Source organism: Aliidiomarina sedimenti, from assembly GCF_003986955.1.
In the GTDB taxonomy this organism is placed as follows: domain Bacteria; phylum Pseudomonadota; class Gammaproteobacteria; order Enterobacterales; family Alteromonadaceae; genus Aliidiomarina; species Aliidiomarina sedimenti.
Window position 1 is genome coordinate 692,060 of record NZ_PIPN01000001.1, and the last position, 57,671, is coordinate 749,730.

Genomic DNA, 57,671 nt, shown 5'->3' on the forward strand with positions numbered 1-57,671 from the left:
GTAAAGCGTTCTTCAACCGATGGATCCAGCGAGCGGATCGGGAAGCCTAAACTGAAAGTCAAAGCCCCCATCGGCGACAGCCATTGAACCGATGCACCGTAGGACGCCTGATAATTACTAGCGCTGCTGTAATCCCACAGCTCTTTTGTACCTACATTACGCAAATCAGCGTACGAAGCATAATCAAACTCAGTGTCCCATACCACACCAGCATCCACAAACAGGCTGGTACGAACGGTGTTTGCAGCGTCTTCACCAGCAAACGGAGTTGGTACGATAAGTTCAAACCCGCCACTTATCATTGCGTTACCACCGACACCCCGGAACGCAGCTACCTCGTAGGTATCATACTCAGGCCCCAACGCAATCCGGGTCGGATTACCATTGGCATCCGGCGGCCCCTGAACATAAGTCGGCTGACGCAGGATACCGCGTGGCCCGATCCGGTTGGTTTCGAAACCGCGCAATGAATCCTGACCGCCACCATAGAAATTCTCCCAGAATGGCAGCGTATTCTCAACGCCATTACTGCTGCCATAGCCATTACCGTAGCCCGCATTTAAACGCGTCAGGAAGACAAATTTATGATCGCTGTCAATCGGCAGGTAATGACGGAAACGATAGTTGGCTTTGAAAAATTGAACGTCACTGTTTGGCGTTGTCATTTTCAAAGAAACCACGTTCTGGGTCCCCGCGGTTGGGAACACACCACGGTTCAATGTTACGCGTTGCCACCCCAGGCTCAGGTCATAGGTTTTAAAGTTAACCGACCCTTCCGGATTTTGTGGATCTGCGTAGCGGTTAAGAAATTGAGTCATCTGATCAATCTGTTGGTACTGGCTAATCCCGGTATTGGTAAAGCCTACACCGAAGTTGATTCGCTGGTACTCATTAATCGGGAACCCTAAATCGCTGGAGATACCATAACTTTTTTGACTAAACTGAGCCAGGTTAGCGCGACTACCATCAAAATCCCGATAGAAAATACTGCCACCTAAACTAACCCCGTCATCGGTAAAGTAGTTGTCTCGGTACGTGACCTGGGCATCTTTCTGATAGCGATTGGTATTAAGCTGAATACCGGCCCGGTTACCGGTACCAAAGAAGTTTTCCTGGGAAATACCTGCGTTCAGGCTCAACCCGCTAAAACCGCCATAACCAATACCAGCCTGGATCGAGCCCGAAGGCTGTTCTTCGACCCGATAAATCAAGTCGACCTGATCATCTTCACCCGGTACCCGCACCGTCTCAACTTCAACGCTGGCAAAATAGCCCAACCGCTCAAGCCGAGTTTTACCGCCTTCGACTTGCTGCTGGTTCAACCAGGCGCCTTCCAGCTGCCGCATCTCGCGACGCAGCACTTCATCTTTAGTTGCATCATTGCCGACAAACTCGACCCGTCGCACATAGGCACGATTGCCTGGTTCAACCACGAAGGTCAAATCGACAGTCAGGTCATCATCGTTCATCTCAGGCACGGCACGGACTTCAGGATACGCATAACCGAAACGGCCAAAGTATCCCTTAATCGATTCTTCAATATTCGTCATGTACGAGGCGTTATAGCGCCGCCCCTCAGCACTTTCAGCCACCGCAGTAATAAAGTTATCATGACCACGCAAGTCACCCAGTACGGTCACGTCATTGACCTGATACTGCTCCCCCTCGTCGACATTGACGGTAATGTAGATACCGTCTTTTTCCGGGGTCATGGCCACCTGCACCGACTGCACCTGAAAACGGGCATAGCCACGATCACGGTAGAACGACTCAAGAGTCTCCAGATCGCCGCCGAGCTGTTGCTGCTGATACTGACGCTTGCCAAAGAAGTTCCACCAGGGCAGCTCATCACGCAGTTCAAACTGAGCCATCAGCTCTTCACGGTTAAAGCTATCATTGCCGATGAAGTTGATTTGCTTCACTTCAGCAGCAGCGCCTTCGGTAAAATTGAAGCGCAGCTCCACCCGATTCCGCGGCAGATTAATAACACTGACACTTACATTGGCATTGTACTTACCGACGCTTTGATAGAATTCTTCAAGGCCGCCTTCGATATCACGGATCATGGTTCGATCAAGTTGCTCACCGACGACGACCCCGCTGTTACGTAAACTGTCCTGTAACTGCTCATCTTCGAGATCTTCGTTGCCCTCAAAGGTGATATCACTGATGGTCGGGCGCTCGGTGACCCGAATCAATAAGACGCCTTCATCACGTAGCACTTCCACATCATCAAAATGCGATGACGCGTACAGCTCGCGTATGGTCTCAGCTACCAGCGAGGCATCGATCTCGTCGCCTACCTGCACCGGGATGTATGTCAACGCAGCACCTAAGGCAACCCGTTGTAAACCTTCTACCTGGATATCTTCAACAACAAAAGGATCGGCGGCGTACGCACTTGTCCCTGTTCCCAGAAATACCGCTCCAAATAACAGCTTCTTCAACGTCATGTAGTCATACTTATTTAATTGCGAATTCAAATTTAGGGTACCAGGCGCGAAATATCGTTAAACAGCGCCAGCGCCATCAGTGCGAACAGTAATAGCATTCCCACCCGAAAACCGATTTCCTGAATATGCTCAGGGACCGGTTTCCCGCGCACCCACTCGATGATGTAATAAACCAGATGACCGCCGTCCAGCACGGGAATTGGCAATAGATTAAGGATACCCAGGCTGACACTGATAAGTGCCAAAAAGCTAAGAAAATACACCAGACCATAGCTGGCGTGGTCCCCTGCCCCTACCGCGATCCCAATCGGGCCACTCAAGTTTTTCACTGACACATCGCCAGTGATGAGTTTTTTTATCATACTTACACTCAGCGTCATCAGTTGCCAAGTGCGGTCAATGCTTTGCGGCACCGCGCTAAGCGGTCCATACTGCATTGTGAACTGGTATTCTGAAGGATAAGGTTCCATTTCCGGCACTACGCCTAAAAAGCCCTGTCCCTGTTGCTCCCCGAATACGACCTGCATGCTGAACTGCTCGCCGCCCCGCTCAACCAGCATCTCTGCCTGGTGGCTCGGGTTCGCTGCAATAAAGCTACTTATTTGTTCCCAATCCATTGGCATAGTTCCATCAATGCCAAGAATTTTGTCCCCTGTGCGCAAACCAGCCTGTGCCGCGGGTGAATCATCCATGACCTGTGCCAGACTGGTATAAACTTGCGGTTGAAACGGGCGTAAACCCAGGCTGGCGATAGTCGATTCCCGATCCGGATCAAACGTCCAGGCATTGAGATCGAACGCTAACTGGCGCTGTTCACCACGGTTATTCTCAACCACCCATTCCGTTTGGCTGTCGCCAATACGCTCAACCAGGGCCAGGTTAACGGCCTGCCATTCTTCGGTACGTCGTCCGTCTACACGAACAATCTCGTCGCCACGCTGCAAACCTGCCTCAGCTGCAATACTGCCAGCGGTGACGTCACCCACCACCGGCCGATACGAAGCAACCCCGATCATCAACATCAACCAGAGGGCAACCAGGGCAAAAATAAAGTTGAAGACTGGCCCTGCCAGCACAATGGCAATCCGCTTGAGTACTGGCTGATGGCTAAAGCTCTCATGCTCCTGCTCTGCTGACACCTCGTCAACCCGACCATCAAGCATACGCACGTAGCCACCTAATGGCACCATGGCCACCTGATACCGTGTGCCGTCTTTAGCAACTCGCGACCACAGTGGGCGGCCAAAACCTATCGAAAACGTGAGTACCCGTACGCCGCAACGACGAGCAACCCAATAGTGACCGAATTCGTGAAAGGTCACGACCAGCCCGATAGCCAGTAAGAACGCACCCAGCGTCCAGATAATTTGTCCCATGACTAGGTCAGAGCCTCCACACATTCAGAAGCGACCCGGCGCACCTTTTTGTCGAAGGCGACCACGTCGTCAATACTGCCTAATGCAGGCATCTGCAATTGTTGCAGCACCCTATCACAGACTTCGCTGATTTGACCAAACTGAATCCGTTCAGCGAGAAAGTTTTCTACCGCTATTTCGTTGGTTGCATTTAATGCAGTAGTCGCCGCCTGACCTTGCCAGCAGGCTTGCTGAGCCAAACGCAGGCATGGGTAACGCTGTTCATCCACGGCGACAAAGGTCAATGCTCCCAGTTGAGTAAAGTCCAGTGCCTTGACGCCACTGCTGCGTCGATGGGGATAGTGCATGCAATGGGCAATCGGTGTTTTCATGTCTGGTTGACCTAATTGAGCCAGTACCGAGCCATCGCTGTATTGCACCATCGAGTGAATCACACTCTGCGGGTGAATAACGATGTCCAGCTGCTCGCGGCGGCAATTGAACAGCCAGCGCGCTTCAATATATTCCAGTCCCTTATTAAGCATGGTCGCAGAATCAACTGATATTTTCTGTCCCATCGACCAGTTTGGATGCTTACAGGCCGCTGCAGGGGTTTGTTGATTAAGCTCGTTAACGGGCAAATTAAGGAATGGACCGCCAGAACCGGTCAGTAGAATCTTACTGATCCCTTCTGCTTCCAAATCAACCTGGCCGAGCGTCGTCTGCGCATGCGTGGTCAGACACTGGAAAATAGCATTGTGTTCACTGTCGACTGGCAGCAACTCTGCACCATAATGCTGGACCGCGTCCATAAACAGCTGCCCGCTCATCACCAGCGCTTCTTTGTTCGCCAGCAGAACCCGTTTACCGGCCTTTACTGCAGCCAGTGTGGGAGCCAGTCCTGCGGCTCCAACAATAGCTGCCATCACCTGATCCACTTCACTCGCAGCACTGACCTCAAGCAACGCCTGAGCGCCGGCCAGAACAGTAATCTGAGGTTTGTCAGCCAATGCCTCGCGTAAGCGAGTTGCGGCCTGTTCATCCACCATCACCGCATAGCTTGGAGTGAAACGCTGACATATCGCTTCCATCGCCGTAACGTTGGAGTGTGCGGTCACCGCAAACAGCTCAAAGCGTTGAGGATGCTGCGCAATCACATCGAGTGTACTGCTGCCTATAGAGCCAGTGGCCCCCAGAATAGTAAGTCGTTGACCACTCATGACGCCAGCGCAGGATGGATAAGCATTAAATAACCCAGCACAAACACCGGCAACGCAGACGTCAGGCTATCGATGCGGTCAAGTACACCACCGTGTCCGGGCAGAATAGAGCCGCTGTCCTTAACCCCAGCGCAACGTTTAAACATACTTTCGCTTAAATCACCAAACACCGAGACAATAACAGTTGCCAGGCCGACACTGTAGAAGCCGACATAAAGCTCGCGCGGAATGGGCAGCAGCTGTGCGACCAGCACCATAATCACGAACGCCAGCACGACCCCACCACAAAGCCCTTCAATGGTTTTATTCGGGCTCACTGCCGGGATCATTTTGTGTTTACCCATGGCGCGCCCTGCGGCATAAGCACCCACATCAGCGGCCCATACTAAGACAAAGATAAATAGCACGGTCCAGGCGCCAAACAAGGGGTTGAGGTCGTAATTTAACGCGCGAATACTAATTAACGCTGCCCATGCAGGCACCAGCACCAGGACCCCAAAAACACCCACGTAGACGCGACTACGGCGCCACAGACGCTGGCTACCCGGAAAGTTAAGCACCATCAGAATCGCAGCCAGCCACCAGATAACGCCGGCGCTTATCGCCACCACCATAGGTTGGGCCAGTCCTTGTTCAGACCACAGTGAATTAATTGGGGCGAGTACATAAAGAACCGCGATTAAAGCGGCCACCAGAACGGTATAAGCGATACGACCGGAAAGCCGTCGTACTCCCATCAGCGGGGACCATTCCCAGGCACCTATGGACAGAGCCACCAGGGCGAAAATGGCAAAACCATTCAAAGAAAGAAAGAAGATACAGTACAGTGCCAGTGGGATCAGTACCAACGCTGTCAAAATACGTTGTTTAAGCAAAATTAGTCCTCAAGTGTGTCACCTGCCATTAATGTTTTTATTTGTTGGCTGGTGAGTCCAAAGCGACGTTCCCGCGCGACGAAACAACTAACTGCCTGCGCAAAGACGGCATCATCAAAGTCTGGCCACAGCGTATCGCAAAAATATAATTCTGCATACGCGAGCTGCCACAGTAGAAAATTGCTAATTCGCAGGTCTCCGCCTGTTCGTATCAGCAAATCTGGTGGTGGACCGTCTGCCAGGCACATGTATTGCCCTAACAGGTCTTCGGTCAAATCTGCACTAGTTTGCAGCCCGGCTTCAACGTCGGCTGCAAAGCGTTGTGCCGCCTGCATAATATCCCAACGGCCACCATAGTTAGCGGCAATGTTCAGCACCAGTTTGTCATTCTTTTCAGTCTGTTGTTCTGCAGCGGCAATACGTTGCTGCAAACGTTTACTAAACTGGCTGGTGTCACCTACGATCCGCAATTGCACTCCATGCTGATCCAGCTCTTCAACTTCCCGGGTCAACACGGTGGCGAATAATTCCATCAGCACTTTCACTTCAAGTGCCGGGCGTTTCCAGTTCTCGCTACTGAACGCAAACAGGGTCAGCGCTTCGATACCATTGCGACGGGCAAACGCCACTGCTCTGCGTACGGCAGACGCACCTTCCTTGTGCCCGCTAGTGCGGGCCTTTCCACGCTGTTCTGCCCAACGCCCATTGCCATCCATAATAATAGCGACATGGCGCGGTAAAACAGCCTGATCGATTGCAGTTGGGTTGATTGCCGTCATCACAAGTTCACAAAAAATAAACGCCGCGCAAGTATACCTTACACGGCGTCAGCCTCCAATGGCTTCGCGGATGAGCGCTTAAACTTCCATCAGTTCCGCTTCTTTCGCAGTCAGCGCATCGTCTATTTTCTTGATCGCTTCGTCAGTGATTTTTTGAATGTCATCCTGACCTTTGTGCTCGTCATCTTCGGTGATTTCTTTTTCTTTCAGCAATTCTTTCAGGTCGCCATTGGCGTCACGACGAATATTGCGCACTGCAACACGGCCCTGCTCTGCTTCTGAACGAACCACTTTAACCAGCTCTTTACGCCGCTCTTCGGTTAACGGGGGTAAAGGAACCCGAATCACAGTCCCTGCTGAGGCTGGATTCAAACCCAGATCCGAGGTCATGATCGCTTTTTCAACAGCGCCGGTAGTGGATTTATCAAATACCGTGATCGCCAGGGTCCGCGAATCTTCCACGGTAATATTAGCTAACTGGTTAAGCGGTGTTTCGGCGCCATAATAAGGCACACGAACACCATCCAGGATGCTCGGATGCGCACGTCCCGTGCGAACCTTAGACATTTGACTTTTTAGTGCGTCGACACTTTTTGCCATGCGCTCTTTAGCGTCTTTAATCACATCATTAATCACGATGATTCACCTTTAGTTGCTAATCCGTGTGCCTTCCTGTTCGCCCATAATAACAGCTTTCAGGGCACCCGGTTTATTCATGTTAAAAACCTGGATCGGTAAGTTATGGTCCCGCGCCAGCGTAAATGCTGCCAGGTCCATGACTTTCAATTCGTTGCTTAGCACTTCGTCATAGGTAACGTGCTGATACAAAGTAGCGTTTGCATCTTTCATTGGATCGGCCGAATAGACTCCATCCACTTTGGTTCCTTTAAGAACCAGTTCAGCTTCGATTTCGATGCCGCGTAAACAGGCTGCAGAGTCCGTGGTAAAAAACGGGTTACCAGTGCCTGCGGAGAAGATTACGACACGCCCTGACTTAAGTAAACTGATCGCTTCTGCCCAGTTGTAGCTGTCACAAACACCAGTCAATTCAATCGCCGACATCAGCCGTGCGTTCACATACGAGCGGTGCAGTGCGTCGCGCATAGCGAGGCCATTCATAACCGTTGCCAGCATCCCCATGTGGTCACCAACAACACGGTTCATACCCGCTTTTGCCAGTCCTTCACCACGAAACAGGTTGCCACCACCAATCACTAAACCTACCTGGACTCCAAGTTCCACCACTTCTTTAATTTCTTGCGCCATGCGGTCCAGCATTTTGGCATCAATGCCAAACGGCTCGTCCCCCATCAGGGCTTCTCCGCTTAATTTTAACAGGACGCGGCGATAACTCGCTTTTGGATTCGTGCTCATGGCTATGGCTTCCTTATTTACTTGATACAATCAGAGCTTGATAAATTCAGGTCAAAAAAAACCGCGCCCTGCCGTTAAAACGAGGCGCGGTTAGTTTAGAGTCAGTTCAGTTCCGGCGTCAATGCCACGGTTACTTAGCCTTTGTTAGCTGCTGCAACCTGAGCCTGAACTTCAGAAGCGAAGTCTTCTTCTTTCTTCTCAATACCTTCACCAACTTCGAAACGAACGAAGTCCAGTACATCAGCACTATTTTCTTTCAGCAGTTCGCCAACAGACTTAGCTGGGTCCTTAACGAACGGCTGGCCAGTCAGGCTGATTTCGCCAGTGAATTTCTTCATCCGGCCTTCAACCATTTTCTCAGCAATTTCTTTTGGCTTGCCAGATTGCATAGCGATATCAACCTGGATTTCGCGCTCTTTGTTAACCACTTCTTCAGCCACGTCTTCTGGCTTAACGAACTGTGGATTGCTCGCAGCGACGTGCATTGCAACGTCTTTCGCCAGCTCATCAGAGCCGCCAGTCATTACAACGGCAACACCAATACGACCACCGTGAACGTAAGTCACTACACGGTCACCACCAGTTACGGTGCGAACGCGACGTACATTCATGTTTTCGCCGATTTTAGCAACCAGGTTAGCACGAGTCACTTCAACGGTGTTCTCACCCAGGTCGGTGTTGTTCAGGCTTTCAATGTCGTTTTCCTGGTTAGCAAACGCAGCGTTAATAACCTCGTCGCCAAATGCCAGGAAGCTTTTGTCACGTGATACGAAATCAGTTTCACAGTTCAGCTCAACCAAGGTACCTACGTTGCCTTCTGCTTTAGTCAGGATAATCCCTTCAGCAGCAACACGGCCTGCTTTCTTGGCAGCTTTCGCCTGGCCGCTCTTACGCATGTTGTCGATTGCAGTTTCGATATCGCCCTGGGTTTCTTCCAGTGCTTTTTTGCAATCCATCATGCCAGCGCCAGTACGCTCACGTAATTCTTTTACCATTGCGGCAGTTACAGCCATTGTCTTGTCCTCAGCCAATCAAATTCAAATAATGCCCGGTGCCTGTGACAGACACCGGGCAGTCTATTCAAGTGTCTTACTTATTCAGAGTCTGCTTCAACAAACTCGTCTTTTTCAGATGCAACCGCTACACCTGACTGCTGACGACCTTCATTGATGGTCGCAGCGGCCGAGCCTAGGTACAACTGAATGGCACGAATAGCATCGTCGTTACCAGGGATAACGTAATCAACGCCGTCTGGGTTCGAGTTGGTATCAACCACAGATACAACCGGGATACCCAGGTTGTTCGCTTCTTTAATCGCGATGTGTTCATGGTCAGCATCGATGACGAATAATACGTCAGGCAAGCCGCCCATGTTTTTGATACCGCCCAGGCTCTTCTCAAGCTTGTCCATTTCACGCGAGTTAACCAGCGCTTCTTTCTTGGTCAGCTTTTCGAAAGTACCGTCCTGGCTTTGTGCTTCTAAGTCTTTCAGACGTTTGATTGACTGACGAACGGTTTTCCAGTTAGTCAGCATACCACCCAACCAGCGGTGGTTTACGAAGTACTGGTTGCAAGACAATGCACTTTCTTTAACCGTTTGAGCAGCTGCGCGCTTAGTACCAACAAACAGAATTTTACCGTTGTTAGACGCGGTGTGCTGTAAGAAGCTCAGTGCATCATTGAACATTGGAACGGTTTGCTCCAGGTTAATGATGTGAATCTTGTTACGCGCGCCGAAGATGAAAGGCTTCATCTTAGGGTTCCAATAACGAGTCTGGTGACCGAAGTGGACACCCGCTTTCAGCATGTCACGCATTGACACTGTAGCCATTTTAAATTTCCTCAAGTAGGGGTTACGCCTCCATATATCCCATGCCACCGACCCGTTGAGTCAAACCCGTCAGGCACCCCGGAGCATGTGTCGATATATGTGTGTAATTTAAGTATTAAAAGTTTAGTTTCTAAAGCTCAATTTGCAGCCCATGGGGTTGCGGCGCGTTTTATACCACAATTGACCATTAATTTCAAAATTTTCTATTGGTTGGCGCGCTGTTCAGCAGGTGCGTAAAAGGTTGCTTTCTGCTACCATTGGCCGCTGCAAACAACCCCTGACGTTGTCTGACGTAAGCGGCCGACTCCACAGGTCCACAGGGTTACTTCAAACAATTGAGTGCTTGGTATGTCGATTAAGATTAAAACTGCTGAAGAAATTGAAAAAATGCGTGTCGCGGGCCGTCTTGCCGCCAGTGTGCTGGAGATGATTACCCCACATGTCAAAGCGGGCATCACTACAGATGAACTGAACACCATCTGTCACGACTATATTGTCGCTCACGACGCATACCCGGCACCACTCAATTACCACGGTTTCCCTAAGTCTATCTGCACCTCGGTTAACCACTGTGTATGCCATGGCATACCCAACGAAAAACCTCTCAAAAAAGGCGACATTATTAATATTGATGTCACCGTACGTAAAGACGGCTATCACGGTGATACCAGTAAGATGTTTATCGTTGGTGAAGGCTCTATTCTGGCCAAGCGCTTAACTCAGGTGACCCAGGAGTCCCTTTATAAAGCAATCCGTATGGTTAAGCCTGGCGTTCGCCTGGGCGACCTGGGCCACGAAATTCAAAGCTATGCCGAAGGCTTCGGCTACTCCATCGTGCGTGAATTCTGCGGCCATGGTATTGGCGATGAATTCCACGAAGACCCGCAAGTACTGCATTATGGACGCGCGGGCACCGGTGTCGAACTGAAAGCGGGCATGTGCCTGACCATTGAGCCGATGGTTAATGCCGGAAAACGCTACACTAAAATCCTTAAAGACGGCTGGACGGTGCTGACCAAAGATCGCAGTTTAAGTGCGCAGTGGGAACATACCCTACTGGTGACTGAAACGGGTGTGGAAATTCTCACTCTGCGCGACGATGAAGCCATCGAACGCGTCATTGAGCATAGTTAACAGCCACCCATGCGCCAGCACGCCGCTCCCGAATTTGCTCAACTGTTCAGCGCCCACTGGCCCGCTTCTTTAAGTGATCTGGCGGGCTTTAAGGCGCAGCTAAAAGCCTACAATGACTGGTCCGCCGAACAGTTTATCAGTGCCGACATCGATATACTGGTGCAGCACCGGGCGTATTTTTTCGACCAACTACTCTGTCACCTCTGGTCGCAGCTGCAATTACCAGCTGACGATTTAGCGCTATTAGCCGTCGGTGGCTATGGTCGCGGCACCATGCACCCCTGCTCCGATATTGATTTACTGTTTCTGCACGAAGGCTATTTAAGCACCCCAAATGTAGAAAAAATCAGTGAACTGGTTACGCTATTGTGGGATTTACGCCTCGATGTCGGCCATTCAGTGCGTACCGTTGAGCAATGCATGCAAGGTGCCGACGAGGATATCAGCATTGCCACCACGCTGATTGAGAATCGCCTGTTATGTGGTGACGAGCAGCTCACTGAACGTTTACAACAACGTATTAATCGCGACTTCCCCTGGTCCAGCCGCGCTTTTTATCAGGCCAAAGTAGATGAACAGACGTCGCGCCATCAACGCTACCACGGCACCTCGTATAATCTGGAACCGAACATCAAATCGTCCCCAGGCGGGCTGCGAGACATTCAGACCATCGGCTGGATCGCCAAACACCATTTTCGCACCAAGAATGATGAAAGCCTGGTCGAATACCACTACATCAGCGCCGATGAATTCTTAGAACTGCAGGACTGCACCAGTTTTCTCTGGCGCGTCCGTTATGCCCTGCACCTGGAAGCCGACAAAGCCGAAGACCGCTTACTGTTTGACTATCAGCCCGGCGTAGCGATGCGCCTTGGCTATGGCCGTGAGGGTAAGAGCTCAGTTGAACAGATGATGAAAGACTACTTCAAAGTAGTGCTGCGGGTGTGTGAACTGAACCGCATGCTGTTGCAGTTCTTTGAGCAGGCCATTTTAACCGGTGACACGTCCCCTGCACCACTGGTGCTGGATGCGGACTTTGTCATTTTGCGCGGACTTATCAGCGCCCGCCATGATGATGTGTTTAAACACGCACAGACGATTATGCGGTTTTTCCTGCTGATAACAGAGCGCAGTGATATCAAAGGTATCCATTCGCATACCATCCGCTTACTGCGCAATGCGCGGGGGCAGTTACAGCAGCCCCTTAGTTACGACGCTGACTGCCGACGCTACTTTAACGCCATTGTGAAACACCCGCGGGGCTTCGGCTTGCCGTTCGCGCTGATGCACCAGCATGGCATCATGGCGCAGTACCTGCCCCAATGGCAGCATATTGTTGGGCAGATGCAGTTTGACCTGTTTCACGCCTATACCGTGGACGAACATACCTTTCGCCTGATTAGCAACCTCTACAATTTCACTCTGGAAGAACAAAGTGAGCGCTTCCCGCTTTGCAGCGAACTGGTGCAAGGCATGGCCAAACCCGAACTCTTGTTCCTCGCCGGTATTTTCCATGATATTGCCAAAGGCCGTGGAGGTGACCACTCGGAGTTGGGTGAAGTCGACGCCCTCCATTTTTGTCAACAGCATGACTATCCCGACGACGACGCGGCACTGGTAGGCTGGCTGGTTCGCCAGCATCTGCTGATGTCTGTGACGGCGCAGAAGCGTGATATTTACGATCCTGAAGTGCTGCAAAAATTCGCCCGTGAAGTAAAGACCATGCAACGGCTGCAATACCTCTATTGCCTGACCGTCGCCGACATCCGTGCGACCAACAGCAACCTGTGGAATAACTGGAAAGCGACCTTACTTGAAGAGCTCTACCATGCCACCGCCAATATACTGCAGCAGAAAGGCAGTCACAGCATGGACATTCGTGAGCGGATCAACGCCAATCGCGCCGGAGCAATGGGGTTGCTGTTAAGCGCAGGCTATGCGGCCAACGAAGTCACTCAGTTGTGGGCTCGCTTTACAGTGGACTATTTTAATCGCCACACCCCAGAACAAATTGCCTGGCATACTCAGCACATTGTCCATCTGCAGGAGCATCAGCTACCGCTGATCCTGATTGGCGACGAAAATAATCACGGTACCACCGAGCTGTTTATCTACCATCATGAAGAAAGCCACTTGTTTGCCAACGTTGCGGCCGTGCTCGATGGTGAGCAGCTGAGTATTCATGATGCACAAATCCTGAATACCCGTGACGGCTATGTAATGGACACTTTTGTCCTGCTGCAGACCGATGGCAAACCACTGGTTGACCCGCAGCGAATTGAGGAAGTCAAACAGCATCTCTACGATGTCCTGCGTAAGCGACGTTCACCTCCCTCAGCTAAACGTCATCTGTCACGGCGGATGCGTAATTTCAATGTGCCGACAAAGGTCACCTTTCTTGCGCAGAAAAATAAGAAACGCACCACGTTTGAATTGGTCACACTGGATCGCCCGGGCCTGATTGCGATGCTGGCTAAGGTTCTGCAAGCACAGAATGTCACTTTGCAGGCAGCCAAGATTACCACCATTGGTGAACAGGCTGAGGATTTATTCAGTGTCACCTCCGAGCACCAGCAGGCACTGAGTGAAAGCCAGTGTGAACAGCTTAAAAAGACAATTATTGATACCCTGAACGATGAACCTGATCCCAATTGATTAACTGAAAATAACGAAGTAGGAAAGTTATGCAAGAGCTACAACAGATTATCGAAGACGCTTTTGAGAAGCGTGCGGACTTGTCCCCGGCCAGTGCGCCGGATGAGATTCGTGACGCCGTTCGCCAGGCCCTTGACGGGCTCGATTCAGGCACCCTGCGGGTAGCCGAAAAGAAAGACGGTGACTGGGTGGTCAACGAATGGGTAAAAAAAGCGGTGTTATTGTCATTCCGTCTCAATGACAACGAACTGATGGACGGTGGTGAAACCCGCTTTTTTGACAAAGTCCCAAGTAAATACGCTGACTACAGCGAAGCTGATTTTAAACGTGACGGTGTCCGTGTGGTGCCGCCGGCGATGGTTCGTCGGGGCTCTTTCGTGGGTAACAACGTGGTGGTCATGCCAAGCTATGTCAACCTCGGCGCCTACGTCGATGAAGGCAGCATGATCGACACCTGGGCAACCGTTGGGTCCTGTGCGCAAATTGGTAAGAACGTTCACCTGTCTGGTGGCGTCGGCATTGGCGGCGTGCTGGAGCCCTTGCAAGCCAACCCCACGATTATCGAAGACAACTGCTTTATTGGTGCCCGCTCAGAAATTGTCGAAGGGGTCATCGTCGAAGAGGGCGCCGTTATCTCGATGGGCGTGTATATCGGCCAGAGCACTCGCATTTTTGATCGCGAAACCGGTCAGGTTCATTACGGTCGCGTACCTGCCGGTGCGGTAGTGGTACCTGGTTCGTTGCCCGCCAAAGATGGCAGCCACAGCTTGTATGCAGCTATTATCGTCAAGAAAGTAGACGCCAAGACCCGCGCTAAAGTCGGTATTAACGAGCTACTTCGGGCCGCTGAGTAACGCAGTTAAGGCCGTATTGCATCCGGCGCCTGAAACGGGCGCCGGAACTCTGCCGGAACCTCACTTTGAATATGAATTTTCTGCTTAGTAATTGGGTGGGTAAATTCCATCCCGGTCGCAGCTAACAACAAACGCTGCAGGTCAAAATGCTGTCGAAAAAAACGATTCTGGCGGCCGTCACCATGACTGGTATCACCAATAATCGGATGTCGCAGATGTGCCATATGGCGTCTCAACTGGTGCTTACGACCTGTTTTCGGTGACAGTTTCACCAGTGAATAACGCGCCGTAGTGTGCTGTTTACTGACTTCATAAGGCAATTCAACCCGCTCCAGTGTCATATAGTCGGTCACCGCTGACTGCGCTTCTTTGTCCGTCGATGCCTGTTTATCGGCAATCTTATCCAGCTGCTCTGTTAACGGGTAATCAATCTGACCATGCTCGGGCAAATAGCCACGCACCACCGCATGGTACATTTTATGTACCTCACGGTTGGCAAAGCATTCACCCATTTGTCGCGCGCTGTCACTATCCAGTGCGAAGAGTAAAATACCCGAGGTGGGACGATCCAGTCTGTGCACCGGATACACCCGTTGCCCTATCTGGTCACGTAGCATCTGCAGCGCAAATTCTTTCGCCTCAGACGCGATCCAGGAGCGATGCACCAATAATCCCGCAGGTTTATCGATGGCGACGAAATAGGGATCCTGAAACAGCAGCGACAGTTCGCTCATGCCTGGTCCGGTTGCAATGGGTCCTGCCCGGTAACAGCCTGGTCCAACTCACGCAGACAATTAATAAGCATCCGATGCCGTTTCAACTGACCGGAATACACCTGCACCGCCATCGGGCTGACTGCCATCGAGGTTGGTAAAGGTCGACGCGCCTGCACCAGGTTTTCCATTCGTGGTATCATTATGAACTGCAACCACTGGTGAAACGCCAGGGTGTCCACCGCAAATGGCTGGGTGCTCTGCAAAGCCTCCGCAGACGGAGCTTGCGACTGCCATAACTGAAGATCCCGCAGCTCGTTTTGCAGCTGCACTAATAAAATCTGGACTTGCTGATATTGCACTAGAGTTCTCTTACTTACCGCATTGAATTGGCAAAATATAACACCATACGACTGACATTCATCACCACCTGTAACGAGTTAACGAACTATGACCCAGGCGAACAGCGTTGATACTTTAACTGAGTTTCTCACTATCGGAGACACCCATTATTACATTTTTGACTTAGGTCGTCTTGTTCAACAAATTGCAAATACTGAGTTTGCATTGATAGAAGCTGGCCAGCAGCCCTACCCCACACCGCTGCAACAACACGCCTGGCTTGGCATTGTCTTCTGGCATAAAAATAATGCGCAGAGCCCTTATATCTGGTTCGCGAAGTTTCCACTGGATGAGCGTGGCCTGATCAGCCATGGCGCGCGCCAGCATTATCTGCAAATTATAGTCGAAGCACTGGGTCGCGATATTACCGCGCCAACCAGCGCTGAACAGGACGAGATCCTGAAACAAAACCCATATATTTTTACCCCTTCTGAGGATAAACGAGCCGCCTTTCATGCCAAAGTCAGCTACTTATTAGAACAGCCAGCGAGCATTTATTATGAAGACGCTGAGGCCTTTATTCTTGGCAAGAGCCAGCCAGCTGACTGGCAGCAACTCGGCTTACAGGGATTGCACGATGTTGCCGTCCGCCTCAATCAACAGCCCAAGCTGGCCGCTGCTATCCATCAGCACTTTGACAGCTGGCCTGCTCCTTTTCAGAAAGTGCTTTGTGAAACCCTGGAGCAGCACCCCCTACCCAGCAGTCTGCAACATAATTTAACCGCCCGCCTGCAACAGCAACGCGGCGAAGCAGCGCTGCCTCTGCGTATTTCATTACTTCGCGCGCTGAGTAGCTCGGTGCAATCCGGCAGCCGCATAACCAGCGAGCTGCAGCGCGAGATTAGGACCCTGCTCGATACCTCCTGTGAACCTGATCTGCTGGTTATACTGGCAGCCCGGTTGTGGCCGTTACTAGAAGACGAGAGTATTCGTAACGCCTATCTGAACCAGTTAGCGACCCAGCCGGACCTGTTCCCGCATTTGTTCGCAGATTTGGTTGCCTTGCCCGCCTTACGCCCTCATCTGTTGCTGCTACTGCATTCTCCCGACCAGCAAAGTGAGGCCATAAAGAATGCTATTACAGCGATGAAAACGAGGGTTCAGCGCAATGTTTGATTTATCAACCGTGGTTATGCTGGCCGTCGTTGCCTGCATTGCCGGTCTGTTCTGGCAGTTTCGCCAGTTAGGCGAACAGGCGCAGCGCTATGCCATCCACTATTGCAAACAGAACCAGTTGCAGTATCTCGATATTGCGCTGTATCAGATGCGACTGCGGCTGGGTCGCCGCGGCCCATACTGGCACAGTCGCTATCGGTTTGGTTTTAGCAGCGACCACGAAAGTCGCTACGAAGGTGAACTGCAGTTTAGTAACCGCCGCTTGCTGAAGATTGAGATGCCGGTTTACCGGACCATTGCGGCCGAAGGAGAGCACCTCGAGTAGTTCTGCGCTAGCAGCGTCTGCTTCAGGATGGGTTGGTTGGTGGTTTGATTTTATCAGCCACCGAGGGGCCGCCGAAAAGCCCAACCCAAAAGTCCTTGTACATCACCCAGTCGCCGAGCAGGCTGTACCAGGGATGTTTAAAGGTAGCCGGCCTGTTGTGCTCGAAACCGAAGTGACCAAGCCAGGCAAACCCATAGCCAATGACCGGCATTAACAGCAGCCACCAGGCCTGCCCGCTTAGCATAGCCTGCACAATTACCGCCAGTACCAGCGTACTGCCGATATAATGCATCGCACGGCAACGTTTATCGCTGTGCTCAGCCAGGTAATACGGATAAAATTCTTTAAACGATTGGAATTGCATACTATCAACCTCGCCCGTGGCTCATCAGTGCGCCACTAATGTCGCCCACCTCGATGCTGCTAAGCTTCTGATATCCGTGTTGACTAAGAAAGTGCTCATACTCCGGGCGGGTTGCCAGCGCGACCACACCTTCCGCATCCGGGTCGCCTGTCAGCATTGAGTCCACCGCCTGCACCAGCAGTTGGCCAAGACCGTGCTGCTGATACCGTGGATGCACCGCAATAAAAGTCAGCATAAAATAGCTTTGGTAAGGCACAGCCTGTTCAATTAAGCGTTCTTTCTCAATCAACTGGCGGGTACTTACGTAACCCGCCGTTAATAACATGCGTAAGCGCCAATGCCAGAAGCGTTGCGAAGAAAAACCCTGATCAGGACGGGTTAAGCAAACCACGCCTTCCAGCGTTTCACCGTGAAAAAGCCCAAACATCGGTTGCCGGTTTTGCCAGAACGCATTGAGTTCCTCACGAATGGCTGCACGTAACCGCTGTGCATAACCTTCTTTATCTGCTTTAAAAATTTGCTGAAAAACCGGGTCGTCCTGGTACGCCTGCAACAATAGCGAGGCAGCGACACTAAGATCTTCACCACTCAGGTACTTCAGTTGTCCCGTTAGTTGCGGGTTATCTGACGTCGTTTGCGCTTGCCCCGACATTGGCTCTCCTCTGTTCAACCTGTTGACTACCAAACAATACGATAGAATAAATAGCTTAACATTAAAGTAACTAATTGCTGGATGAAAGCAACACTTTCAGTTGGTTTTCACCCCAGCCATACAACTCCCCCCGTTCAAACACAATCGGGGTGCACTCATCTTTCGTGGTCATGCCATCAGACTCGACGCGTTGGGTGCGGTAATAAAGAACCCGGTAGCTACGCTCGCCAATGCGAAGTTGCTCGTCAAAATCCGGATTGCCCATGCGCTCGATAACCTCAGCCATTGGTTGTTGTGTGTGCAGCTCATTCAAAGCCTGACGGTTGCGCGATTCCTGTCGCTCCCAGTCACTCTGACTACGTGAATTTTCAGAGCTTTTATCACCATCTACGACAACTACACAGGCAGATGCTGACAATGCCAAAGGCACCAGTAGGGTCATTGCTAGTAAAGATTTCATACGGCCTCATTATTATTTAGTTTTAGAAAGTAGTGTTCTTACACTCGGCTAACACCACTACGTTCTGCAAAGTTTGCGCCAGGTGTAAAAAACCTTTATAAACAGCCGCTTAATAAAAATCCAGTCTGTGCCCGCTGGCCACTTTTACTAAAAAATAGGCTCTTTAATCGGGCTTGGTTCGCCACTTTCACCACAATTGGCGATAAATTAAGCATCCGTTACAACTCGCACATCGAGTCGTTGCAAAAACTCTGTCAGGTTATCTGCCAGCTTTTCATGCTGTGGTTTTCCGGCATACTCGAGGCCAACTTCTCCAGTTAAGTTATGTACCGAAACAATTAAGTCATCACTGGCGTCACTGGTGCCGATAAACAGAGTGACATCCTGCTGCAACTGGCGCTTCATCAATACATGGGCAATCAGGTTACGCTGCAGACGCTCTACATCTTCGACGCACATCACCTGCGACAGCGTCATCGGCTGCCCGTCCAACGCCACGTGCAGATCCGCCGCGAAATACGTCGCGTAAAACAGTTGTACATCCGTGTGTAACTGGCTTTCCAGGCCGCGCTCAACGTCGTTAAAATTGGTCACTGGCTGTTGTACCACCGCACGCCAGGGGATCAGACCGAAGCGCACGTCACCGTCATAGCAAGGCGCCTGCCACTCGTCCAGGTATTCGGTTTGCGGCACCGTACCTGCCTCTGTATAGGCCCGACGATAACGTTGTTGTAAGTCAGCCAGCGCCTGTTGTAGCCTGGCGTTGTGTTCAGTGGAGTCGGACATATAGCGGTTCACCTTGTGAAGGATTACAATGCCCAGCATTGTAATGACAGGAGTATCCATATGCCAGCAAAGCAACCGAATGACGCCATGGCCAACCTTACCCTCGGCCAGACGACTGAGTATCCCGAACAGTATGATGCCAGCTTGCTGCAACCTGTTCCGCGTTCTCTTAACCGGCTCCCCATCGGGATCGAGGATAATGACCTGCCATTCCACGGCGTCGACGAATGGACCGGGTACGAACTTTCCTGGCTCACCAGCAAGGGGCTGCCGCAGGTAGCCATCGCGCGGTTTGTGGTTCCGGTAACCAGCCCTAACCTGATTGAATCAAAGTCTTTCAAACTTTACCTGAACAGCTTTAATCAAAGTCGCTTTGCCGACTGGCAACAGGTGCAGCAAACAATGGCGGTCGATTTAAGTCGTTGTGCCGGTGCCCCTGTGGATGTTTTGCTTTATTCCCTTGAGGAATTCGCGGCGCGGCCGATAGCAGCGTTAGCAGGGCAATCGATCGACCAGCAGGATATTGAGATCGAACATTATCAGTATCAACCAGGGCTGCTGCGACTGGTAGACGAACACGCTGAGCACAGCAAAACAGCTGATGTGAGCGAAGTGTTGTGCAGCGATCTGCTGAAGTCAAACTGCCTGATTACCAACCAGCCTGACTGGGGGTCGGTCAGCATTGCCTATAGCGGCCCTCAGATCGACCGCGCCAGTTTATTACGCTATCTGGTGTCGTTTCGGGGCCATAATGAGTTTCATGAACAATGCGTAGAGCGAATCTTTCAGGACCTGCGGCAACACTGCCGGTGTCAGCAACTCACTGTCACAGCACGCTATACCCGCCGTGGGGGCCTGGATATTAATCCGCTGCGTAGCACCAGCAAAACCTGGCCAGAGTCCAGGCGTGGGGTACGCCAATAACGCGTATCGAAGGGAGACGCCTTCTGCGGTATACTTGAGGGGCAAATACATATGCATTATTGCACGACACTGCGGGACACTGAGTGAGTAGTAATCAGTACAACGGCTACCCGGGACAAGGGGAAATCAACACCCTGCTGGAGTTTATTAATCGACTCGGCAACGCATCCCGCGGCATCAGCGGCGACATTGACAAACACCTGGCGAAAATTAAAAGCCTGACCGACACCAACACGCTTAGCATCGACGCCCTGAAGCCGCATTTTGATGCGGTTATGCAAGCATTGCAGCGTGAACAGGCCCGGATCGAGCGCACCATGCGTGAGGTTCACCTGGGTTCTATCAGCGCACTGCGATACCTGCTTGACTATGAAAAGCTAGCGCCAGGCAGCAAAGAACAAACCGCAGATGTCCTGCAACGCCTGCAAGCGCCGTTACACAGCTACAGTGAACTGCTGCCGTTAATGCTCAATGTTATCGAGCGTTTTCAGGCTGAGTTGAGCACCAGCGTCCGCCCATTCGGTGAGAAACCAAACGCTGCGCACTATCAGGCCTTGCAAGGTGAGCTGACTAATTTACTCGCCACCATCGATTTCCGCAGCGCGGCCAGCAACACCTTGCAAAGCCTGCGCCAACGATTACTCCAGGTGCTCGATGGCGAGCAATTGTTAAATGCCTGCATGGACGCCTTGCGTCTTATTATTCAGGGGATTAACGAAGAGCGACAATCGGCACAACAGTTTTTACTCTCGCTTAGCGATGCCCTGTCGTCGGTTAATAAAGCACTGGCCCGGGCCGTCCAGACCCATGACGACACCAGTGAAGAACAGGCTCAACTGAGCCAGCAGCTGCAAGCCAGAGTACAAAACCTGGCGTCTTCAGTGAATAACGCTTCCAGCCTGCAAGAGCTAAAACATCAGGTGCAGGGGCATGTAAACGACATCAGCGAGTTACTGGTTAATAAGCTGACCATGGAGCAACGTGAGCGTCAGTCATTGCGTAATCAGCTCAGTACCATGCAGGCACGGCTGGAAGACGTTGAAAGCGAAGCACAAATGTACAAGCGCAAACTCAGCGAGCAAAAATTCAAAAGCCTGCAGGACAGTTTGACCCGGTTACCTAACCGGGCCGCATTTGAAGAACGCTTAGAGCTTGAGTATCAGCGCTGGCAAAGTTATGCTGCTCCGTTGGCCATTGCCATTGCTGACATTGATCATTTCAAGGTTATCAATGACACTTACGGCCATACCGCAGGCGATAAAACCCTGCAAGTGATCGCCAACATGCTTAAAAAATCGTTGCGCGATACAGATTTTGTCTGTCGTTACGGTGGTGAAGAGTTCGTCATTGTCTTCCCGCAAACGACAACCGAGGTTGCTTTTGAGCTGCTGGAAAAAGCCCGGCACCGGATTAAAAGTATCCCATTTAAATTTAAGAACACCAGTATCTCGATCACTATATCGGCTGGGGTCTCAAGCTTTGTCGCGCAGGACACCCCCGCGCGCGTTTTCGAACGAGCAGACCGCGCCCTTTATCTGGCCAAAAATGAGGGCCGTGATCGGGTTAGTCAACAATAGCCGCAGGAGAAACACGGCACGATGAGAATTTCGTTATCCCCACAAGGCAGTATGTCCTTGCTTTCGCAACTGGAAATTGAGCGCTTACAACAGTCTTCAAACAGTCCTTTATATACCCTTTTCCGCAACTGCGTATTAGCCGTACTCAATGTCGGCAGCCTGACTGACAATAGCGCGGATATCTTTGAACAGTACAAAGACTTCGAAGTCATCGTCTTACGCCGCGAACGGGGCGTTAAGCTTGAGCTGATCAACCCGCCGCCAAAAGCCTTTGTCGATGGTGAGCTGATTGTCGGTATTCGTGAGCATGTCGAAGCCGTATTACGTGACATTTTATATGTCGGTGAACGCTATCCGGCCGAAGTGCTTGAAGCGATGAACCCACAGCATCTGACGCATGTCATTTTCGATGTACTACGCAATGCACAAACCCTGAAGCAAATTGCAGCCCCTGATATGGTGGTCTGCTGGGGTGGTCATTCGATCAACGACACTGAGTACAAATACAGCAAAGAAGTCGGTTACCAGCTCGGACTGCGCGGTTTCAACATCTGCACCGGTTGCGGCCCGGGGGCGATGAAAGGGCCAATGAAAGGCGCCACTATTGGTCATGCAAAGCAACGCAACAGCGAAGGCCGCTACTTCGGTCTGACCGAGCCAGGCATCATTGCAGCTGAGCCACCGAACCCAATTGTCAATGAACTGGTTATCATGCCGGACATTGAGAAGCGTCTGGAAGCCTTCGTCCGCTGTGCGCATAGCATTATTATCTTCCCGGGTGGTGCTGGGACCGCCGAAGAACTGCTCTACCTGCTCGGCATTATGATGCACCCCAGAAATGCCGAACAGCAACTGCCGATAGTGCTTACCGGCCCGGAGAGCAGCCGCCAGTATTTTGAAGATATGGATCGTTTCATTCGGATGACCCTCGGCAAAGAAGCCACCGACTGGTATGAAATTATTATCAATGATCCAGAGCACGTTGCGCAGCACTTACAGACTGGTATGACTGCGGTTAAACGCTATCGCCGGGAAAGTGGCGACGCCTACAACTTTAACTGGACCCTGCACATCGAAGAGCCGTTCCAGCATCCGTTTGTGCCTACCCATGAAAACGTGGCAGCACTTAAATTGCACCGTGACGAGCCCAAAGAACAGCTGGCAGCAGATTTACGCCGGGCTTTTTCGGCGATTGTTGCAGGCAACGTCAAGGCACCTGGGGTTGCGGCTATCAAACAGTACGGTCCCTACATTATTAATGGCGAGCGCGAGCTGATGGCCGAGCTCGACACCCTGTTGCAGTCATTTGTGGAACAACACCGAATGAAACTGCCAGGTGGTACCGCCTATGAGCCGTGCTACCGGGTCGTGGTAAGCTGAGAAAGGTAAGTTAAAATGGGTAAAGCATTTAAAATTGTGCTGGCGGGCTTTACGATTTACTTGGTCATCGCCCTTGCTGTGTTGCAATTTTACACTGCCAACCCGGAAACCATGACCTGGCAGGAGCGTGAGGTGTTTAATCGTAAATACATCTCACGCCTTGAGCTTGGTGAAGGTAAAGACGGTGTGTTGCGGCTGTTAGGCCCGCCTGACATTAGTGAGGCCCATGAAACCGATGACGGGGACTTGCTGATTCTGTTTTACCGCACCCAGCATGTTCGTTCTGACGGTCAAACCACGCGGGATGAAACCACCCCGCTGCTATTCCGCAACGATGTTTTACTGGCCTGGGGAGAGTCGGCGTATACCCGCCACACAGGCTCTCCGTTGCGCTAGTCGCCGCTGGATTATTAGCTAAAGGATATAGCGGATGAGTACGAGCTAACTATGCAAGATGACACCATGACCTCCCGGTTACCGCCGTCACTGCGCAATTTGACCGGTGTTGATTACGCAGTCGCTCTGTTTGAGCACTGCGCCTGTCTGGTACCGCTGGCCAGCCCTTACAAACGCCAGCAAATACAGTGGCTAAAGCAGGGGCGCCAACAGCAACAGCTTAGTCACCTGGCTAAAGCCTGCCTGCTGATGGCAAAAAAAGCGGAACAGGGATTTCATCCGGAACAGGTCCTGGCCCGTCTTGCCCGGCATACTCAGTACCAGTTTGCCGCCGAATTTATCGCCCGTGCTTACCTCAACGACCAATACGGCGACGAGTATAGCGCTGCCTGTGAAGCCAGCGAGGATGAAGATGAGTTGCCGCCGCTACAACTTCCCTATTCCCTTACCGACGATGTAAAACCGATGCCGGCAAGCCTGGTTCGGGCGCTGATTAACTGGCCGCAAAAAGATGCATTATTTAAACAGGTCGTCGCCATGCTGGAGCAGCAAAGCGCATTAAGTCAGCTGCTTTGCCGCTACGCCACTGCGTATACCCCTCAGGGCCATGTGCTCGGTTTAAAACAGTCGTTACTGCTGACAGGCCCCCAGCGCAGCCGTGAACTGGTCTTATTAAGTCACTTCGAAAGCAGTCTTACCCGCCCCCAGTTTCCGTTGCGCAAGAGCCTGCTTACCCGTCGCCAGTTGATCACCCAAATGCTGTTCATGTTTGAAGAACAACAGCAGATTGAATTCCCCTGCCGGGTTGAATTGCTAAGCTGGCTGGTTGTCTACGATGCATGGCGCAATCCAGCCTGGACAGGCCACCGCCACTGGCGCCGTGACAGTGGTGCTAAACCCTGGCGGCTGCAACGCTGGCTGCGCTCGTCGCGAACCTATACACATCGTGTCGCAACGCGCTTATGCCAGTACTGGCAACTGCCATCTGCCCTGCCCGGACTGTTACTGACCGAAAAGCCAACGAATTCATTGCAGGCAGCGCTGGCACTCAGTATCGCCAGTGTTGAATGGCTCGAACTGTTAGCCGACCAGAGTTCACACCAGTCGTTAGTCAGAGAATTGCAACCGGCGCTGGCGCTATTGAACGGGTTCGACCACCATGATTACCATCAGCTTGTTCATCAGGCAGCCTGGGCCTGTGGTTACCATTGTCCGACAGGCCACCTGTAAAGCGTCTGCGCCCTCAGCCATGCGACCTTAGTCGAAGCAATCTGGTCAAATCAGTGCAAAATATGGTATAAATGGCGCCGTTGGTTCAACTTCTATCAATTTCCCCATGCGTCCTGATTGGGTGCCTGGCAGTAGTATATTTGACAAGGAACTCCCATGAGCAGAAAGATTACCGTAATTCCCGGCGATGGCATTGGTCCGGATATCATTGAATCAGCCACTCAGATCCTCGATAAAGTCGGTTGTGACTTCGAGTACGAGTATGCGGATGCGGGTTTAATCGCTCTGGAGAAACATGGGGAGCTGCTGCCTGAAAGTACCCTGGCAGCCATCGAGAATAACGGCATCACCCTGAAAGGCCCGTTAACCACACCAGTCGGTGGCGGTTTCACTTCCATTAACGTAACCCTGCGTAAGCACTTTGGCCTGTACGCCAACTTACGCCCGGTGAATTCGTTTAAAGGCACTCAGGCACGTTACGACAACGTCGATATCATCACTATTCGTGAAAATACCGAAGGGATGTACTCCGGGCTTGGCCAAACGACCAAAGAAGATGGCAGTGAAGCGGAAGCTATGAGCCGGGTAACCCGCTTAGGTTGTGAACGCATTGTCCGGTATGCCTACGAGCTGGCGCGCCGTGAAGGCCGCAAGAAAGTTACTGCGGTACACAAAGCAAACATTCTTAAGTCAACCTCTGGCCTGTTCCTCAGCGTAGCCCGTGAGATCGGCAAAGAATACGACGACATCGAATCCGACGAAATGATCGTCGATGCAACCTGCATGAAGCTGGTGATGGACCCGTCGCAGTTTGACGTTATCGTTACCACCAACCTGTTCGGCGACATCATTTCTGACCTTTGTGCTGGCCTGGTTGGCGGTTTGGGCATGGCCCCGGGCGCTAACATTGGTGAAAAGTGCGCAATTTTTGAAGCCGTGCACGGTTCAGCACCCGACATCGCGGGTCAAAACCTGGCCAACCCAAGCTCGGTCATTCTGGCTTCAATTCAAATGCTTGAGCATCTGGGAATGCAGGACAAAGCCGAGAAAATTCGTAACGCCCTGCGCGACGTCATTGAAAGCGGTGACCGCACCACCCGTGACCTTGGCGGCAGCCACGGCACCACCGAGTTTACCCAGGCCATTCTTGAGCGCCTGTAACAACCCAGCCAGCGCATAAACAAAACGATAAATTTAAAAAGGCATGCTTCGGCATGCCTTTTTTTATTGTCTTAAATACTGGTGACTTCGATTAGGTACGGCGCAGGTAGACGGTGATTTCTTCACGGTCGTGATAGAGGTGTTTTGCGCTAAGTTCATAATGACGCATGCCAGCTTCGGCGAAGCGATCACGAATCGCCTGCAGGTATTGCTGAACGGACGGATAACGTTTTTTCATCGGCAGTTTAAGGTTGAAGATTGCCTGGCGGCACTGTTCTTCAATAAACCAGTCCGCCATTAAGTGCGCCACTTTGACTGGTTTTTCCACCATATCGCAGACCAGCCACTCAACGTTGCGCCGCTTGGGGCGAAAAATGAAGCCATCTTCCCGACGGTGCTTAACCTGACCCGTTTGCATCAGGGCCTCGTCCATTGCGCCGTTATCAACCGCATCCACCATCATCCCGTGATAGACCAATACCGAGGTCCAGCCGCCCGGGCTAGCCCCCAGATCCACGGCTTTCATGCCGGAGCTGACGCGGCTGTCAAAATCACTTGCCGGGATCATAACCTTAAAGGCTTCGGCTAACTTGGCAGCCGAGCGACTCGGTGCGCCTTTCGGTGTGCGCACCCGTGCAATGCCCATCGGATACGGTGAGTGGTTGTAGGTATAAGCATAGCCAAGCATCGCCGAGTGGGTGCTGCGGAACAATACGTGCAACACCGGGCGGCGGTCACTGTCGCGCTCAGTCAAGCGACCAGCGTCACGCAAGGCTTTACGCAGCGGCGTACTGATACTTTTACATAACGCAGAGAGCGCTCGGCCTTCATTGGTGTCTGCTGTTTCTACCTGCAACTCACCGCATAACGGCAAGGTGTCTTCATCCAGGGCTTTCAGCGTAGCCAGCATGCCGCCAATGCGATCCTGTATCTCCAGTTCATTGCATTCGGCAACACGAACAAATAGCTGGCGGGCAAAAATTAGACTCCGTACCGCTATTTTTTTCGCAATGTGATCGGCTTCTTCCGCCATGCAGTGATAGGTTACCAGGCCACTGTCGGCCTGTGCTTTGCAGAAGCCGTAAATACCCAGCTCGCCTGCTTTTTCCTGAATTTCTGCGGCGCATTCGCCTTCAAATCCGGCGCGACAATATAATACAACAGCGCTCATAATTACCCTGAATTTGTAGCGCTACCGGCAACACGCCAGGCAGCGACGGCCAGCAATAGCCAGCCAATAATAAAACTTAATCCACCCAGCGGCGTCACCGGCCCAAGCCAGCGCGGCCCGCCTAAGCTTAACCAATACAGACTGCCACTGAATAACAGAATACCAATCAACCAGCTCACACCGACTGCGGTGCCCCAGTTACCAAGAGCCTGCTGACTAAGCCAGACGCCAAGCACCAATAAAGCAATTGCATGCATGAACTGGTAGTGAACTGCGGTCTTGAATACCTCAAGCGACCGTTCAGACAGGCTGGCTTGTAAGCCATGCGCTGCAAATGCACCAAGTGCAACGCTTAACGCGCCCAGTAAACCGGCCAAAACAATGAAAATCTGGCTCATGAATGCTCCTTAATAAAACGTGCGACCCGCTCCGCCACCTGCTGCCAACTCTCGTTGGCACTGATCCCGGTGGATTTATTCGGCACCAGGTCATGGTTGCCGCCAGCTACCCATTCTACCATGAGTTGCGCTGCTAACGACTGGCTTTCGACCCAGCTTTGTTTACCAAAGGGGTCCTTGCTACCGTGTATCACCAGGTTTTTCGCCGCACCATTAATCAGTTCATGGGTGCGGGTCTTATCCTGTTTACCTGGCGGATGAAACGGAAAGCCCAGACCAACGCAGCCTTTTACATTGAAGCCCGCCCGGTGCAGTGGATCATAGGACTGAAAAGCGACCCGTGCGCCCATCGACTTTCCCATCAACCATAGTGGTTTGCCTTGCGCAGTGCCGTTTGCGGCTTTGCTAACAACGTCCTGCATTGCTTGTTGCAACACATCCTGCTTATTCGGTGGTCGTTTCCGCCCTGTCTCGCGCACCTGAGTCCAGTAGGGAAATTCAAACCGCAGCACGGCCAGCCCCTGGTGCGCCAGCTTAGCTGCCATACTGTGCATAAACTCGCTCTGCGGACCAGCGCCGGCACCATGAGCGAAGACCAACACAATGGGATTGTCTTCCCCATCCCAGTGCATTTCACTACTTACCATGACTTTCCGCTTCTTCCTGCCCGACCACCTCCAGCAGCCAGTTGCGGAAGGTCGCAATTTTACCAATTTCAGCCTGTGACTCCCGGCATACCAGGTGGAAGGCATCGCTGGTAGGAAGCACTTCTTCAAACAGTTTTACCAGATGGCCACTGTCCAGCTCCGGCTTTGCCAGTACGCTGTTGGCCAGTGCAATGCCCTGACCATGAACTGCCGCTTTCAATGACAACGACGAATGGCTGAATACCGGACCACTGATCCGGCTTGGCACCTCAAGACCCACCATCGCGAACCAGTCGACCCAGGCATTACGGGTTTCTTCGTGCAACAGTGTATGTTTTAACAAGTCGTCAGCGGTTTTTATCGGCTTGGGGCCATCTAATAAGCGTGGCGAGCACACCGGAAGCAGGTATTCATCATGCAGTTTGTATGACTTAAGGCCCGGCCAGTGGCCACGGCCATAGTAAATAGCAATATCGACATTGTCGGTCAGCGACCCAGCAACTTCATCCACCGCTTTAATCCGCACATCAATATCCGGGAACTTGTCGTGAAACTCACTTAAGCGCGGCACCATCCACAAAATTGCGAAGCTGGGCGGCACACTGATAGTCAGAGAACCACGTTCACTGGACAACATCAGCTTATTGGTTGCCTGGGTAAGCTGCTCAAGGATGGACCGGATGTCCAGATAATAATTCTGCCCGGCTTCAGTCAGCAATAAACTGCGATTGCGGCGCAAAAAGAGCGGCATCGCAAGGTAATCTTCGAGGGCTTTTACCTGGTGGCTGACGGCCGCCTGAGTGACAAACAGTTCTTCCGCGGCTTTGGTGAAACTTAAATGCCGGGCGGCTGCTTCAAACGACTTCAACGCATTAAGTGGCGGTAATTTACGCATACAATACTGCTTAGCCTGAGGCGTTATTCAACACAGTAAAGGCGCTGGTATACAGGTATTAACACAAAACCAGTGCCGACTCCTGATCAGGATACAGAAAGTAATCCAGTTAGCAAAGTTATGTTAATCCGAAAATGTCGATTGCCGGGATTAAAAAAGGCGGCCGAAGCCGCCTTTACCCGTTAATTACAGGCATTGCTGGGGGATATTCACCACTAAAAATTTAAAGGCGAACACCACCATCAATTTCAATCACACGACCTGAGAAAAAGTCGTTTTCAATGATATAACGCGCTGAATCTGCCACTTCACTGGGCTGTCCCCAACGTTTAAGCGGTACCATTGCCAGCGCTCGTTCCACTGCCTCCGGCTTCATCGCCTGGGTCATCGGCGTTTCAATAAAGCCTGGCGCAATAGCACCACAACGAATACCAAAACGGCCCAGTTCACGAGCCCAGGTAACGGTCATGGCGACCACGCCTGCTTTAGTGGCAGAGTAGTTAGTCTGACCAATATTACCGGCGCGAGCAACACTCGATATATTGATGATCACCCCGCCCTGTTCGCGTTTAGCCATCACTGCAGCGGCTTCACGACCACACAAAAAGGTCCCGGTCAGGTTCACATCGATCACTGACTGCCATTGGCTCAATGGCATTTTATGAGTCACTTCACCATTTTTGTACTTAACCAGCATGCCATCGCGTAATACGCCGGCGTTATTGATCAGTACATTGATACCGCCAAAGTCCCTGTCTATCTGGGCAAAACCAGATTCGACAGCTTCTTCATCCGTCACGTTAATAATATAACTACGGACATCTTTGGCGCCCTGTTGCTGACAGGATTGAACCGCCTCAGACAAGGTATCATCATTCATATCGATCAGCGCCAGACGAGCGCCCTGGGCGGCAAAATGTTCCGCCATCGCCCGGCCTAACCCCTGGGCGCCCCCAGTGATAACAATCACACTGTTGTTAACTTGCATTATTAAGTCCTTCTTCTAGACGTCGCGCTTTGGTTCGAAATGATTAAAAATACTTGAGAAGTCTTTCTTACCAGAGCCGTCGCTGCTGTGTTCGCTGTAAAGTGATTGCACAAGTTTGCCAAGTGCGGTGACCGCCCCTGACTGCTCTGCGGTATCCATTGCCAGTCCCAGATCTTTCTTCATCAGGTCAACCTGGAAGCCACCCTGATAATTGTTACTGGAAGGCACACCTTCTAATACGTGCGGGCACGGATTATACACTTCCAGCGTCCAGTTACGACCTGAGCTTTGCAGCATAATTTCCGATAATACTTTCGGGTCGAGCCCATTGGCTTTACCCAGCTGCAAGGCTTCTGAGGTACCTGCCATGAGGATTGCCAGCAGCATGTTGTTGCAGATTTTAGCGACCTGGCCTGCACCATGTTCCCCGGCACGAAAGACATTTTTGCCCATCTGGCCAAGAACCGCCCGTGCTTCTTCAATATCGGCCTCATCGCCGCCACAGATAAAGGTTAAGGTGCCAGATTTTGCTCCGGCGGTACCGCCGGAAACGGGTGCATCGATAAAGCGTACACCCACTTTATTCAATTCAACTGCCAGCTCACGTGCGGTTGCTGCATCAATGGTACTGCTATCAATCACCAGCGCCGATTTCGGAATAGCACCTTTAATGCCCTGCTCTTCAAGGTAGAGACTACGCACATGCTTCGAGGCCGGTAGCATCGAAATCACAAACTCAACATCCGCTACTGCCTCTGCTGCCGATTTCGCCTGCTCAGCGCCCTCTGCCACAAGCGCTGCCACGGCATCGTCTGACAGGTCAAATACTTTGACCTTGTTACCTGCCTTAACCAGGTTAGCCGCCATTGGGCCACCCATGTTACCGAGACCAATAAATCCGATTGTTGCCATAATTCGTTACTCCTTTGCCAGATCTTTGAGTGGATGCGCATCGTCACCCCATGGTGACATAAACATTGCATCCACCGCCTCTGCCGGAACCTCTGCTACCGACGGGTAGCTCCACTTAGGCTGATTGTCTTTATCTATTAATAGTGCCCGAATACCTTCCGCGAAATCACCTTTCACCGCGCAGTTAACCGATAGTGTCAGCTCAAGCTGAAAACATTCAGCCAGACTCAGCTTGGCGCCGTGTTGGAGCTGATTCCAAACTAAATGAGCGGTCATCGGACAGCCGTTACGCAATGAACCCTGGGCGCGGGTTAACCACTTATCGTCGCTTTCAATGGCGAGAATATTGCTCACAACCTGGTCAATGCTATCGCCATTCAGCGCTTGCCCGATGCTATCGAGCTGCCCCTTCACTGCGCCCCGCGGTAACAGATCCGTATGCTGTTGCTGCAGTTCACTCAGGGTATCAGTCAGTTTTTGCTTGTTAAGACTTTCGGTATCGCCCCAGCTTATTTCCTGCAGGCTCTCCAGTAGCACTTCTTTTTCAGCAAAAGGCACAAAATGATCAGCCAGTTTCAAGAACAATGCGTCACTGGCATTCATTGACGCACCGGTCAGGCCCATAAACAGACCCAGTTTGTCCGGCATCCGGTTGAGGAAATAGGTGCCGCCAACATCCGGGTACAACCCAATGGTGACTTCGGGCATCGCCATGCGCGTGCTTTCGGTGACAATCCGATGCGATGCACCGTTCATCAGCCCCATACCGCCGCCCATCACGATCCCGTGGCCCCATACAATAAAAGGCTTGGGGAAGGTCTGGATTAAATAATCAAGCTGATACTCGCGGGTAAAGAAGTCTTCAACCTCACTCACCACCTGACCTGGCCGGTCCTGCATTGCCTGGTACATGGCGACAATGTCACCACCGGCGCAAAAGGCTTTTTCGCCCGCCCCTTCAAGCCAGACACAAGCGACACTGGGGTCGTCACGCCACTCTTTTAATTTAGGTTCAAGTAATTCCACCATAGGTAAACTCAGAGCGTTCAACGAACGCTCTGAGTTTAAGGTGGCAATTGCGATGGTTTTGCCATTCGCCGCCGGGCGAGTGGAAAAAGTTACTACATCCATGCGTGCCTCCTTAGACTGGCTTACACAAGTTCGCTGGCACCATCCGCTAACAAGCGGCGCGCGATAATGATGCGCATGATTTCATTGGTACCTTCGAGGATCTGATGCACCCGCACATCTCGTACGTGGCGTTCCAGCGGGTATTCACGGATATACCCGTAACCACCATGGATTTGCAGTGCTTCATCACACACTTTAAAGCCAACATCGGTGGCAAAGCGCTTCGCCATGGCACAGTAAGTCGTCTTGTCACTGTCGTTACTGTCCACTTTAAAGGCCGCCAGACGGACCATCTGACGCGCTGCAACCAGCTCCGTGGCCATGTCAGCCAGTTTGAACTGCAACGCCTGGAAAGCCGCCAACGGCTTGCCAAACTGACTCCGTTCGTGCATGTAATCACGGGCGGTATTCAACGCCGCCTGCGCAGTCCCGACCGAGCATACTGCAATGTTGATACGACCACCGTCCAGACCCATCATCGCGAACTTAAAGCCTTCGCCTTCTTCACCAAGCAGGTTTTTGACCGGCACCCGCACGTTTTCAAAGGTAACCAAACGCGTTGGCTGCGCGTTCCAGCCCATTTTCTGTTCGGCTTTACCATAATGAATACCTTCAGCATCCGCTGGTACGACAATGGCTGAGATACCACTGGCACCCTCACCACCGGTCCGCGCCATCACCACCAGCACATCCGTTTCACCGGCACCGGAGATAAACATTTTGGAGCCATTAAGAACGTACTCATCGCCGTCTTTCTTTGCACTGGTACGCAGGCTGGCCGCATCCGAGCCGGCACCTGGTTCCGTCAGGCAGTAAGAGCCCAGCTTTTGTCCCGCAACAAGATCATCAACCCACTCTTCAATAACCTCTGGCTTAGCGAACGAGCCGATCATCCAGGTCACCATATTATGGATCGTCATCATTGCTGTGGTTGCGGTGCAGCCCATCGCCAACTGCTCGAAAATCAGTGCACTGTCAAGACGGCTCATGCCAAAACCACCGGCACTTTCCGGGGTGTACATGCCCATAAAGCCCATTTCACCGGCTTTACGAAAAACGTCGATTGGGAAGTGATGCTCTTCATCCCAGCGCGCCGCGTTCGGCGCCAGTTCTTTTTCAGCAAAGGCGCGCGCTGTATCAACAAACGCCTGCTGGTCGTCAGTTAAATTATAATTCACGTCAACTCCTCGGCTTACTTAAGATCAATGGTCATGTTCGGGCCGCTGACAAGGTCAGTCTCGGGCCAGCGAGCAGTAATTGTCTTGGTTTCGCTGTAGAAACGTACCGCTTGTTTGCCATAGGCATGTAAGTCGCCGAAGAATGAGTTCTTCCAGCCAGTAAACGAGAAAAATGGCAGTGGCACTGGAATTGGCACGTTAATACCAACCTGACCTACTTCGACTTCGTGCTGATATTTACGTGCTGCCGCGCCACTGGCGGTAAAGATTGAGGTGCCGTTGCCGTAAGGGTTCGCATTCACCAGGGCAATGGCTTCCTGCAGGCTGTCCGCTTCCATACCACATAGAACCGGGCCGAAAATCTCCTGTTTATAGATTTCCATGTCAGCAGTTACTTTACCGAAGAAGGTAGGGCCGACCCAGTTTCCGTCGGGGAAGCCTTCAACTGTGCATTCAGAGCCATCGACCAGGCATTCTGCGCCTTCGTCTTTACCCTGCTGAATCATTTTAAGTACCCGCTCTTTGGCTTGTGGGCTAATGACCGGCCCATAAGCCGCATCTTTATCGTCCCAGGCACCCGGGCGAACTTTGGCCAGTGCTTCGGCAAGTTCTGGAATCCACTCTTTCGCTTTACCGACAAACACCGCACAGGAGATCGCCATGCAACGCTGACCAGCGGCACCAACTGAGGCCCCAACGAGGTTATTAAGCACTTGCTGCTTGTTCGCATCCGGCATGATTACACAATGGTTTTTCGCCCCGGCAAACGCCTGCACACGCTTCATGTTCTCGGTACCACGACGGTAAATATACTGACCAACGGGGACCGAACCGACAAACGAAAGTGCCCGTATATCCGGGTGATCGAGCAGCATATCGACCTGATCTTTGCCACCATGAATCATCTGCAACACACCTTTTGGCGCGCCCGCTTGTTCAAACAGTTCAACCAGACGGGTTGGTGTCAGCGGGTCCTGTTCCGATGGTTTCAAAATAAAGGTGTTACCGCAGGCAATAGAAAGCGGGAACATCCACAGTGGGATCATCGCCGGGAAGTTAAACGGGGTAATACCTGCACAGACACCGAGCGGTTGGGTGTAGCTGTATGTATCGATTCCCCGCGCGACGTTTTCAACGGTTTCACCCATTAACAATGACGGCACATTCGCTGCGTGTTCGACCACTTCGATACCACGCCAGACGTCCCCTTTGGCATCATCAAAAGTTTTCCCGGTTTCGCTGGCCAGAATGGTCGCAATTTCGTCATGGTGTTCTTTTAATAAGGCCTGATACCGCATCATGACACGGGCACGCTCAGAAACAGGGGTTTCTTTCCACTCTTCAAATACCGCCTTTGCATTGGCAATAGCCGCATTTACTTCGTCTTTCGTTGCACAAGGTACCTGCGCGATCACTTCCTGGGTCGCCGGGTTGGTTACCGGGATCATATCGGTACTGGCCGAATCTACGAATTCGCCGCCAATGTACAGTTGAACTTGCTTAGCCATAATCTACCTGCTCGTTGTCAATGGTATGTTATTTAGTGTGCCTTGCATTAAAGCAGAGGCGGTTACACTTTAGAATCGATAAAATTGCCTTTATAATGGACAAAATTGTCACCGCTGGTGTTTTATGAGTCAACCCTCTCGCTGGCCTTTGCCCGCAGGCAGTTCACGGTTACTGCTGCCACAGACAACAATTGACCGTTTGCATGCGCATCCGTTCAGTCGCCAACTCTATCCAATCGCTTATGGACATTATTTGCATGCGGTCGGTCACCGTGTACGCCGTTCTGTGCACACCGACCACCTGCTTATATTCTGTCATCAAGGCAGCGGACGCTACCAGACTGAACACCAGAGCGGTACCCTGGAAGCCGGTCAGGTGCTGTTTTTAAAACGTGGGCAGGCTCATTCTTACCAGGCTGATAAGCATACCCCCTGGAGTATTTACTGGGCGCATTTTGCGGGTGAACAGGTTGAGCAATATATGGATTTTGTCGGCGTCAATCGCGATGACCAACCACCGGTCATCACGCTGTCCAACTGGCGTGCCCTGCTTCCGGACGTCACCCAGCTACTTAACCTGCAGCACCAGCGACTGAATCTGGAACGGGCGTTGCTAGCCGCTAAACTACTACAGAAACTGATTGTTCAGTTACCCAGTTTACGGCGCCTGGAACAACCACAAGGCGCAAATTTCACCATCACCACCCTGGAACGCTTCATGCACGACAACAGCCATCGTGCACTGGAGCTAAAGGATTTTGCCCATTTCAGTGGCCTTTCTACCTTCCATTTCAGTAAAAAATTTCGCCAGCTGACCGGAACCAGTCCGCTCCGTTACTTTAATCAGTTGAAAGTACGCGAAGCCCAGCGCATGCTACTGGATAGTAATCATAGTATCCGCCAGATCGGACAAACACTCGGCTTTGACGACGCTTACTATTTCTCCCGTTTGTTTAAAAAAATGACCGGGGTGTCGCCATTGGCATACCGACGCCAGCATACCCATCAACCCGCAGACAGCGGAGAATAGCCATGGCCGCTAACCAACTGGAACTTTTTCATCTACCCAACCCTTGCATCGGCGTCTGCGAGAGTAACAGTAAAGGCTACTGCAAAGGCTGTCTGCGTTCGCGCAGTGAACGTTTTAACTGGCATCAGAAAAGTGAGCAGGAACAGCGGCTGATTCTGAATAAACTAACCCAGCGCCGCGCCCGGCTTCGGCAACAGATGCATAAAGCGTCCCCGCAAGACGACCAGAGCCGCGTTCAGCAAATCGATTTATTTGACAAGGACCTCTAACCACTATGCTCACCCTATCACTGGTAACTCTGCTTTGGGCATTTAGTTTCTCCCTTATCGGGGTTTATCTATCCGCCGATGTTGATGCTTATATTGCTGTTTTTATTCGAATGTTATTGGCATTCTTACTTTTACTTCCCTTTTTAAAAACCAGCTACATTACCAAACGAAAAGCTATTTCATTGACATTTCTAGGTGCCATTCAAATTGGCATCATGTACATACTTTTGTACCATGCATTTAATTACATCAGTATCGCCGAGGTTCTTCTATTTACTGTTTTCACCCCCTTATATATCACCCTTACCGATGAGCTTCTGATAAATAAAAAGGCGTTACCCTGGCAATGGTGGGGGGCTGCTCTGCTTGCTGTTTGCGGTGCTGCAATTATTCGCTACGAAAACATAAGTGAAGGATTTATTTACGGTTTCCTCTTAATTCAAGGGGCCAATATTTGTTTTGCCCTGGGTCAGGTTGGCTACAAACGCTTGCCTTTAGGTAACCCCAAAGAACAACGTCAGGTGTATGCGTTGTTCTTCCTTGGTGCTTTATTGGTTAGCGCTATTGCTGCACTGCTATTTGCCGATTGGTCGCGGTCTCCGCAAACTACCATGCAATGGGGTGTCCTCCTCTGGCTCGGACTGGTTGCGTCTGGCGTAGGTTATCTGGCATGGAGCATTGCCAGCAAACAGGTAAATACGGGTCAACTGGCAACCATGAACAATGTACTAATTCCGGCTGGTTTATTAATTAACTTTATTTTTTGGGGATCTGACATTAATTGGATTAAGCTTTTCCTCGGTGGTATTATTATCGGGCTAGGTGTGCTCCTTGCGGGTAGTAGAGTTAGGCTTATTAGTAAAGCATAAAGCCTTTAATTTACGGTAAATTTTCAAAATAAAAGGGGTCACCAGTTTGGGCGACCCCTTTTATTTACATAAGTTCCTCGACAGAAAACCTCTCAAATATAAGTACGTAAAAAACAAGAAAAAACAGCAAGTAAAAATAATGCAAACAAATTTTTATTTCTAATTAACTGGTCTATGATTATTTCAGCACCGGGGTAGAACGATGCCTTCAAATATTTAGTTCGGAAATAAAGCATAAGGAAAAGACCAATGCGTACTTGTTTTGTAAAAACCACCGCCGTTTCAGCTGCTGTATTAATGGGGTTAATTAGTACCGCTGCTTTAAGTCAGTCTCAAAGCGACGAACATACCTACTTTGGTGTGCGTCTGGGACTCATGAATTCGGACAGTGACCGCTTCATTAATATTGATGATGTCGGCTTTGATTACGACGATGGCTTCAGCCACCTTGGTTACGGCCTGCAATTAGGTCATCGCTTCGGCAACGGCTGGGAAATCCGCTCCTACTATGATCGCCTTAACACGGATGTAGTGGGTGCTTCAGACGACAACGGCCATAGCTATGGTGTCGATGGTCTGTATAATTTCCGTAACGGTATTTACCTGGGCCTTGGTGCCAACCACACCAGCTTTAACGATGCCAGTGACCGCTTCCTTCGCGGTACACTTGGTTATTCGTTGCCCATCGGTGAACGCTGGAACGCCCGGGTTGAATATGCCTACCAATCGGCCAGCGACTTTGATGACCAGTACCTAGGCCTGTCAATGAACTATGCTTTCGGTTTCCGCTCTGCTGAGCGCACTGAGCCACGTCCGGCACAACCGGCCCCGGCTCAGGAAACCAGTCGTGATTCAGACCGTGATGGTGTCCCTGATAATCGTGATCAGTGCCCTAACACACCTCGTGGCCATGTAGTTGACGACGAAGGCTGTAGCGTGATGGTCGAGCAGAATATTCGTCACGAGCTGATTGTTAACTTCGAGTTTGATTCCGCCGATGTACGTAGCCGCTTCTACGGTGATATCGAAGAATTAGGCGCCTTAATGCGCGACCACGAAGATGTCAGCATTGAAATTGGTGGTCACGCTGATTTAATTGGTCCTGACGACTACAACCAGGACTTATCTGAGCGCCGTGCTGAGGCTGTCAAACAGGTCCTGGTGGAACGTTTTGATATCAGTGCAGACCGCATTTCAACCCGTGGTTACGGCAAACGCCGTCCGGTAGTAGATGAAATAAGCCTGGAAGCGAACCCACGCAACCGTCGCATTGAAGCGACCTTATCGACTACAGAGGAAGTACCGCTGACTGAAGAAATGCAACGCCGCGGTTACTAATCCCGCACTCTTCATAGCGAAACTAAGATTGTAAAAGCGAGGCTACGGCCTCGCTTTTTTTATCTGGGTTACTATGCTAGCATTTTTGAAATATCTTTATATATCAATAACTTAGTATCTATCTACTATAACAAAAGGTACATCAAGATGCGAAATAGACCCCTCTTTCTAGTAATAACTGTTGCTACATCAATAGCTTCGGTCCTGCTGACCTTTTCCCCACCTGCCTATTCAGCCGTTGAAGCTGGTACTTTTGGCGGAGTCAGATTAGGTGTGTTTAAACCCAGCGCAGACAGGTTCATCCTGCGCAATGGGGAATCTTATGAGTATCGCGATGAATTCGGCAATATGGCGTACGGTCTGCAATTTGGGCATACCTTTGCCAACCAGTGGCAACTGCGCAGTTACTATGACCGTCTTAATCTGAATGTTCGCGCCGGCGAAAGCGACGGTCAATTCGAGGCAAGAGGCCATAGTTATGGAGTGGATCTTATCTATCAAAGCCAGCACGGCTTGTACGCGGGACTTGGTATCAATAGTACCCGCAGCAATAAGCAAAAGGATGCCCTGCCACGCGCTACGCTCGGCTATCGGATGGACTTAAAAGATCGCTTCTTTACGACCCTTGAATACAACGTTCAACACGACAGCGACTTCACCGACCAGCAAATTAGCTGGACCCTGAACTACCATCTGGGTCGCGATGCACGGCAGCAGATGCTTCCGCGTGAATTCAGAGAGCGTCGTGCCAGACGTGCGCAGTCGTCAGGTGGAAATCCATCTCCACCACAATAAATAACCGCTACTAAATCCGGATTAGATAACTTCAACGGTCAGTGCAACGGCCTCACCACCACCAATACAAAGTGAGGCCAGTCCACGACGTTTATTTTGCTGTTTTAATGCATGCAGTAAGGTAACCAGAATACGCGCACCGCTGGCACCAATTGGATGCCCCAGGGCACAGGCACCGCCATTAACGTTGACTTTGCTGTCATCCAGCTGCATTTCCTTAATTGCCAGCATAGTGACCATGGCAAACGCTTCGTTAATTTCCCACAGATCGATGTCATCTTTTGTCCAGCCCGCTTTTTCCAGCGCCGCTTCCATCGCTCCTACCGGCGCTATAGTGAACTCTGATGGTTTGCGGGCAAAAGTCGCATGGCTGGCAATCCGGGCGAGCGGTTGCAGACCGCGCTTTTCTGCTTCATCAGCTCGCATCAGCACCAAGGCCGCTGCGCCGTCTGAAATCGAGCTGGAATTCGCCGCTGTCACCGTACCGTCTTTGGCAAACGCGGGACGTAGCTGAGGTATTTTATCCAGTCGTGCCTTGCCTGGTTGCTCATCAATAGCAACTGTCACATCGCCTTTGCGCGTGCTGTAGGTGACCGCTTCAACTTCAGCTTCAAAAGCACCCTCTTCAATTGCTTTTTGAGCACGCTGCAATGAACGGATTGCAAAGTCATCCATTTGCTCCCGGCTAAAGCCATAGTCATCCGCAGTCGATTGCGCAAAACAGCCCATCGCTTTGTTGTCATACGCATCTTCAAGGCCGTCAAACATCATATGATCGAGCATTTTTGCATGACCCATACGGTAGCCCTGGCGGGCCTGCGGTAATACATAGGGGGCATTCGACATACTTTCCATACCACCGGCAACCATCACATTCGCGCTACCTGCTTTAAGCAGATCGTGGGCAAACATGACCGTCTTTAAGCCTGAACCACAGACTTTGTTTACTGTGGTTGCACCCGCTGATAATGGCAATCCGGCAGCCAGGGCTGCCTGTCGCGCCGGGGCCTGACCTAACGCTGCAGGCAAAACACAGCCCATAAATACTTCATCTACGTCGCTGCCTTCAATTCCAGCACGGGAAACCGCTGATTTAATAGCCGTCGCACCCAGCTCGGTTGCTTTGACCGGCGCTAGTTCGCCTTGAAAACCACCCATCGGGGTGCGCACCGCAGATACAATTACGATATCGTCAGACTTCACAGTAAACCTCCAGATACAGCCACCCGCTTGTGTATGTCAGGTGACACTTTACGTTAACGTCAACTTCCCTTAAGCTTATCTCCCGATAAGGCTTAATTGCAAGTAGAAACGCTGGTAAACGACTATGAGCATAACCAACAAAACCACGACTCCGGCACGCACCTTTAGTATTGGCGAACTTGCCCGGGAATTCGATATAACGACCCGCAGTATTCGTTTTTATGAGGATCAGGGGTTATTAGCGCCTAGCCGTCAGGGACAAACCCGCATCTATGGGGTCAAAGATAAGGTTCGGCTGAAACTTATTCTACGCGGTAAGCGGCTCGGTTTCACCCTGGCCGAAACCCGCCGTTTGTTTGAACTCTATGACCGTGACCAAAGTAGCGAGAACCAGCTTGCCACTATGCTTGAGCTAATCGATGACAAGAAGCTAACGCTGCAGCAGCAACTCGAAGACATTAATGTGTTGCTGCATGAATTAAAGACCGTAGAGCAACGTTGCCGGGCTGAACTCAACAGCATGCAAGGCTCTATTCAAAACAAAGATGATTCGGACCAGGTTGCCTGATTACCTGTTCTTATTCGCTAATTTAGCTATCCGATGAAGTACGAGGAACCCTTATGATCTCTCAATTCACCACTTTAAACTTCGACCTTGGCGAAACTGCTGACATGCTACGTGAGCACGTCAACGCGTTCGCGCGGGAAGAAATTGCACCACGCGCCGCTCAAATCGATGAAGAGAATGTTTTTCCTCAAGAGCTCTGGCCTAAGCTGGGCGACATGGGGTTGCTTGGTATTACCGTCGAAGAAGAATTTGGTGGCTCAGGCATGGGCTACCTCGAACATGTGGTCGCGATGGAAGAAATCAGCCGTGCTTCAGCGTCTGTTGGTCTTAGCTTTGGTGCCCACTCTAATCTGTGCGTAAACCAGATCCGCCGTAACGGTAATCAGGCGCAGAAAGAGAAGTACCTGCCTAAACTGGTCACCGGTGAGCATGTTGGCGCGTTAGCAATGAGTGAGCCCAACGCCGGTTCAGACGTGGTGAGCATGAAGCTGCGGGCGAAAGAAGACGGCGATCATTATATCCTTAACGGCAATAAAATGTGGATCACCAATGGTCCTGAAGCCAGCGTCTATGTTATTTACGCAAAAACCGATGTAGATGCCGGTTCACGTGGCATTACAGCCTTTATTGTTGAGCGGGACACCCCTGGCTTTAGCCAGGCGCAAAAGCTGGACAAACTTGGCATGCGTGGTTCGAATACCTGTGAACTGGTGTTTGAAGACGTGCGCATCCCGAAAGAAAATATTCTCGGCGAACTGAACCGAGGCGTCGAAGTACTGATGTCCGGCCTGGATTATGAGCGTGTGGTACTGGCAGCAGGCCCACTGGGAATCATGCAGGCCTGTCTTGACGTGGTTGTGCCCTATGTTCATGAGCGTACCCAGTTCGGCAAATCAATTGGTGAATTCCAACTGGTACAGGGCAAAGTAGCCGACATGTACACCCGCATGAACGCGGCCCGTGCCTATGTTTACACCGTAGCTAAAGCCTGTGACCGTGGTGAAACTACGCGCAAAGACGCCGCAGCGGTTATTCTTTATGCGGCAGAACTGGCCACACAAATGGCGCTGGATGCAATTCAGCTGCTTGGTGGCAACGGCTATATTAACGAGTACCCAACCGGGCGTTTATTGCGCGATGCAAAACTCTATGAGATCGGTGCCGGTACCTCCGAGATCCGTCGGATGCTAATCGGTCGTGAGTTGTTCACAGAATCTAAGTAAGGAGAGCTCAGCGTGACAGTGCTAACTAGCAAAGTTAATGTTCGTGATGAGAATTTCCAGGCCAACCATCAGGCCATGGCAGACCTGGTCAGCGAGCTAAACAGTAAAGTCGAACAAATTAAGCTCGGTGGCGGTGAAGCCTTGCAGGAGCGTCATAAGTCGCGTGGTAAGTTGCTTGCCCGTGACCGTATTGAGCGCTTGCTCGACCCTGGTTCGCCGTTTCTTGAAATCGGTCAGTTCGCGGCCTGGGAGGTCTACGAAGACTATGTTCCGGCGGCGGGCGTGGTTGCTGGCGTCGGTCAGGTCGAAGGCGTACAGTGCATGATCGTCGCCAACGACGCGACCGTTAAGGGCGGCACCTATTACCCATTGACCGTCAAAAAACATCTGCGAGCTCAGGAAATTGCTGAGCGCTGCCACCTGCCCTGCATTTATCTGGTGGATTCCGGTGGCGCTAACCTGCCACGTCAGGACGAAGTATTCCCGGACCGTGATCATTTCGGCCGGATCTTCTTCAATCAGGCCACCATGTCTGCCAAAGGCATTCCACAAATCGCTGTCGTCATGGGTTTATGCACCGCTGGCGGTGCCTATGTGCCAGCAATGGCCGATGAAAGCATTATCGTCAAAGAGCAAGGCACCATTTTCCTCGCCGGGCCCCCATTGGTTAAAGCGGCGACGGGTGAAGAAGTCAGTGCTGAGGAGCTTGGCGGTGCCGATGTTCACACCCGTATTTCAGGGGTTGCCGACCACTTTGCGGTCAGTGACGAGCATGCACTTGATCTGGCACGTCGTTCAGTTTCCCGCCTTAATCACAAGTTGCCAGAGCAACCAGTGATTAATGACGTCAAAGCCCCCCGCTACGCCGCCGACGAAATTTACGGCATTGTCGGTACCGATCTGCGTAAACCCTACGATGTTCGTGAAGTGATTGCGCGGGTGGTAGACGACTCGGACTTTGATGAGTTTAAACAGAACTACGGCAACACGCTGGTTACCGGTTTTGCCCGCATTCACGGCTACCCGGTCGGTATCGTTGCCAACAACGGTATTCTGTTCTCGGAATCAGCGCAAAAAGGCGCGCACTTTATCGAACTCTGTGCCCAGCGCAAGATCCCACTGGTCTTTTTGCAGAACATCACCGGTTTTATGGTCGGCAAAAAATACGAAGCCGAAGGGATCGCCAAACACGGTGCCAAAATGGTCATGGCCGTCAGCTGCGCTAAAGTTCCTAAATTTACCGTTCTTATCGGTGGCAGCTACGGTGCAGGTAACTACGGCATGTGTGGCCGCGCCTATGACCCAACCATGATGTTCATGTGGCCTAATGCCCGAATCTCGGTGATGGGCGGCGAACAGGCCGCTGGTGTAATGGCCACCGTCACCCGTGACGGCATGGAGCGCAAAGGCAAGAGCTGGAGCGATGCCGAGGAAGCTGAGTTTAAGAAGCCCATCGTCGAGCAGTATGAACAACAGGGTCACCCCTACTACGCGTCAGGCCGCTTGTGGGACGATGGTATTATCGACCCGGCGCAAACCCGTACCGTGCTTGGCTTAAGTATCGCCGCATCACTCAATGCACCGATTGAAGACACACGCTTTGGCGTGTTCCGCATGTAGGAGATGCTATGACTGACACCGTACTTTTCCATATAGACGCACAACAGGTTGCCTGGCTGACGCTGAATAAGCCGGAAGTTCATAATGCGTTTGATGATCAGATTATCGCTCAGTTGCTTGCCCATTTACGCGATATCGAAGGCAACACCAGCGTGCGGGCCTTAGTGCTTAACTCCAATGGCAAGAATTTTAGCGCGGGTGCTGACCTTGGCTGGATGCGTTCGATGGCCGCCAAAAACCGTGAGCAAAATGTTGCTGATGCGGGCGAACTTGGCCAGCTTATGTATGAGCTGGATAACCTGCGGGTGCCAACCATTGCTTTGGTTCAGGGCGCAGCCTTTGGCGGCGCGGTTGGTCTGGCAGCATGCTGCGATATGGTGCTGGCCAACCCGGGCAGCTCATTTTGCCTCAGTGAAGTTAAAATCGGCTTGATTCCAGCGGTTATCTGCCCCTACGTGATCCGTAATATGGGTGCGCGGGCTGCCCGCCGTTATGTGTTAACGGCAGAACGCTTTTTCGCCGCCGACGCCATGCGCCACGGGCTGGTCACCGAAGTCACCGACGACCCCTTAACGGAGGCTGTTAAACCTCTGCTGCAGGCGATAGTTAACAATGGTCCGGCTGCAGTTGCAGCGGCCAAACGGCTGCTGCTTGATATTCATCAGCGCCCTATTAATGAAGACGTTGTGCGCACCACGGTTGAACGCATCGCTGATATCCGCGTTTCTGACGAAGGTCAGGAAGGGTTATCAGCGTTCCTGGAAAAACGCAAAGCTGGCTGGCTCACCAACTAACGGTTGTTGTTATGTTTAATAAAATTCTGATTGCAAACCGCGGCGAAATTGCCTGCCGTGTTATTCGAACTGCTCAGCGTATGGGCATTCAATGTGTCGCCGTGTACTCAGACGCAGATCGCCATGCTGAGCATGTGCAAATGGCCGATGAAGCCTATTACATTGGTGCATCACCCAGTAGTGAATCTTATCTGGTGATGGAGAAAATTATCGATGCCGCTAACCGCAGTGGCGCTCAGGCTATTCACCCGGGCTATGGTTTTTTATCCGAAAACGAAGCCTTTGCTGACCTCTGTGCCAGCAATGACATTGCTTTTGTCGGACCGCCAGCAAGTGCAATTGCGGCGATGGGCTCGAAAAGCGCGGCTAAATCCATTATGGATGAAGCAGGCGTGCCGCTGGTGCCGGGCTATCATGGCAGCGAACAGGCTGAAGATAAGCTACGCGAAGAAGCCGAGCGTATTGGTTACCCGGTGCTGTTAAAAGCGGCCTATGGTGGCGGCGGTAAAGGCATGCGTGAAGTACACAAGGCGAGTCAGTTCAGCGACGCGCTGGCATCCGCGAAGCGTGAAGCCAATGCATCCTTTGGTAACGATAAAATGCTGGTGGAAAAGTTTATCGTCCAGCCACGTCACGTTGAGATCCAGGTTTTCTGTGACGAGCATGGTAACGCCGTATACCTCGCTGAACGAGACTGTTCGGTGCAACGGCGCCATCAGAAAGTGCTGGAAGAGGCCCCTGCCCCGGCACTCGGTGAAGAAACCCGTGCCGCTATGGGGGACGCTGCAGTGCGAGCCGCCCAGGCCATCGATTACCGCGGTGCTGGTACTGTCGAGTTCCTGCTCGATGCCAACAACGATTTCTTCTTTATGGAAATGAACACCCGCCTGCAGGTTGAGCACCCGGTCACCGAAATGATCACCGGCCAGGACTTAGTCGAATGGCAGCTGATTGTCGCCAGCGGTGGCGTATTGCCACTCAGTCAGGATCAGGTCACCCTGCACGGGCATGCATTTGAAGCACGTATCTATGCCGAAGACCCACAGCAGGATTTTCTGCCAAGTACCGGCCGCATTGAGTATTTACGCACACCGGCCGAAGACCGCCATGTACGTATCGATTCAGGCGTGCGCCAGGGCGACGAGGTTAGTCCTTACTACGACCCCATGATCGCCAAACTGATTGTCTGGGATGAAGATCGTGACCGCGCTTTGCTCCGTTTACAACGGGCGTTACGTGAATATCATCTGGTTGGCCCGACTACCAATGTTGACTACCTGCACCGGTTAGCCAGCCATAAAGACTTTGTTCGTGCCAATCTCAGTACTCAGTTCATTGAGCAGCACGGTGATGCCCTATTAAAACCGGCAAAAGGGCTTGAGAGCAGCCTTGCGCACGCCTGCATAGGCGCCGCCATAGCGCTCCATCAACGCCCTGCCGGGTCCGCAAACCCATGGCAGGCTGGCAGCGCCTGGCGCCTCAACCAGCCAGCGCTGCAGCACATTGAACTGGTCTATGACGATGAACTGTTGCGCCTTGAAGTAGCCAGTAACGGCGATACTTTCATGGTTAAAACCGGCGAACAGACTGTTGAGCTGCACGCCCGCTTAAGTGGCGAACGCCTTGAAGTCACGCATCAGGACCACCAGTTTACCCTCAAGGTAGCTTTGGGTGAACGCCATTACACCCTGTTCTCAAGCCACGGCCGGGTTAATTATCAGCTGGTCGATAAAGACAGCGCATTCGGACTGGAAGAAGATGCAGGCACCCTGACCGCGCCGATGAATGGCACTATTGTCAGCGTCAACGTCGAGGTCGGCGATAAAGTCGAGAAAGATCAGCCGCTGGTGGTGATGGAAGCGATGAAAATGGAATACACCATCAAAGCCACTGTCGATGGGACCGTTGAGCAGGTATTTTTCCAGGCCGGTGAACTGGTCAGCGACGGTGCTGAACTTATCGCGCTGGCTGCTGATGAATAAATAACGAGGTATCCGATGGCATTACCAACTCAGGTAAAAATGGTCGAAGTCGGCCCCCGTGACGGCCTGCAGAATGAAAAGCCGGTCACCACAGAGGCCAAAGTCAGCCTTATTAACGCATTAACCGCAAGTGGCTTACGCTACATTGAAGCGGGCAGCTTTGTCAGCCCAAAATGGGTGCCACAAATGGCCGACAGTGCAGAGGTCATGGCTGCGATTGAGCGTAAACCAGGCGTTACCTATGCCGCGCTGACTCCAAATAGCAAAGGGTTCGAGCTTGCCATGCAAGCCGACGCGAACGAAGTGGCTATTTTCGGAGCAGCCTCGGAAGCCTTTAGTCAGAAAAACATTAACTGCTCGATCAGTGAATCCCTGGAGCGTTTTGCCCCCGTCCTTGAGCAGGCAAAAGCGAAAGGCGTTCGCGTTCGTGGGTATGTCTCCTGTGTGCTTGGCTGCCCCTATCAGGGGGAGGTTCCGCTCAGTGACGTGGTCCGCGTCGCGAAAACATTGTATGAGATGGGCTGTTACGAAGTATCCCTTGGCGACACCATAGGTGTGGGCACTCCTTTGGCGGCGCAACGGATGCTCAGTGCAGTCGCCGAAGAGGTACCTGTCGAAGCCCTCGCGCTGCATTTTCACAACACCTATGGCCAGGCGCTGGCGAACATTGCCAGTTGCCTGCCCCTCGGTGTAGCGACCATCGACAGCGCAGTTGCCGGGCTTGGCGGCTGCCCCTATGCCAAAGGGGCCAGTGGCAATGTAGCCAGTGAAGATGTGCTCTACATGCTGAACGGCATGGGCATTTCCACCGGCGTTGAGCTGGATACACTGGCCGCTGCGGGCTTTGAGATATGTCAGGCGCTGGGTACTAAACCCCGCTCACTAGTGAGTCAGGCGCTTGCAGCACAGTGTCAGTAACCTTGAACACAGCCGCAGTCCCGGCCTTGCACGGGCGTGCCTTGGCTTAACATGAATTGAGATGCATGCCTTGAAGTGCATTCCTTGCTGAACCACAAACGAATTATCAGGAAAGGTTTTGATATGTCACAGACACAGCTAACACCGCTATGGCAACCAAGTCAGCAGCGTATTGATAACTCACAGATGGCTGCCTTTATGCGTTTTCTGGCCAAGCAAGGGCTCAGTTTCAGCAGTTATGACGACTTATATCAATGGTCAACCGAGGAGAGCCCGGCGTTCTGGGCGTCTGTGTGGGACTATTTTGACGTTATAGCCAGTCAGCGGGGCAACCAGATCCTGGCTAACCCAACGCAGATGCCGGGGGCTAGCTGGTTTCCGCAGGCGCGTCTGAATTTCGCGGAGAATCTGCTGCGTCACCGCGATGAGCGCACCGCACTGGTGTTTGTCAACGAGCTCGGAGAACGACAAAGCATAAGCTACGCCGAGTTGTATAGCCGTACTGCTCAATTGGCCAGCGCATTGAAACAACAAGGCGTGGTCGCTGGCGACCGCGTCGCCGGGCTGATGCCAAACTGCATTGAAACCATTGTCGCTATGCTTGCCACAGCAAGTTTAGGGGCTGTGTGGTCGTCCTGCTCTCCGGACTTTGGGGTGCAGGGTGTTGTTGACCGCTTCGGCCAGATCGAAGCCAAAGTCATGATTACCGTCGATGGTTACTATTACAACGGAAAGCGTCTGCCACTGGCTGAAAAGGTCAATGCTATCGCCGGTAAACTGAATACCCTTGAAGCACTGGTCGTTTGCGACTTCATTGGTGAGGATGCGGCGCTCGATATCACCTCCGCTATCCGCTGGTCAGACTATCTTGATAGCTCAGCCAGCGAGATTGAATTTGTGCAGCGCGCTTTTAACGACCCCTTGTATATCATGTTCAGTTCAGGCACCACCGGCGTCCCTAAGTGCATTGTGCACGGCATTGGCGGCACCCTGCTACAGCATTTAAAAGAGCATGGTCTGCACACCGATTTAACCGCTGAGGATAATTTATTCTACTTCACCACCTGTGGCTGGATGATGTGGAACTGGATGGTCTCAGGTCTGGCACTCGGTGCTCAGCTTACCCTGTTCGACGGGTCGCCTTTCTACCCGGAACCAAAGCGGATGATGGACTTAATTGATGATGAAGCCATCACCATTTTTGGAACCAGCGCCAAGTACCTCTCCGCCCTGGAGAAAGCCGGTGAGAAACCTCGTCAAAGCCATTCGCTGACGTCTGTGAAAGCTATTTTAACCACTGGCTCAGTGTTACCACCAGAAAGCTTCGATTATGTCTACCGCGACATCAAAGAAGACGTTTGCTTATCATCGATTTCCGGTGGCACCGATATTATTTCCTGCTTTGCACTGGGTAATCCGGTACTTCCGGTTTACCGCGGCCAGCTGCAGTGTCGTGGCCTTGGCCTGGCGGTCAACATATACAACGATGCTGGCGAACCCGTGCGCAGTGAAAAAGGCGAGTTGGTGTGTGAAAAGCCATTCCCCAGTATGCCAATTGGATTTTGGAACGATAACGATGGTTCACGCTACCAAAGTGCCTATTTTGATCGCTTTACCAATATCTGGGCACACGGCGACTATGCAGAACTGACGGCCGAAAATGGCGTCATTATTTATGGCCGTTCAGATGCTGTACTTAACCCAGGTGGGGTACGTATTGGCACGGCTGAAATCTATCGTCAGGTGGAGAAAGTGGAGGCAGTGCTGGAAAGCATCGCGGTGGGTCAGCACTGGCAGGACGACGAGCGCGTGGTGCTGTTCGTTAAGCTACGCGATGGCGTGCAGCTCGACGATAGTCTGCGCGACAAGATCCGCAAGACCATCCGCGCCAATGCTACTCCACGTCACGTACCGGCAGTTATTGAGCAGGTTGCCGATATCCCGCGTACGATCAGCGGTAAAATTACTGAGCTGGCGGTACGCCAGGTTATTCACGGCGAGCCGGTTAAAAACACCGACGCCCTGGCCAACCCTGAAGCGCTGGACAACTTTCGCGACCTGCCAGCGCTGCGTTAAAGCTAACGCCAGGTTAAAAGTGCATAACTTGTAAACAATACGTTAACCAATTACGTAAATTGACGCCTAAGCGGTTGCTTCTTAGTACTGCTTAGGCGATTATCGTCCTAAAGACGTAAAACAACGATAATAAGTCGACATGCAACGATTTTCTCACTTTCGGCTAGCCATTTTAACGGCTTTGGTCGGCATTATACTGAGCTTAGGCATTAGTGCCTTTTTATATATTCAGGACAACCAGCGCATTCGTAGTCAGCTCAGCAATGACGTAACCGAACTGCAGCAGGAAGTTAACCGTCAGCTGCAGACTCATATGTTTGGTCTGACCTGGATGGCTCGTCATTCCACCCGCAATCAGGGTGATCATAATTTGTGGCAACGCGAAGCCCCCATCGTGATCAATTCTTATCCTCACTTTCGCTGTTTGTTATGGCTCAACAGTCAATTTGAGCTGGAGAGCCTCTACAGCACTATTGCGCAACCTTCCGTCGACCAACTTTTAGCTGACCAGGACTATCTCGACAGTCTGCGCGGACTTGAGCCAGGTCAGCGGGTTATGTTACCAGCCGGTCCACTAGCCCTGAATTCAGCGGACGTGGCATTGATTGCGCCGCTCAACACCAGTCAAGGCACCGATTATTACCTTGGCATCATCGACATCGAAGGTTTGCTGCGTTCAACAGTTGCCCGGCACATGGGACGCCATGTCTATTTCCGCCTGACGTCCGTTAGTAGCAACAGCACCGTGTTTGAACTTGGTAACAACGACGATGCCAGTCAAAGCTGGAGTGGTTTCTCGGAATTTACCCTGTTCGATGAGCAATGGCGGATGGAGCTATGGCCAGGTCAGGACCAACTGCAGGCAATGCGCAGCTGGGTTCCCTTGCTTATTATGCTGGCCGGACTGATTACCACGGCCCTGCTCACTTTTGTTCTCTATGTGCTGGGTATTAGCCGGGTGCGGGCGCAGGAACTGGCAGACACGAACATCGATCTGTACGTTGAAATTGAAGAGCGTGAACGGGTCGAGAAAAAAATGGCCTACCTGGCAGAGCATGACTGGTTAACCGATTTAGCGAATCGCAATGCGCTGATGGAGCGGCTTGAAGAGTTTTTCAGCCAGTCTGCGTTAACCCAGCAGCATGTCGGCGCGCTTTTTATAGACCTGGATAACTTTAAAGAAGTAAACGACGCACTGGGTCATTCGGTCGGCGACCAGCTTTTAAAACGGGTCGCTACACGACTCAATAAAATCGCCCCCAAACACGCCTGTCTGGCGAGAATGGGAGGCGATGAATATGTGCTCGCTATCGCCTGCCTGAATGACCCTGAAGAGCTGGAAAATTATGCCCGCCAGGTGCTGAGTGCACTGGATACCCACTTTTATGTCGATGACTACGAGATGTTTATCTCCGCCAGTATTGGGATTGCCCTTAGTCAGCCCGAAATTGATACCCCGGAAAGCCTTATCCGCAATGCGGATACGGCCCTGTACCGAGCCAAGGAGTCAGGTCGCAACAGCTACCATCTGTACAGTGAAATACTGCACCATGAACTGAATCAGCGCATGGAACTGATGAAGCGGTTACGTAACGCCGTCGAGCACGATAAACTTCGGGTTTACTATCAACCCAAAGTGGACATGCAAAGTCGACGTATCATTGGAGCGGAAGCACTGGTACGCTGGCAGGAGTCGGATGGTCAGATTATCGGACCGGATCAGTTTATACCGATCGCCGAGGACACCGGACTTATTATCCCTATTTCAGAGTTCGTTTTGAAAACCGCCTGTAAGCAGTTGGCAGCCTGGCACACTTTGGGCTTCACTGAATTGACCATGGCCGTGAACTTATCCGGCAAGCAATTGCAGTCTCCAGGCCTGATTGAACATATCATGGAGGTGGTCAATGAAAGTGGGATTCCACCGAATAAGCTTGAGCTTGAACTGACCGAGCAGGTTTTTATTGAAAATATTCAGTCGCACACGAATTTTATGCATGCGGTTCGTGAGCGTGGCATTGCGCTGGCCATCGACGATTTTGGTATTGGTTACTCGTCGTTGTCGTATTTAAAACATTTTCCGGTGACAGCTCTTAAAATTGACCGCTCTTTCGTGCAAGATCTACCAAATGACAAAGATGATGCCACACTCACTCAGACCATTATTAATCTGGCGAAGAGCCTGGAAATTGATTTAGTCGCCGAAGGTGTCGAAACTGAAGCACAAGTCGACTTTTTACTGGATAGAGATTGCAGCGTAGGTCAGGGCTATTTGTTCAGCCGCCCTATCCCTGCACATGAATTTACCCAATTACTGGATGATTACCAAGGCCAGATCCCAATCCAGATCATGTGAATGGTCTGGCCATTGCATAGGAGTATCCCATGGAACGCGAAAGCATGGAATTTGACGTGCTCATTGTTGGTGCTGGCCCTGCGGGCCTCGGCACAGCATGTCGGTTAGCCCAGCTAGCCAAAGAGAACGAACAGGAACTGCAAATTTGTGTAGTTGAAAAGGGTTCGGAAGTTGGTGCCCACATTCTGTCCGGTGCAGTCTTTGAGCCACGCGCCCTGAACGAGCTTTTTCCAGACTGGAAAGAGCGCGGCGCGCCACTGAATACCGCGGTAAGCGGTGATGATATCCTGCTCCTCAATAATGCAGAGAAAGGCACTAAACTAGCGAATTTTATGGTGCCAAAAACTTTCCATAATGACGGTAATTACATTGTCAGTATGGGCAACATCTGCCGCTGGCTGGCCGAACAGGCTGAAGCGCTTGGGGTCGAAGTATTTCCTGGTTTTAGCGCAGCTCAGGTGCTGTACACTGAGGCTGGTGAAGTCGCCGGGGTGATTACCGGTGATATGGGCGTTAGTGCCAGTGGTGAAGAAAAAGACAGTTTTATGCCTGGTATGGAACTGCGTGCCAAATACACCGTATTTGCAGAGGGCTGCCGTGGTCATTTAGGCAAAGAGCTGATTGAGAAATTCAATCTCAACGAAGGTAAAACGCCACAGCACTATGCGATTGGTTTTAAAGAAATCTGGGATATTCCCGCAGAGCAACACAAACCGGGCCTGGTAGTACACAGCACAGGCTGGCCTTTGAAAGACAATGCCTCAGGCGGCGGTTACCTCTATCATGCTGAAAACAACCAGGTCTTTGTCGGTCTGATCATTGATCTTAATTACGACAATCCAAACCTGAACCCGTATATGGAGTTTCAGCAATATAAACACCATCCTGAAATTAAAAAGTATTTAGCGGGTGGTAAACGGGTTAGCTATGGCGCGCGCGCAATTGCCAAAGGCGGTTATTACTCGTTACCGAAAATGACGATGCCTGGTGCGCTATTGGTTGGTTGCAATGCTGGCACGCTAAACTTTGCCAAGATCAAGGGTAACCACACCGCTATGAAAAGCGGTATGCTCGCCGCCGAAAGTATTTTTACCGCCTTAAAAGCCGAGCAGTCGCATACAGAACTGACTGACTACACCAGCGCCTTTGAAAAGTCCTGGGTCTATGATGAACTTTATCGTTCACGTAACTTCGGTCCGGCCGTGCACAAATGGGGTACCTGGTTAGGTGGCGCTTACAACACGCTGGATCAGAACTGGTTTGGCGGCCGCTTACCCTTCACTCTGAAAGACTGGCAGGCAGACCATAAAGGTATGCAAACCGTTGATAAGGCAGCTGCCATAGATTATCCAAAACCGGATAATCAGCTTAGCTTTGACCGTAATTCATCGGTGTATTTATCCAATACCAACCATGAAGAAGACCAGCCCTGTCATCTGCAATTAATAGACAGCAGTATCCCAATTGAGGTTAACCTGCCGAAATACAATGAACCGGCACAGCGCTATTGTCCTGCTGGCGTGTATGAAATAGTGCAAGCCGATAACGGCGAAGCACGCTTTCAGATTAATGCGCAAAACTGCATCCATTGCAAAACCTGCGACATTAAAGATCCAAGCCAGAATATTCGCTGGGTGACTCCGGAAGGAACCGGCGGTCCCAATTACCCCAATATGTAAAAAAATAAAAAAGCTCCCACGGGAGCTTTTTTATTTCCATTTTCAGGATTATGTTTTACATTTAATACACTATTAGTGTTTAATAGGCGCAAGCTTTCGTTTTTATCTATCTTCAACGACTATTTATTAACAAACTATTTATTAACAAGAAAGGTCCTCTATGTCTGATTTTTTAAATATCCTTACCCATGAGCGTCGTTTACGCGCTAACACCAAGGAATTAACTTTAGCGGAGCTGGAAGACGTTAAAGCTAAGCTTGACCGTATTATTGCCTCCCGTGAAGAGGAAGAAGCTGAGCTACGCAAGGAAGAAGAAGCGAAACGGGCACGGATAGAAGAAATCAAAAAGCAAATGCTTGATGCAGGTCTGGATATCGGAGACTTAGCCTCTGAATTAAATAGTTCTGCGACCAAGTCGTCAGCAGCTAAAGGGCGTAAGCGCACACCAAAGCCAGCTAAATATGAGTACGTTGATAACGGCGAGCAGAAGACATGGACCGGTCAGGGTCGCACCCCTAAAGTTATTCAACAGGCGATCGACAAAGGTCGTAGTGTTAAAGAGTTTTTAATAAAAAAGTAATTCCTGAATTTAGCATCAATAAAAAAAGGTAGCCAAATGGCTACCTTTTTTACATCGTTAACCAGCAAACGAATTTTAATACGCGTTCAGAGTAATATCGCCTACACCCACTTCAATAGTAACAGAGTAGTTGCCAAGCCCATGACCTTCTGCTGATTCTGTCACCACAGCCCGATTTGATGAATAATTTTGCAATCCGGACTGGCTAATACCACCAACCCCAACATTCCCTTCAAATGCACCCAATGCTTGCTGCGGCATAGAAAGTTCTACACTGCCAACTCCCACTTCAATTGAGAAACCAGCACTAACTTCATCGACTTCAAGGCTCCCTACCCCAAGCTGAACCGATACCGCTTCAAAGTCTGGAATATAAAGGGTCCAGTTGCCCTGCACGTCGTCTTCGTGCAACGCTAAGGTCAGCTGGTCACCGCGTTGATTAATCTCAATATCAACCTCACTAACGTCTTTCTTGCGGCGGAAAATGCCGTGGCGCTGACCTTCGAGTTCGACTTCAGCACGGATCTGATCATCATCTGCCGCTTTAATCTGGATGGTTCCAACGGCGTTTTCGACCGTTAACCGACGCGTTTCTGAGCCGTCAATTTGATGGTTGCGAACCACGGTATCAGCGGCCAACGCGGATACCGATACCAAGAGTAACGCTGAGGTGATACAAAAGGCGCCAAGCACCGCGCGAATGCGAATTTGTTTTGTTGTTAAGGTCATGGTTATTCTCCTGTTACCTGTGCAGCACTGGCACATCGCTAAATATGGGATTTACAGCAGTGGATTTTGCAATCTATAAGCCAACTTTTTAAACTTTAAAAATCATATAGTTACAAAGACTCCTAAAAAGAAAACTTAGTCGGGTCACCAATTTTTGGTGAAAAGCACAAAGTTGTGGTGAAATAGCCTGCTCACATCAGCCGTCACTAATTCCCGGGCAATTCTCATGTATACGCTTGAACCGATAGCCATTGTTGAATCCCCTTACAAAGAGAAGTTTGCAATTCCGCGTCAGCCTGGGCTGGCGCCTTCTGCCGAAGGGCGGGTCGTTCTTCAGGGAGCATTTAATAACCCGCAGTGCCTGCAGGGACTTGAGCAGTTTTCCCATCTCTGGCTGCAGTTCATATTTCATCAGACTCAGGCACAGGGCTGGAAACCACTGATTCGCCCGCCACGTCTGGGCGGCAATAGCAAAGTGGGTGTCTTTGCATCGCGCTCAACATTTCGCCCCAATGCCCTGGGGCTATCGGTAGTCCGCCTGCAACGAGTCGAATGTCTGAACGGTCAGTGGCAGCTGGTCATCAGTGGGTTTGATTTACTCGACCAAACACCGGTCGTCGATATAAAGCCCTATTTACACTACAGTGATGCTGTCCATGACAGTCAGTCGGGTTTTGCGCAGTTGCCGCCAGAACTGATGCCAGTCACCTTCGCCCCAGAGGTGGAGGACTTTTTCGCCCGCCAGCCGACGTTTGCACAGTTGGTGCGTGAAGTCTTAGCTCAGGACCCTCGACCTGCGTATCGCCACGGCCACAGCGACAACCGTACGTATGGGGTGCGATTAAGCGACTACAATATCAACTGGATAGTCCGTAACGAGGTTGCTGTAGTCACTGCTGTCAGCGACTGCTAGAATGCAGCACACAGAATTTCGAACCGAAAACCTCGAACCGTAAAACAAAATAATTTTCGCCGGGAGAGCAAAACCACTCATGCGCAGCAGCAACTATTTACTGGCCACATTAAAAGAAACCCCTTCCGATGCAGAAATCGTCAGCCACCAGTTGATGATGCGTGCAGGCATGGTGCGTAAAGTCGCCTCAGGCTTGTATACCTGGACGCCGACGGGCTTACGTGTTTTACGTAACGTTGAGCGTATCGTTCGCGAAGAAATGGAAGCTGCCGGTGCTATCGAAACACTGATGCCGATGGTACAGCCGGCCGATCTGTGGCAGGAATCCGGACGCTGGCAGGACTACGGCCCTGAGTTACTGCGCCTGCAGGATCGCAATCAACGCGACTTTGTACTCGGCCCGACCCATGAAGAAGTCATTTCTGAACTGGTGCGTAAAGAAGTCAGCAGTTACAAACAACTGCCACTGAACCTGTTCCAGATCCAGACCAAGTTCCGCGACGAAATACGGCCGCGATTTGGGGTCATGCGTTCGCGCGAATTCATTATGAAAGATGCGTATTCGTTCCACATTGATGAAGCCAGTCTGGAACAAACCTATCAGGTTATGTTTAAAGCCTACCAGACGATATTTAGTCGTCTGGGGCTGGATTTCCGTCCGGTTATCGCCGACACAGGCTCGATTGGTGGCAACCTGTCCCACGAGTTCCATGTGCTGGCTGAATCCGGTGAGGACGCCATCGCCTTTTCTGACAGCTCAGATTACGCTGCCAACGTCGAGCTGGCGGAAGCCATCGCCAGCAAAGACAACGCAGATCCGGCTACTGCAACCATGGAAGAAGTCGAAACGCCGAATGCGAAAACCATCCAGGCATTGGTTGAGCAATTTGGCCTGGCGATTGAGAAAACCGCCAAAACCCTTATTGTGCATGGCGCAAACGAAAACGGCGAAGCATCCGGACTGATCGCCCTGATGGTTCGCGGCGACCACGAGCTGAATGATATCAAAGCCTCTAAACTGCCGCAGGTAGCCAGTCCGCTTACCTTTGCCAGCGACGATGAAATTCGTGCGGCGGTCGGTGCCGGCCCAGGGTCACTGGGCCCAGTCGGGCTGCCACTGCCTATGGTGGTAGACCGTGAAGTGGCAGTAATGAGTGATTTTGCCGCTGGCAGCAACAAGGATGGCTCTCATTATCTGAACATCAACTGGGGTCGCGATGTCGAGCTGCCCGCGGTGGCTGACTTACGCAACGTCAAAGCCGGTGACCCGAGTCCGTGCGGCAAGGGCACTCTGGATATCAAACGCGGTATCGAAGTGGGCCATATTTTCCAGCTTGGCACTAAATACAGCGACATGATGAAAGTTGGTGTGCTGACTGAAAGTGGCAAACACCAGAACCTGCTGATGGGGTGTTATGGTATCGGTGTCTCGCGCATAGTAGCGGCGGCTATCGAACAGAACAACGACGCCAATGGCATTATCTGGCCAGAGGCGATGGCACCCTTCGAAGTCTGTATTCTACCGATGAACATGCATAAGTCAGCGCGTGTTCAGGAGGTCGCAGAGAGACTTTATGAAGAATGTAAGGGGGCTGGCCTGAACGTACTCTTTGATGACCGTAAAGAACGTCCTGGTGTGATGTTTGCTGATATCGAGTTGATTGGTATCCCTCATGTTATCGTCGTGGGCGAACGCAACCTGGATGAAGGCATGATCGAGCTGAAAAACCGCCGCAGCGGTGACAAGGAAAAAGTTGCCATTGCTGATGTGGTACAACAACTGACAGCCACCAACAACCGCTAGCCACAACATTGCGCAAAAACAAAAAGCCAGTTCATTGAACTGGCTTTTTGTCGTTTAACGGCTACACAGTAGAGATAGTAG

The 57,671-nt window shown here is 51.4% G+C and carries 54 protein-coding genes (1 of these 54 cut by a window edge); 28 read left to right on the forward strand and 26 right to left on the reverse strand.

All coding sequences use genetic code 11. The features are described from left to right. The 9 genes from bamA to rpsB form a co-directional block, all read right to left on the reverse strand. A protein-coding gene (gene bamA, locus CWE12_RS03320) for an outer membrane protein assembly factor BamA (RefSeq protein ID WP_126788512.1) crosses the window boundary here: on the reverse strand, positions 1 to 2,453 show its 5' portion. The gene continues 25 nt to the left of window position 1, outside the view; 2,453 of the gene's 2,478 nt are visible here — the first part of the coding sequence; its start codon is at positions 2,451 to 2,453; its stop codon lies off the left edge, out of view. A gap of 32 nt (positions 2,454 to 2,485) precedes the next feature. Beyond that, positions 2,486 to 3,829, reverse strand: coding sequence for a sigma E protease regulator RseP (rseP, locus tag CWE12_RS03325; RefSeq protein ID WP_126788235.1), 1,344 nt, complete (start codon positions 3,827 to 3,829; stop codon positions 2,486 to 2,488). Between the two features lie 2 nt (positions 3,830 to 3,831). Continuing rightward, a complete protein-coding gene (gene ispC / locus CWE12_RS03330; RefSeq protein WP_126788236.1) occupies positions 3,832 to 5,028 on the reverse strand; it encodes a 1-deoxy-D-xylulose-5-phosphate reductoisomerase in 1,197 nt (398 codons plus the stop codon). After that, positions 5,025 to 5,903, reverse strand: coding sequence for a phosphatidate cytidylyltransferase (locus CWE12_RS03335; protein ID WP_126788237.1), 879 nt, complete (start codon positions 5,901 to 5,903; stop codon positions 5,025 to 5,027). The genes ispC and CWE12_RS03335 overlap by 4 nt, the downstream gene beginning before the upstream one ends. Positions 5,904 to 5,905: 2 nt before the next feature. Further along, entirely contained in the window at positions 5,906 to 6,682 is a 777-nt protein-coding gene (gene uppS, locus CWE12_RS03340; RefSeq protein ID WP_126788238.1) for a polyprenyl diphosphate synthase, read from the reverse strand. A gap of 78 nt (positions 6,683 to 6,760) precedes the next feature. Next, entirely contained in the window at positions 6,761 to 7,282 is a 522-nt protein-coding gene (gene frr, locus CWE12_RS03345; RefSeq protein WP_420836627.1) for a ribosome recycling factor, read from the reverse strand. Between the two features lie 48 nt (positions 7,283 to 7,330). Then, positions 7,331 to 8,056, reverse strand: a complete 726-nt coding sequence (gene pyrH / locus CWE12_RS03350; protein ID WP_126788240.1) for a UMP kinase — start codon at positions 8,054 to 8,056, stop codon at positions 7,331 to 7,333. 134 nt (positions 8,057 to 8,190) lie between these two features. Further along, positions 8,191 to 9,069, reverse strand: coding sequence for a translation elongation factor Ts (gene tsf / locus CWE12_RS03355; protein WP_126788241.1), 879 nt, complete (start codon positions 9,067 to 9,069; stop codon positions 8,191 to 8,193). An 80-nt stretch (positions 9,070 to 9,149) separates the two neighbouring features. Continuing rightward, positions 9,150 to 9,887, reverse strand: coding sequence for a 30S ribosomal protein S2 (gene rpsB / locus CWE12_RS03360; protein ID WP_126788242.1), 738 nt, complete (start codon positions 9,885 to 9,887; stop codon positions 9,150 to 9,152). Positions 9,888 to 10,235: 348 nt separating this feature from the next. Here rpsB and map point away from each other — a divergent pair, with 348 nt between their 5' ends. From map to dapD, 3 genes are read left to right on the forward strand one after another with little or no spacing between them, the layout of a single operon-like run. Then, positions 10,236 to 11,021, forward strand: coding sequence for a type I methionyl aminopeptidase (map, locus tag CWE12_RS03365; protein ID WP_126788243.1), 786 nt, complete (start codon positions 10,236 to 10,238; stop codon positions 11,019 to 11,021). Between the two features lie 9 nt (positions 11,022 to 11,030). Continuing rightward, positions 11,031 to 13,676, forward strand: a complete 2,646-nt coding sequence (glnD, locus tag CWE12_RS03370) for a [protein-PII] uridylyltransferase (protein ID WP_126788244.1) — start codon at positions 11,031 to 11,033, stop codon at positions 13,674 to 13,676. Between the two features lie 29 nt (positions 13,677 to 13,705). Next, positions 13,706 to 14,530 carry a 2,3,4,5-tetrahydropyridine-2,6-dicarboxylate N-succinyltransferase gene (dapD, locus tag CWE12_RS03375; protein ID WP_126788245.1) on the forward strand — a complete coding sequence of 275 codons (825 nt, stop codon included), beginning with the start codon at positions 13,706 to 13,708 and terminating at the stop codon, positions 14,528 to 14,530. 5 nt (positions 14,531 to 14,535) lie between these two features. Here dapD and truC read toward each other — a convergent pair whose 3' ends face one another. Then, on the reverse strand, positions 14,536 to 15,264 hold the full coding sequence (truC, locus tag CWE12_RS03380) for a tRNA pseudouridine(65) synthase TruC (protein WP_126788246.1): 729 nt from the start codon (positions 15,262 to 15,264) through the stop codon (positions 14,536 to 14,538). Beyond that, positions 15,261 to 15,605, reverse strand: a complete 345-nt coding sequence (locus tag CWE12_RS03385; protein ID WP_241984125.1) for a YqcC family protein — start codon at positions 15,603 to 15,605, stop codon at positions 15,261 to 15,263. The genes truC and CWE12_RS03385 overlap by 4 nt, the downstream gene beginning before the upstream one ends. 88 nt (positions 15,606 to 15,693) lie before the next feature. On the opposite strand from CWE12_RS03385, the gene CWE12_RS03390 reads away from it, so the two are divergent. Both CWE12_RS03390 and CWE12_RS03395 read left to right on the forward strand, forming a co-directional pair. Continuing rightward, positions 15,694 to 16,761: a DUF3549 family protein gene (locus tag CWE12_RS03390; RefSeq protein ID WP_126788248.1), complete on the forward strand. Its 1,068-nt coding sequence runs from the start codon at positions 15,694 to 15,696 to the stop codon at positions 16,759 to 16,761. After that, a complete protein-coding gene (locus CWE12_RS03395; protein ID WP_126788249.1) occupies positions 16,754 to 17,086 on the forward strand; it encodes a DUF3301 domain-containing protein in 333 nt (110 codons plus the stop codon). Before CWE12_RS03390 ends, CWE12_RS03395 begins: the two co-directional genes overlap by 8 nt. A 22-nt stretch (positions 17,087 to 17,108) precedes the next feature. Here the strand turns inward: CWE12_RS03395 and CWE12_RS03400 are convergent, their stop codons facing one another. The 4 genes from CWE12_RS03400 to syd form a co-directional block, all read right to left on the reverse strand. Further along, the gene (locus CWE12_RS03400) at positions 17,109 to 17,450 is read right to left on the reverse strand and encodes an Mpo1-like protein (protein ID WP_126788250.1); all 342 of its coding nucleotides are present in this window, start codon (positions 17,448 to 17,450) and stop codon (positions 17,109 to 17,111) included. A gap of 4 nt (positions 17,451 to 17,454) precedes the next feature. Next, the gene (locus CWE12_RS03405; RefSeq protein ID WP_126788251.1) at positions 17,455 to 18,102 is read right to left on the reverse strand and encodes a GNAT family N-acetyltransferase; all 648 of its coding nucleotides are present in this window, start codon (positions 18,100 to 18,102) and stop codon (positions 17,455 to 17,457) included. Between the two features lie 70 nt (positions 18,103 to 18,172). Continuing rightward, positions 18,173 to 18,562: a DUF3192 domain-containing protein gene (locus tag CWE12_RS03410; protein WP_126788252.1), complete on the reverse strand. Its 390-nt coding sequence runs from the start codon at positions 18,560 to 18,562 to the stop codon at positions 18,173 to 18,175. Between the two features lie 207 nt (positions 18,563 to 18,769). After that, the gene (gene syd, locus CWE12_RS03415) at positions 18,770 to 19,348 is read right to left on the reverse strand and encodes a SecY-interacting protein (RefSeq protein ID WP_157981916.1); all 579 of its coding nucleotides are present in this window, start codon (positions 19,346 to 19,348) and stop codon (positions 18,770 to 18,772) included. Between the two features lie 60 nt (positions 19,349 to 19,408). On the opposite strand from syd, the gene queF reads away from it, so the two are divergent. The 6 genes from queF (at position 19,409) to CWE12_RS03445 (ending at position 26,016) form a co-directional block, all read left to right on the forward strand. Continuing rightward, a complete protein-coding gene (queF, locus tag CWE12_RS03420) occupies positions 19,409 to 20,272 on the forward strand; it encodes an NADPH-dependent 7-cyano-7-deazaguanine reductase QueF (protein ID WP_126788254.1) in 864 nt (287 codons plus the stop codon). A gap of 83 nt (positions 20,273 to 20,355) precedes the next feature. Continuing rightward, complete coding sequence (locus CWE12_RS03425; protein ID WP_126788255.1) at positions 20,356 to 21,849, forward strand: GGDEF domain-containing protein; 1,494 nt, start codon at positions 20,356 to 20,358, stop codon at positions 21,847 to 21,849. A gap of 21 nt (positions 21,850 to 21,870) precedes the next feature. Continuing rightward, entirely contained in the window at positions 21,871 to 23,229 is a 1,359-nt protein-coding gene (ppnN, locus tag CWE12_RS03430) for a nucleotide 5'-monophosphate nucleosidase PpnN (RefSeq protein WP_126788256.1), read from the forward strand. Positions 23,230 to 23,244: 15 nt separating this feature from the next. Continuing rightward, positions 23,245 to 23,625 (forward strand): DUF3192 domain-containing protein, encoded by a 381-nt coding sequence (locus tag CWE12_RS03435; protein ID WP_126788257.1) that lies wholly within the window; start codon positions 23,245 to 23,247, stop codon positions 23,623 to 23,625. A 51-nt stretch (positions 23,626 to 23,676) separates the two neighbouring features. Next, positions 23,677 to 24,855 (forward strand): hypothetical protein, encoded by a 1,179-nt coding sequence (locus tag CWE12_RS03440; RefSeq protein WP_126788258.1) that lies wholly within the window; start codon positions 23,677 to 23,679, stop codon positions 24,853 to 24,855. Between the two features lie 156 nt (positions 24,856 to 25,011). After that, positions 25,012 to 26,016, forward strand: a complete 1,005-nt coding sequence (locus tag CWE12_RS03445) for an isocitrate dehydrogenase (RefSeq protein WP_126788259.1) — start codon at positions 25,012 to 25,014, stop codon at positions 26,014 to 26,016. 91 nt (positions 26,017 to 26,107) lie between these two features. Here CWE12_RS03445 and rlmM read toward each other — a convergent pair whose 3' ends face one another. The 9 genes from rlmM to CWE12_RS03490 form a co-directional block, all read right to left on the reverse strand. Next, the gene (gene rlmM, locus CWE12_RS03450) at positions 26,108 to 27,187 is read right to left on the reverse strand and encodes a 23S rRNA (cytidine(2498)-2'-O)-methyltransferase RlmM (protein ID WP_126788260.1); all 1,080 of its coding nucleotides are present in this window, start codon (positions 27,185 to 27,187) and stop codon (positions 26,108 to 26,110) included. Between the two features lie 2 nt (positions 27,188 to 27,189). Continuing rightward, positions 27,190 to 27,585: a DUF423 domain-containing protein gene (locus CWE12_RS03455; RefSeq protein WP_126788261.1), complete on the reverse strand. Its 396-nt coding sequence runs from the start codon at positions 27,583 to 27,585 to the stop codon at positions 27,190 to 27,192. Next, entirely contained in the window at positions 27,582 to 28,232 is a 651-nt protein-coding gene (locus tag CWE12_RS03460) for an alpha/beta family hydrolase (RefSeq protein WP_126788262.1), read from the reverse strand. The genes CWE12_RS03455 and CWE12_RS03460 overlap by 4 nt, the downstream gene beginning before the upstream one ends. Further along, complete coding sequence (locus CWE12_RS03465; RefSeq protein ID WP_126788263.1) at positions 28,222 to 29,127, reverse strand: transcriptional regulator GcvA; 906 nt, start codon at positions 29,125 to 29,127, stop codon at positions 28,222 to 28,224. Before CWE12_RS03465 ends, CWE12_RS03460 begins: the two co-directional genes overlap by 11 nt. Positions 29,128 to 29,350: 223 nt before the next feature. Then, complete coding sequence (locus CWE12_RS03470; RefSeq protein ID WP_126788264.1) at positions 29,351 to 30,115, reverse strand: SDR family oxidoreductase; 765 nt, start codon at positions 30,113 to 30,115, stop codon at positions 29,351 to 29,353. Between the two features lie 15 nt (positions 30,116 to 30,130). Beyond that, positions 30,131 to 31,027: a 3-hydroxyisobutyrate dehydrogenase gene (mmsB, locus tag CWE12_RS03475; protein WP_126788265.1), complete on the reverse strand. Its 897-nt coding sequence runs from the start codon at positions 31,025 to 31,027 to the stop codon at positions 30,131 to 30,133. A 6-nt stretch (positions 31,028 to 31,033) separates the two neighbouring features. After that, the gene (locus CWE12_RS03480; RefSeq protein ID WP_126788266.1) at positions 31,034 to 32,158 is read right to left on the reverse strand and encodes an enoyl-CoA hydratase/isomerase family protein; all 1,125 of its coding nucleotides are present in this window, start codon (positions 32,156 to 32,158) and stop codon (positions 31,034 to 31,036) included. 20 nt (positions 32,159 to 32,178) lie between these two features. Then, positions 32,179 to 33,336, reverse strand: a complete 1,158-nt coding sequence (locus CWE12_RS03485) for an acyl-CoA dehydrogenase family protein (RefSeq protein ID WP_126788267.1) — start codon at positions 33,334 to 33,336, stop codon at positions 32,179 to 32,181. Between the two features lie 14 nt (positions 33,337 to 33,350). Next, positions 33,351 to 34,844, reverse strand: coding sequence for a CoA-acylating methylmalonate-semialdehyde dehydrogenase (locus CWE12_RS03490; protein ID WP_126788268.1), 1,494 nt, complete (start codon positions 34,842 to 34,844; stop codon positions 33,351 to 33,353). Positions 34,845 to 34,968: 124 nt separating this feature from the next. Here CWE12_RS03490 and CWE12_RS03495 point away from each other — a divergent pair, with 124 nt between their 5' ends. The 5 genes from CWE12_RS03495 to CWE12_RS03515 all read left to right on the forward strand — a co-directional run bounded on the left by CWE12_RS03495 (position 34,969) and on the right by CWE12_RS03515 (position 39,145). Continuing rightward, the gene (locus tag CWE12_RS03495) at positions 34,969 to 35,874 is read left to right on the forward strand and encodes an AraC family transcriptional regulator (RefSeq protein WP_126788269.1); all 906 of its coding nucleotides are present in this window, start codon (positions 34,969 to 34,971) and stop codon (positions 35,872 to 35,874) included. A 2-nt stretch (positions 35,875 to 35,876) separates the two neighbouring features. Beyond that, positions 35,877 to 36,143: a DUF1289 domain-containing protein gene (locus CWE12_RS03500; protein ID WP_126788270.1), complete on the forward strand. Its 267-nt coding sequence runs from the start codon at positions 35,877 to 35,879 to the stop codon at positions 36,141 to 36,143. Between the two features lie 5 nt (positions 36,144 to 36,148). Beyond that, positions 36,149 to 37,012, forward strand: a complete 864-nt coding sequence (locus CWE12_RS03505) for an EamA family transporter (protein ID WP_126788271.1) — start codon at positions 36,149 to 36,151, stop codon at positions 37,010 to 37,012. Positions 37,013 to 37,261: 249 nt separating this feature from the next. Continuing rightward, entirely contained in the window at positions 37,262 to 38,350 is a 1,089-nt protein-coding gene (locus CWE12_RS03510) for an OmpA family protein (protein ID WP_126788272.1), read from the forward strand. A 273-nt stretch (positions 38,351 to 38,623) separates the two neighbouring features. Continuing rightward, positions 38,624 to 39,145 (forward strand): hypothetical protein, encoded by a 522-nt coding sequence (locus CWE12_RS03515; protein WP_126788273.1) that lies wholly within the window; start codon positions 38,624 to 38,626, stop codon positions 39,143 to 39,145. A gap of 21 nt (positions 39,146 to 39,166) precedes the next feature. On the opposite strand, the gene CWE12_RS03520 is transcribed toward CWE12_RS03515, so the two are convergent. Beyond that, complete coding sequence (locus CWE12_RS03520; RefSeq protein WP_126788274.1) at positions 39,167 to 40,348, reverse strand: thiolase family protein; 1,182 nt, start codon at positions 40,346 to 40,348, stop codon at positions 39,167 to 39,169. 124 nt (positions 40,349 to 40,472) lie between these two features. Between CWE12_RS03520 and CWE12_RS03525 the strand changes: the two genes are divergently transcribed. The 10 genes from CWE12_RS03525 to CWE12_RS03570 all read left to right on the forward strand — a co-directional run bounded on the left by CWE12_RS03525 (position 40,473) and on the right by CWE12_RS03570 (position 54,144). After that, a complete protein-coding gene (locus CWE12_RS03525) occupies positions 40,473 to 40,916 on the forward strand; it encodes a MerR family transcriptional regulator (RefSeq protein WP_126788275.1) in 444 nt (147 codons plus the stop codon). 53 nt (positions 40,917 to 40,969) lie between these two features. After that, positions 40,970 to 42,139, forward strand: a complete 1,170-nt coding sequence (locus CWE12_RS03530) for an isovaleryl-CoA dehydrogenase (protein ID WP_126788276.1) — start codon at positions 40,970 to 40,972, stop codon at positions 42,137 to 42,139. 12 nt (positions 42,140 to 42,151) lie between these two features. Continuing rightward, positions 42,152 to 43,759, forward strand: a complete 1,608-nt coding sequence (locus CWE12_RS03535) for a carboxyl transferase domain-containing protein (protein WP_126788277.1) — start codon at positions 42,152 to 42,154, stop codon at positions 43,757 to 43,759. Positions 43,760 to 43,767: 8 nt separating this feature from the next. Next, a complete protein-coding gene (locus tag CWE12_RS03540; protein WP_126788278.1) occupies positions 43,768 to 44,553 on the forward strand; it encodes an enoyl-CoA hydratase-related protein in 786 nt (261 codons plus the stop codon). Between the two features lie 11 nt (positions 44,554 to 44,564). Then, on the forward strand, positions 44,565 to 46,535 hold the full coding sequence (locus tag CWE12_RS03545; RefSeq protein ID WP_126788279.1) for an acetyl/propionyl/methylcrotonyl-CoA carboxylase subunit alpha: 1,971 nt from the start codon (positions 44,565 to 44,567) through the stop codon (positions 46,533 to 46,535). Between the two features lie 15 nt (positions 46,536 to 46,550). Continuing rightward, a complete protein-coding gene (locus CWE12_RS03550; protein WP_126788280.1) occupies positions 46,551 to 47,453 on the forward strand; it encodes a hydroxymethylglutaryl-CoA lyase in 903 nt (300 codons plus the stop codon). 123 nt (positions 47,454 to 47,576) lie between these two features. After that, positions 47,577 to 49,529, forward strand: coding sequence for an acetoacetate--CoA ligase (locus CWE12_RS03555; RefSeq protein WP_126788281.1), 1,953 nt, complete (start codon positions 47,577 to 47,579; stop codon positions 49,527 to 49,529). 139 nt (positions 49,530 to 49,668) lie between these two features. Next, complete coding sequence (locus tag CWE12_RS03560; protein WP_126788282.1) at positions 49,669 to 51,885, forward strand: putative bifunctional diguanylate cyclase/phosphodiesterase; 2,217 nt, start codon at positions 49,669 to 49,671, stop codon at positions 51,883 to 51,885. Between the two features lie 29 nt (positions 51,886 to 51,914). After that, positions 51,915 to 53,564, forward strand: coding sequence for an electron transfer flavoprotein-ubiquinone oxidoreductase (locus CWE12_RS03565; RefSeq protein ID WP_126788283.1), 1,650 nt, complete (start codon positions 51,915 to 51,917; stop codon positions 53,562 to 53,564). Positions 53,565 to 53,724: 160 nt separating this feature from the next. Beyond that, positions 53,725 to 54,144, forward strand: coding sequence for an H-NS family histone-like protein (locus tag CWE12_RS03570; protein WP_126788284.1), 420 nt, complete (start codon positions 53,725 to 53,727; stop codon positions 54,142 to 54,144). Between the two features lie 75 nt (positions 54,145 to 54,219). On the opposite strand, the gene CWE12_RS03575 is transcribed toward CWE12_RS03570, so the two are convergent. Continuing rightward, complete coding sequence (locus tag CWE12_RS03575) at positions 54,220 to 54,873, reverse strand: hypothetical protein (RefSeq protein ID WP_126788285.1); 654 nt, start codon at positions 54,871 to 54,873, stop codon at positions 54,220 to 54,222. A gap of 226 nt (positions 54,874 to 55,099) precedes the next feature. Between CWE12_RS03575 and tsaA the strand changes: the two genes are divergently transcribed. Together tsaA and CWE12_RS03585 are read left to right on the forward strand one after the other, a co-directional pair. After that, on the forward strand, positions 55,100 to 55,786 hold the full coding sequence (gene tsaA / locus CWE12_RS03580; protein WP_126788286.1) for a tRNA (N6-threonylcarbamoyladenosine(37)-N6)-methyltransferase TrmO: 687 nt from the start codon (positions 55,100 to 55,102) through the stop codon (positions 55,784 to 55,786). A gap of 79 nt (positions 55,787 to 55,865) precedes the next feature. Then, positions 55,866 to 57,590: a proline--tRNA ligase gene (locus CWE12_RS03585; protein WP_126788287.1), complete on the forward strand. Its 1,725-nt coding sequence runs from the start codon at positions 55,866 to 55,868 to the stop codon at positions 57,588 to 57,590. Positions 57,591 to 57,671 lie beyond the last annotated feature (81 nt).

Bases quoted from the DNA above. Each gene is read 5' to 3' on its own strand.
- rseP (WP_126788235.1), bottom strand. From the start codon at position 3,829: ATGGGACAAATTATCTGGACGCTGGGTGCGTTCTTACTGGCTATCGGG.
- ispC (WP_126788236.1), bottom strand. From the start codon at position 5,028: ATGAGTGGTCAACGACTTACTATTCTGGGGGCCACTGGCTCTATAGGC.
- uppS (WP_126788238.1), bottom strand. From the start codon at position 6,682: ATGACGGCAATCAACCCAACTGCAATCGATCAGGCTGTTTTACCGCGC.
- frr (WP_420836627.1), bottom strand. From the start codon at position 7,282: ATGGCAAAAAGTGTCGACGCACTAAAAAGTCAAATGTCTAAGGTTCGC.
- pyrH (WP_126788240.1), bottom strand. From the start codon at position 8,056: ATGAGCACGAATCCAAAAGCGAGTTATCGCCGCGTCCTGTTAAAATTA.
- tsf (WP_126788241.1), bottom strand. From the start codon at position 9,069: ATGGCTGTAACTGCCGCAATGGTAAAAGAATTACGTGAGCGTACTGGC.
- rpsB (WP_126788242.1), bottom strand. From the start codon at position 9,887: ATGGCTACAGTGTCAATGCGTGACATGCTGAAAGCGGGTGTCCACTTC.
- map (WP_126788243.1), top strand. From the start codon at position 10,236: ATGTCGATTAAGATTAAAACTGCTGAAGAAATTGAAAAAATGCGTGTC.
- glnD (WP_126788244.1), top strand. From the start codon at position 11,031: ATGCGCCAGCACGCCGCTCCCGAATTTGCTCAACTGTTCAGCGCCCAC.
- dapD (WP_126788245.1), top strand. From the start codon at position 13,706: ATGCAAGAGCTACAACAGATTATCGAAGACGCTTTTGAGAAGCGTGCG.
- truC (WP_126788246.1), bottom strand. From the start codon at position 15,264: ATGAGCGAACTGTCGCTGCTGTTTCAGGATCCCTATTTCGTCGCCATC.
- CWE12_RS03390 (WP_126788248.1), top strand. From the start codon at position 15,694: ATGACCCAGGCGAACAGCGTTGATACTTTAACTGAGTTTCTCACTATC.
- CWE12_RS03395 (WP_126788249.1), top strand. From the start codon at position 16,754: ATGTTTGATTTATCAACCGTGGTTATGCTGGCCGTCGTTGCCTGCATT.
- CWE12_RS03400 (WP_126788250.1), bottom strand. From the start codon at position 17,450: ATGCAATTCCAATCGTTTAAAGAATTTTATCCGTATTACCTGGCTGAG.
- CWE12_RS03405 (WP_126788251.1), bottom strand. From the start codon at position 18,102: ATGTCGGGGCAAGCGCAAACGACGTCAGATAACCCGCAACTAACGGGA.
- CWE12_RS03410 (WP_126788252.1), bottom strand. From the start codon at position 18,562: ATGAAATCTTTACTAGCAATGACCCTACTGGTGCCTTTGGCATTGTCA.
- syd (WP_157981916.1), bottom strand. From the start codon at position 19,348: ATGTCCGACTCCACTGAACACAACGCCAGGCTACAACAGGCGCTGGCT.
- queF (WP_126788254.1), top strand. From the start codon at position 19,409: ATGCCAGCAAAGCAACCGAATGACGCCATGGCCAACCTTACCCTCGGC.
- ppnN (WP_126788256.1), top strand. From the start codon at position 21,871: ATGAGAATTTCGTTATCCCCACAAGGCAGTATGTCCTTGCTTTCGCAA.
- CWE12_RS03435 (WP_126788257.1), top strand. From the start codon at position 23,245: ATGGGTAAAGCATTTAAAATTGTGCTGGCGGGCTTTACGATTTACTTG.
- CWE12_RS03440 (WP_126788258.1), top strand. From the start codon at position 23,677: ATGCAAGATGACACCATGACCTCCCGGTTACCGCCGTCACTGCGCAAT.
- CWE12_RS03445 (WP_126788259.1), top strand. From the start codon at position 25,012: ATGAGCAGAAAGATTACCGTAATTCCCGGCGATGGCATTGGTCCGGAT.
- rlmM (WP_126788260.1), bottom strand. From the start codon at position 27,187: ATGAGCGCTGTTGTATTATATTGTCGCGCCGGATTTGAAGGCGAATGC.
- CWE12_RS03455 (WP_126788261.1), bottom strand. From the start codon at position 27,585: ATGAGCCAGATTTTCATTGTTTTGGCCGGTTTACTGGGCGCGTTAAGC.
- CWE12_RS03460 (WP_126788262.1), bottom strand. From the start codon at position 28,232: ATGGTAAGTAGTGAAATGCACTGGGATGGGGAAGACAATCCCATTGTG.
- CWE12_RS03465 (WP_126788263.1), bottom strand. From the start codon at position 29,127: ATGCGTAAATTACCGCCACTTAATGCGTTGAAGTCGTTTGAAGCAGCC.
- CWE12_RS03470 (WP_126788264.1), bottom strand. From the start codon at position 30,115: ATGCAAGTTAACAACAGTGTGATTGTTATCACTGGGGGCGCCCAGGGG.
- mmsB (WP_126788265.1), bottom strand. From the start codon at position 31,027: ATGGCAACAATCGGATTTATTGGTCTCGGTAACATGGGTGGCCCAATG.
- CWE12_RS03480 (WP_126788266.1), bottom strand. From the start codon at position 32,158: ATGGATGTAGTAACTTTTTCCACTCGCCCGGCGGCGAATGGCAAAACC.
- CWE12_RS03490 (WP_126788268.1), bottom strand. From the start codon at position 34,844: ATGGCTAAGCAAGTTCAACTGTACATTGGCGGCGAATTCGTAGATTCG.
- CWE12_RS03495 (WP_126788269.1), top strand. From the start codon at position 34,969: ATGAGTCAACCCTCTCGCTGGCCTTTGCCCGCAGGCAGTTCACGGTTA.
- CWE12_RS03500 (WP_126788270.1), top strand. From the start codon at position 35,877: ATGGCCGCTAACCAACTGGAACTTTTTCATCTACCCAACCCTTGCATC.
- CWE12_RS03505 (WP_126788271.1), top strand. From the start codon at position 36,149: ATGCTCACCCTATCACTGGTAACTCTGCTTTGGGCATTTAGTTTCTCC.
- CWE12_RS03510 (WP_126788272.1), top strand. From the start codon at position 37,262: ATGCGTACTTGTTTTGTAAAAACCACCGCCGTTTCAGCTGCTGTATTA.
- CWE12_RS03525 (WP_126788275.1), top strand. From the start codon at position 40,473: ATGAGCATAACCAACAAAACCACGACTCCGGCACGCACCTTTAGTATT.
- CWE12_RS03530 (WP_126788276.1), top strand. From the start codon at position 40,970: ATGATCTCTCAATTCACCACTTTAAACTTCGACCTTGGCGAAACTGCT.
- CWE12_RS03540 (WP_126788278.1), top strand. From the start codon at position 43,768: ATGACTGACACCGTACTTTTCCATATAGACGCACAACAGGTTGCCTGG.
- CWE12_RS03545 (WP_126788279.1), top strand. From the start codon at position 44,565: ATGTTTAATAAAATTCTGATTGCAAACCGCGGCGAAATTGCCTGCCGT.
- CWE12_RS03550 (WP_126788280.1), top strand. From the start codon at position 46,551: ATGGCATTACCAACTCAGGTAAAAATGGTCGAAGTCGGCCCCCGTGAC.
- CWE12_RS03555 (WP_126788281.1), top strand. From the start codon at position 47,577: ATGTCACAGACACAGCTAACACCGCTATGGCAACCAAGTCAGCAGCGT.
- CWE12_RS03560 (WP_126788282.1), top strand. From the start codon at position 49,669: ATGCAACGATTTTCTCACTTTCGGCTAGCCATTTTAACGGCTTTGGTC.
- CWE12_RS03565 (WP_126788283.1), top strand. From the start codon at position 51,915: ATGGAACGCGAAAGCATGGAATTTGACGTGCTCATTGTTGGTGCTGGC.
- CWE12_RS03570 (WP_126788284.1), top strand. From the start codon at position 53,725: ATGTCTGATTTTTTAAATATCCTTACCCATGAGCGTCGTTTACGCGCT.
- CWE12_RS03575 (WP_126788285.1), bottom strand. From the start codon at position 54,873: ATGACCTTAACAACAAAACAAATTCGCATTCGCGCGGTGCTTGGCGCC.
- tsaA (WP_126788286.1), top strand. From the start codon at position 55,100: ATGTATACGCTTGAACCGATAGCCATTGTTGAATCCCCTTACAAAGAG.
- CWE12_RS03585 (WP_126788287.1), top strand. From the start codon at position 55,866: ATGCGCAGCAGCAACTATTTACTGGCCACATTAAAAGAAACCCCTTCC.